This is a genomic window from Tessaracoccus caeni, assembly GCF_029211185.1.
Lineage (GTDB): Bacteria > Actinomycetota > Actinomycetes > Propionibacteriales > Propionibacteriaceae > Arachnia > Arachnia caeni.
In genome coordinates this window covers 435,137-482,732 of record NZ_JARGDO010000001.1, presented here as the reverse complement: position 1 = coordinate 482,732, position 47,596 = coordinate 435,137, and the positions used below count along the sequence as shown (strand labels likewise).

At 66.2% G+C, this 47,596-nt stretch carries 40 protein-coding genes and 1 pseudogene (1 of these 41 only partly in view); 25 read left to right on the top strand and 16 right to left on the bottom strand.

What is annotated here, in order from left to right; translation table 11 throughout:
• Positions 1–177 precede the first annotated feature (177 nt).
• The 8 genes from P0D62_RS02235 (at position 178) to P0D62_RS02200 (ending at position 10,495) form a co-directional block, all read left to right on the top strand.
• On the top strand, positions 178–315 hold the full coding sequence (locus tag P0D62_RS02235; protein ID WP_275700974.1) for a hypothetical protein: 138 nt from the start codon (positions 178–180) through the stop codon (positions 313–315).
• Entirely contained in the window at positions 312–3,407 is a 3,096-nt protein-coding gene (locus tag P0D62_RS02230) for a type I restriction endonuclease subunit R (RefSeq protein WP_275700973.1), read from the top strand. The genes P0D62_RS02235 and P0D62_RS02230 overlap by 4 nt, the downstream gene beginning before the upstream one ends.
• A complete protein-coding gene (locus P0D62_RS02225; protein WP_275700972.1) occupies positions 3,394–4,122 on the top strand; it encodes a M48 family metallopeptidase in 729 nt (242 codons plus the stop codon). The genes P0D62_RS02230 and P0D62_RS02225 overlap by 14 nt, the downstream gene beginning before the upstream one ends.
• Positions 4,122–6,488 carry an AAA family ATPase gene (locus P0D62_RS02220; protein WP_275700971.1) on the top strand — a complete coding sequence of 789 codons (2,367 nt, stop codon included), beginning with the start codon at positions 4,122–4,124 and terminating at the stop codon, positions 6,486–6,488. The genes P0D62_RS02225 and P0D62_RS02220 overlap by 1 nt, the downstream gene beginning before the upstream one ends.
• Before the next feature lie 17 nt (positions 6,489–6,505).
• Positions 6,506–7,471 carry a CBASS cGAMP-activated phospholipase gene (locus P0D62_RS02215; RefSeq protein ID WP_275700970.1) on the top strand — a complete coding sequence of 322 codons (966 nt, stop codon included), beginning with the start codon at positions 6,506–6,508 and terminating at the stop codon, positions 7,469–7,471.
• Positions 7,468–8,814 (top strand): SMODS domain-containing nucleotidyltransferase, encoded by a 1,347-nt coding sequence (locus P0D62_RS02210; RefSeq protein WP_275700969.1) that lies wholly within the window; start codon positions 7,468–7,470, stop codon positions 8,812–8,814. Before P0D62_RS02215 ends, P0D62_RS02210 begins: the two co-directional genes overlap by 4 nt.
• 131 nt (positions 8,815–8,945) lie before the next feature.
• Positions 8,946–9,536, top strand: a complete 591-nt coding sequence (locus P0D62_RS02205) for a type IV toxin-antitoxin system AbiEi family antitoxin domain-containing protein (RefSeq protein ID WP_275700968.1) — start codon at positions 8,946–8,948, stop codon at positions 9,534–9,536.
• Between the two features lie 95 nt (positions 9,537–9,631).
• Positions 9,632–10,495, top strand: coding sequence for a nucleotidyl transferase AbiEii/AbiGii toxin family protein (locus P0D62_RS02200; protein ID WP_275700967.1), 864 nt, complete (start codon positions 9,632–9,634; stop codon positions 10,493–10,495).
• Positions 10,496–10,795: 300 nt separating this feature from the next.
• On the opposite strand, the gene typA is transcribed toward P0D62_RS02200, so the two are convergent.
• Positions 10,796–12,658 carry a translational GTPase TypA gene (gene typA / locus P0D62_RS02195; RefSeq protein ID WP_275700966.1) on the bottom strand — a complete coding sequence of 621 codons (1,863 nt, stop codon included), beginning with the start codon at positions 12,656–12,658 and terminating at the stop codon, positions 10,796–10,798.
• A 473-nt stretch (positions 12,659–13,131) separates the two neighbouring features.
• On the opposite strand from typA, the gene P0D62_RS02190 reads away from it, so the two are divergent.
• Both P0D62_RS02190 and P0D62_RS02185 read left to right on the top strand, forming a co-directional pair.
• On the top strand, positions 13,132–13,584 hold the full coding sequence (locus P0D62_RS02190) for a hypothetical protein (RefSeq protein WP_275700965.1): 453 nt from the start codon (positions 13,132–13,134) through the stop codon (positions 13,582–13,584).
• A gap of 281 nt (positions 13,585–13,865) precedes the next feature.
• Positions 13,866–14,522, top strand: a complete 657-nt coding sequence (locus P0D62_RS02185; RefSeq protein WP_275700964.1) for a hypothetical protein — start codon at positions 13,866–13,868, stop codon at positions 14,520–14,522.
• Between the two features lie 163 nt (positions 14,523–14,685).
• Here P0D62_RS02185 and P0D62_RS02180 read toward each other — a convergent pair whose 3' ends face one another.
• From P0D62_RS02180 to dhaK, 5 genes are all read right to left on the bottom strand, one after another.
• Positions 14,686–16,017 carry an endonuclease/exonuclease/phosphatase family protein gene (locus tag P0D62_RS02180; protein ID WP_275700963.1) on the bottom strand — a complete coding sequence of 444 codons (1,332 nt, stop codon included), beginning with the start codon at positions 16,015–16,017 and terminating at the stop codon, positions 14,686–14,688.
• A gap of 88 nt (positions 16,018–16,105) precedes the next feature.
• Positions 16,106–16,549: a DUF3151 domain-containing protein gene (locus tag P0D62_RS02175; RefSeq protein WP_275700962.1), complete on the bottom strand. Its 444-nt coding sequence runs from the start codon at positions 16,547–16,549 to the stop codon at positions 16,106–16,108.
• 37 nt (positions 16,550–16,586) lie between these two features.
• Entirely contained in the window at positions 16,587–16,997 is a 411-nt protein-coding gene (gene dhaM / locus P0D62_RS02170; protein ID WP_275700961.1) for a dihydroxyacetone kinase phosphoryl donor subunit DhaM, read from the bottom strand.
• A gap of 4 nt (positions 16,998–17,001) precedes the next feature.
• Positions 17,002–17,640 carry a dihydroxyacetone kinase subunit DhaL gene (gene dhaL / locus P0D62_RS02165; RefSeq protein WP_275700960.1) on the bottom strand — a complete coding sequence of 213 codons (639 nt, stop codon included), beginning with the start codon at positions 17,638–17,640 and terminating at the stop codon, positions 17,002–17,004.
• Entirely contained in the window at positions 17,637–18,632 is a 996-nt protein-coding gene (gene dhaK, locus P0D62_RS02160) for a dihydroxyacetone kinase subunit DhaK (protein WP_275700959.1), read from the bottom strand. Before dhaK ends, dhaL begins: the two co-directional genes overlap by 4 nt.
• Positions 18,633–18,871: 239 nt before the next feature.
• On the opposite strand from dhaK, the gene P0D62_RS02155 reads away from it, so the two are divergent.
• The 4 genes from P0D62_RS02155 (at position 18,872) to P0D62_RS02140 (ending at position 22,847) form a co-directional block, all read left to right on the top strand.
• Positions 18,872–20,155, top strand: coding sequence for an adenylosuccinate synthase (locus tag P0D62_RS02155; RefSeq protein ID WP_275700958.1), 1,284 nt, complete (start codon positions 18,872–18,874; stop codon positions 20,153–20,155).
• Positions 20,156–20,168: 13 nt separating this feature from the next.
• Positions 20,169–20,372 (top strand): hypothetical protein, encoded by a 204-nt coding sequence (locus P0D62_RS02150; protein WP_275700957.1) that lies wholly within the window; start codon positions 20,169–20,171, stop codon positions 20,370–20,372.
• Between the two features lie 103 nt (positions 20,373–20,475).
• A complete protein-coding gene (gene purD / locus P0D62_RS02145; protein WP_275700956.1) occupies positions 20,476–21,702 on the top strand; it encodes a phosphoribosylamine--glycine ligase in 1,227 nt (408 codons plus the stop codon).
• A gap of 41 nt (positions 21,703–21,743) precedes the next feature.
• Positions 21,744–22,847 carry a DUF3048 domain-containing protein gene (locus tag P0D62_RS02140; protein ID WP_275700955.1) on the top strand — a complete coding sequence of 368 codons (1,104 nt, stop codon included), beginning with the start codon at positions 21,744–21,746 and terminating at the stop codon, positions 22,845–22,847.
• Here the strand turns inward: P0D62_RS02140 and P0D62_RS02135 are convergent.
• Together P0D62_RS02135 and P0D62_RS02130 are read right to left on the bottom strand one after the other, a co-directional pair.
• Positions 22,844–24,787 carry an acyl-CoA dehydrogenase family protein gene (locus P0D62_RS02135; RefSeq protein WP_275700954.1) on the bottom strand — a complete coding sequence of 648 codons (1,944 nt, stop codon included), beginning with the start codon at positions 24,785–24,787 and terminating at the stop codon, positions 22,844–22,846. The genes P0D62_RS02140 and P0D62_RS02135 overlap by 4 nt on opposite strands.
• Positions 24,787–25,431, bottom strand: a complete 645-nt coding sequence (locus P0D62_RS02130; protein ID WP_275700953.1) for a TetR/AcrR family transcriptional regulator — start codon at positions 25,429–25,431, stop codon at positions 24,787–24,789. The genes P0D62_RS02135 and P0D62_RS02130 overlap by 1 nt, the downstream gene beginning before the upstream one ends.
• Before the next feature lie 74 nt (positions 25,432–25,505).
• Here P0D62_RS02130 and P0D62_RS02125 point away from each other — a divergent pair, with 74 nt between their 5' ends.
• The 3 genes from P0D62_RS02125 (at position 25,506) to P0D62_RS02115 (ending at position 29,182) form a co-directional block, all read left to right on the top strand.
• On the top strand, positions 25,506–26,753 hold the full coding sequence (locus tag P0D62_RS02125) for an acetyl-CoA C-acetyltransferase (protein ID WP_275700952.1): 1,248 nt from the start codon (positions 25,506–25,508) through the stop codon (positions 26,751–26,753).
• Between the two features lie 5 nt (positions 26,754–26,758).
• Positions 26,759–28,150: a 3-oxoacyl-ACP reductase gene (locus P0D62_RS02120; RefSeq protein WP_275700951.1), complete on the top strand. Its 1,392-nt coding sequence runs from the start codon at positions 26,759–26,761 to the stop codon at positions 28,148–28,150.
• Positions 28,151–28,327: 177 nt separating this feature from the next.
• Positions 28,328–29,182 (top strand): MaoC family dehydratase, encoded by an 855-nt coding sequence (locus tag P0D62_RS02115; protein WP_275700950.1) that lies wholly within the window; start codon positions 28,328–28,330, stop codon positions 29,180–29,182.
• 99 nt (positions 29,183–29,281) lie between these two features.
• On the opposite strand, the gene P0D62_RS02110 is transcribed toward P0D62_RS02115, so the two are convergent.
• Positions 29,282–30,766 carry a PQQ-binding-like beta-propeller repeat protein gene (locus P0D62_RS02110; protein WP_275700949.1) on the bottom strand — a complete coding sequence of 495 codons (1,485 nt, stop codon included), beginning with the start codon at positions 30,764–30,766 and terminating at the stop codon, positions 29,282–29,284.
• Positions 30,767–30,849: 83 nt separating this feature from the next.
• On the opposite strand from P0D62_RS02110, the gene purB reads away from it, so the two are divergent.
• Positions 30,850–32,280, top strand: coding sequence for an adenylosuccinate lyase (purB, locus tag P0D62_RS02105; protein WP_275700948.1), 1,431 nt, complete (start codon positions 30,850–30,852; stop codon positions 32,278–32,280).
• A gap of 253 nt (positions 32,281–32,533) precedes the next feature.
• Here purB and P0D62_RS02100 read toward each other — a convergent pair whose 3' ends face one another.
• Positions 32,534–33,793: a DUF4921 family protein gene (locus P0D62_RS02100; protein WP_275700947.1), complete on the bottom strand. Its 1,260-nt coding sequence runs from the start codon at positions 33,791–33,793 to the stop codon at positions 32,534–32,536.
• A gap of 49 nt (positions 33,794–33,842) precedes the next feature.
• On the opposite strand from P0D62_RS02100, the gene P0D62_RS02095 reads away from it, so the two are divergent.
• On the top strand, positions 33,843–35,045 hold the full coding sequence (locus tag P0D62_RS02095) for an MFS transporter (RefSeq protein WP_275700946.1): 1,203 nt from the start codon (positions 33,843–33,845) through the stop codon (positions 35,043–35,045).
• A gap of 9 nt (positions 35,046–35,054) precedes the next feature.
• Positions 35,055–35,918 (top strand): annotated as a pseudogene (locus P0D62_RS02090) (phosphoribosylaminoimidazolesuccinocarboxamide synthase); the annotation flags it as partial.
• Positions 35,919–36,026: 108 nt separating this feature from the next.
• Here P0D62_RS02090 and P0D62_RS02085 read toward each other — a convergent pair.
• The 5 genes from P0D62_RS02085 to P0D62_RS02065 form a co-directional block, all read right to left on the bottom strand.
• The gene (locus P0D62_RS02085; protein WP_275700945.1) at positions 36,027–37,061 is read right to left on the bottom strand and encodes a DUF4349 domain-containing protein; all 1,035 of its coding nucleotides are present in this window, start codon (positions 37,059–37,061) and stop codon (positions 36,027–36,029) included.
• An 83-nt stretch (positions 37,062–37,144) separates the two neighbouring features.
• Positions 37,145–38,287 carry a carbohydrate kinase family protein gene (locus P0D62_RS02080; RefSeq protein WP_275700944.1) on the bottom strand — a complete coding sequence of 381 codons (1,143 nt, stop codon included), beginning with the start codon at positions 38,285–38,287 and terminating at the stop codon, positions 37,145–37,147.
• On the bottom strand, positions 38,284–39,093 hold the full coding sequence (locus P0D62_RS02075; protein ID WP_275700943.1) for a carbohydrate ABC transporter permease: 810 nt from the start codon (positions 39,091–39,093) through the stop codon (positions 38,284–38,286). Before P0D62_RS02075 ends, P0D62_RS02080 begins: the two co-directional genes overlap by 4 nt.
• On the bottom strand, positions 39,090–40,007 hold the full coding sequence (locus P0D62_RS02070) for a carbohydrate ABC transporter permease (RefSeq protein WP_275700942.1): 918 nt from the start codon (positions 40,005–40,007) through the stop codon (positions 39,090–39,092). Before P0D62_RS02070 ends, P0D62_RS02075 begins: the two co-directional genes overlap by 4 nt.
• A complete protein-coding gene (locus tag P0D62_RS02065; RefSeq protein ID WP_275700941.1) occupies positions 40,000–41,385 on the bottom strand; it encodes an ABC transporter substrate-binding protein in 1,386 nt (461 codons plus the stop codon). The genes P0D62_RS02070 and P0D62_RS02065 overlap by 8 nt, the downstream gene beginning before the upstream one ends.
• Before the next feature lie 120 nt (positions 41,386–41,505).
• Here P0D62_RS02065 and P0D62_RS02060 point away from each other — a divergent pair, with 120 nt between their 5' ends.
• The 4 genes from P0D62_RS02060 to purQ all read left to right on the top strand — a co-directional run bounded on the left by P0D62_RS02060 (position 41,506) and on the right by purQ (position 44,724).
• Entirely contained in the window at positions 41,506–42,276 is a 771-nt protein-coding gene (locus tag P0D62_RS02060; RefSeq protein WP_275700940.1) for a DeoR/GlpR family DNA-binding transcription regulator, read from the top strand.
• Positions 42,273–43,652: a family 4 glycosyl hydrolase gene (locus P0D62_RS02055; RefSeq protein ID WP_275700939.1), complete on the top strand. Its 1,380-nt coding sequence runs from the start codon at positions 42,273–42,275 to the stop codon at positions 43,650–43,652. The genes P0D62_RS02060 and P0D62_RS02055 overlap by 4 nt, the downstream gene beginning before the upstream one ends.
• A gap of 161 nt (positions 43,653–43,813) precedes the next feature.
• Positions 43,814–44,053, top strand: coding sequence for a phosphoribosylformylglycinamidine synthase subunit PurS (gene purS, locus P0D62_RS02050; protein WP_275700938.1), 240 nt, complete (start codon positions 43,814–43,816; stop codon positions 44,051–44,053).
• Positions 44,053–44,724, top strand: a complete 672-nt coding sequence (gene purQ / locus P0D62_RS02045; protein ID WP_275700937.1) for a phosphoribosylformylglycinamidine synthase subunit PurQ — start codon at positions 44,053–44,055, stop codon at positions 44,722–44,724. Before purS ends, purQ begins: the two co-directional genes overlap by 1 nt.
• A 397-nt stretch (positions 44,725–45,121) precedes the next feature.
• On the opposite strand, the gene purL is transcribed toward purQ, so the two are convergent.
• Entirely contained in the window at positions 45,122–47,413 is a 2,292-nt protein-coding gene (gene purL / locus P0D62_RS02040) for a phosphoribosylformylglycinamidine synthase subunit PurL (protein WP_275700936.1), read from the bottom strand.
• On the opposite strand from purL, the gene P0D62_RS02035 reads away from it, so the two are divergent.
• Positions 47,412–47,596, top strand: partial view of a dipeptidase gene (locus P0D62_RS02035; RefSeq protein ID WP_275700935.1) — the 5' end (the start) only. It continues 1,147 nt past the right edge of the window; 185 of the gene's 1,332 nt are visible here — the first part of the coding sequence; the start codon lies at positions 47,412–47,414; its stop codon lies beyond the right edge, outside the window. The genes purL and P0D62_RS02035 overlap by 2 nt on opposite strands.

Genomic DNA, 47,596 nt, shown 5'->3' with positions numbered 1-47,596 from the left:
TGATCAGCCTCCACCGACTCACTGGCGCCACCAACATCGCCAAAGCCCTCAGATACACCGCCAGAGATCCCGACCGGGCCCTCAAACTACTCCTGACAACCTAAAACACGACTTTGACGGCACCCTGGTTCGATCCCGCTCAGCATTCCTAGAGAACATGCCGAGCAGCGAGCAATCGTGGGCGTTCTATCGGACGCCGACGACGAGATCGCCGCGCTGGAGCGTCGCCTCGAATCTGCTCGGGCTATCAAGCAGGGCATGATGCAGGAGCTGTTGACCGGCCGGACTCGCCTCACTGAGGAGGTCGCAGCATGAGCACAGTAGGTCAGATCGAACGCAAGACGCAGAACCGTGTCATGGCTCTCTTCCGGGATCGGCTCGGCTACCAGTACGGCGGTAACCGTGAGGATCTCGACAACCGCAACATCGACGAGGCTCTGCTGGTCCAGAACCTGAAGGCTCGCGGCTACGACGACGAGCTGATTCGTCGCGCGGTTTCGCAGCTCCTGACCGCCGCCTCTCTGGCGGATGGCCAGAAACTCTACGACTCGAACCGCAAGTTCTACGAGCTGCTGCGTTACGGCGTCAAGGTGAAGCGCGATGTCGGCGAGACCACCGAGACGGTATGGCCGATCAACTGGGAGAGTCCGCAGGCCAATCACTTCGTGGTGGCCGAGGAAGTCACCATCAAGGGCGAGCACACCAAGCGCCCCGACATCGTGCTTTACGTCAACGGCATCGCACTGGGCGTGATCGAGCTGAAGCGCTCGTGGGTCAGTGTCAGCGAGGGCATCCGCCAGAACATCGGCAACCAGAAGCAGCACTTCGTCCGGCCGTTCTTCACGACCGTCCAGCTGTTGTTCGCGGGCAATGATGTCGAGGGCTTGCGCTACGGCGTGATCGATACGCCCGAGAAGTACTGGCTCGACTGGAAGGAGTCCGGTGAGGAGCCGAATCCCCTCGACCGTTCCCTGCTCCAGATGTGCTCCAAGGATCGGTTCCTGGAGATCATCCGTGACTTCATCGTGTTCGACTCGGGGGTCAAAAAGACCGCCCGACATAACCAGTTCTTCGGCGTCAAGGCGGCCCAGGAGCGAGTCCGCAGCCGCGAGGGTGGCATCATTTGGCACACGCAGGGCTCGGGCAAGAGCCTGACGATGGTCTGGCTGGCGAAGTGGATTCGTGAGCATCAGACGGACGCTCGCGTGCTGATCATCACCGACCGCACCGAACTCGATGAGCAGATCGAGAAGGTGTTCGGCGGCGTCAACGAGTCGATCTATCGCTCGTCTTCGGGCGCCGACCTCATCGGCAAGCTCAACCAGAGCCAGCCTTGGCTGCTCTGCTCGCTCGTCCACAAGTTCCGCTCCGGCGACCAGGCTGACGGCGCAGACGAAACCGGCAGCGATGAGTTCATCAAGGAGCTGGGCTCCCGTATCCCGGCCGACTTCAAGGCCAAGGGCAACCTGTTTGTCTTCGTCGACGAGGCGCACCGTACTCAGAGCGGCAAGCTGCACAAGGCGATGACCGCCCTGCTACCGGAAGCGATGTTCATCGGCTTCACCGGCACGCCGCTGCTCAAGGCCGACAAGATGACGAGCATCGAGACCTTCGGTTCGTTCATCCACACTTACAAGTTTGATGAGGCTGTCCGCGACGGCGTGGTGCTCGACCTGCGCTACACGGCTCGAAACATCGACCAGGAGCTCGTCGGCTCAGGGAAGGTTGACGACTGGTTTGACATCAAGACCAAGGGACTGACCGACCTCAGCAAGGCGCGCCTCAAGAAGAAGTGGGGCACTATGCAGAAGGTCGTGTCGGCTCGTTCGCGTGCCGGGATGATCGTGCAAGACGTCCTGATGGACTTTGAGCGCGAGCCGCGCCTGCTGTCCGGTCGAGGCAACGCGATGCTGGTGAGCGAGAGCGTCTACCAGGCCTGCAAGTTCTACGAGATGTTCGTCCAGGCAGGCTTCAAGGACAAGGTCGCCATCGTGTCGAGCTATGTTCCGGCTGCTACCTTGATCTCGAAAGAAGACGCTGGTGCGGGCGACAACGAAGAGTTGATCAAGTACGACATCTACCGCCAGATGCTGGCGGATTACTTCCGCGAGTCGGCAGACCAGGCAGTGCTGCGAATCGGGGAGTTCGAGAAGGACGTCAAGCGTCGCTTCATCGAAGAGCCCGGCCAGATGCGGCTGCTGATCGTGGTCGACAAGCTCCTGACCGGCTTCGATGCCCCGAGTGCCACCTATCTCTACATCGACAAGAAGATGCGGGACCACGGCCTGTTCCAGGCCATCTGCCGCGTCAACCGCCTCGACGGCGACGACAAAACCTACGGCTACGTCATCGACTACCGAGACCTGTTCAAGTCGCTGGACCAGGCCATCTCGGACTACACCTCCGGTGCTCTCGACGGCTACGCCAAGGAAGACATCGAGGGACTGCTCAAGGACCGCACGGAGCAGGACCGGCAGGATCTGGACGAGGCCCTAGAAAGAGTTCGCGCCCTCTGCGAACCCGTGGCTCCGCCGAAGGGAACGCTAGAGTACCAGCACTACTGCGTCTCGTTCGAGCCGGGCGACGCAGCGCAGATCAAGCTCAACGAGCCGAAGCGCGTCGAGCTGTACAAGTCGGTCGCATCGCTAGTTCGTGCCTACGGCACCCTGGCAAACGACATCGAGTTGGCCGGTTATACGGCTGCAGAAGCGGCCTCGATCAAGACTGAGGTCGCCCACTACGTTGCCGTCCGTAACGAGGTCGAGTGTGGCGCCGGCGAGAACATCGACATGAAGCAGTTCGAAGCAGGCATGCGTTCGCTGCTCGATACCTACATCCTCGCCAAGCCGTCCGAGACGGTGGCGACGTTGGACCAAGGCTTGGTCCAGCTGATCGTCAAACGTGGCGCCGGTGCCATCGACACGTTGCCGGAAGGCATTCGCAAGAACCCCGAGGCGGTAGCCGAGACCATCATCAACAACGTCCGCAAGACCATCGTCGATGAACGGGCGCTGAACCCGAAGTACTACGACCGGATGTCTTCGCTGCTCGACGCGATCATCAAGCGTCGTCGTGAGGAAGCCGAGGCTTACGCCGACTTCCTCAGCGACCTCCTCTCCCTGACAGCTCAGGTCGGTAAAAAGGAGTCGGACGCAGCCTACCCTGCTTGGGCATCAACTCCGGCTCGTCGGGCGCTGTGCGACTTCACCTGGCCAAGCGGAGTCTTCATCGAGATCGAGTACCTGAGCGACGTCATTCAGAACAACAAGGAGCACGGCTGGGCGGGCAATCCCATCAAGGAGCGTGCCCTGGCTCGTGCGCTTCGCCGCGAGCTGCCTGACGGCTTCGAGGTAGAACGTCTGGAGGCACTCGTGACGCTTCTCAAGGAGCACGATGAGTACCGCTAGCGCCTACCTCACTGTCGCAGGCCTCGGGATTGATGTTGTCTACAAGGACATCAAGAACCTGCACATCTCGGTCTACCCGCCGGTCGGGCGAGTTCGTGTTGCGGCCCCGGCGACTACCGACGAGGAGACCATCCGCCTAGCGATCGTCCAACGTCTGCCGTGGATCAAGCGTCAACGCGAGCAGTTGCAGCAGGCAGATCGCCAGACCAAGCGGGAGATGCAGTCTGGTGAGACTCACTACGTCTGGGGCCAGCGATACCGGCTCGATGTTTCGCGCACTTCGGGCAGTTTCCATGTCGAGACCAAGGGGCAGACGCTCTGGGTGGTTACGCCTGCTGACGCCGACAGCGAGTCCAAGCTCGCTGCCCTGGAGCGATGGTACCGCCGCGAAATCAAGGCTGCCGTGCCCGCTCTGCTTGCCAAGTGGCAACCGATCGTGGGAGTCGAAGCCGACAAGATCGTCGTGCGACGGATGAAGACCAAGTGGGGCACCTGCATGGCGCATTCCCGCGCGATCTGGATCAATCCCGAACTGGCCAAGAAGAACCCACGGTGCCTCGAGTACATCGTTGTTCACGAGCTGACGCACCTCCACGAGCGCAGCCACAACCAACGGTTCACCGACTTGATGGATCAGTTCTTGCCGGACTGGCGTGCACGCCGCGACGAGCTGAACGCCGCTCCGCTGGCTGACGAGGATTGGGAGATGGACTGATGCTGAAGCGATTCGACTGGATCAAGGGCTGCGGGTTCTTCGAGAACTACCGCTGGGATACGACGCTGCCCGACCTTGCCCGCATCAACGTGATCTACGGGCCAAACGGCACAGGTAAGACCTCCCTGGCGGGAGCCTTCGACGGCATCCGCAATCCACCGGACGCCGAGGGCTATCAGCATCTGTCGGTTTCAATAGATGACGGGACGGCTCGAACGACCAACGGCAACGACGACGCCTTCTTCGACCGTATTCATGTTTTTAGCGCGCACTACGTTGGTCGTAGCCACAACTTCGCCGCTGGAAACGCTGATATGCCTGCCGTGCTGACCCTCGGTGAGAAGCCTGTCGACGCAGAGCAGAAACTGGAGCGGCTCCGCGGTGAACTTGTGACCAAGCTGAAGGAACGCGAAGAGCAGACGAAGCTCGAAAGCGACGCCGAGCATGCCGCCAATGTTGCTTACGGTAAGGTCTCACAGCAGGTCGTTGATGCTGCTAGTCGTGCTGGAGGCCGGTGGAAGTCGCGGGGCAACTTCAGCGCAGGCGTTGTACGTAACGCTTTCGGAAAATCTCACGCCAGCTGGAAATTGCTCACGGAGCAGGAGTTGCGGAGAAGCCTTGGGATTGTGAACTCTGACAAGGCCGATGCGATACCCGAGGAGCAACTTGCGATCGTCGCCCCGGATGGGCTGTGCGAACGTCTGGCCGCGACCCTTTCGACAACCCCGACGACCATCATCCTCGACACGCTCAAAGCCCACCCAGACGCCACGAGCTGGGTCGATGAAGGACGGCATCTCCACGATGGTGTCGAAACCTGCATCTTCTGTGGCTCCCCGTTTTCTGACGAGCGACGCACTCTCATTGACCAGCACTTCTCCGATGCTGTTCAGCGTTTGCAGTCCGACCTTCGCTCTGTGGCCACTGACCTTCGCGCATTGATGATGTCGGTAGACGCTGAGATCGCAGGTCTGCCGAGCAAGGGTCTCTTCTTCGAGGATCTCCGGCCACGGTACGACGAGGCGAACAATGAGGTTCGAGCGGAGCTGACGGCTCTGAAGTCCTGGGTGACTGAAGTGCTGGCACGAGCCGAGACCAAGCTGAGCAACGTCTTGAGCCCAGTTGATGCGGTCGTATCGGAGCCGCCAACGGTTTCGGCGACGGCCATGCTCGGACTCAGAACCGAGCACAATAGCCGCGTCAGTAGGCACGACCAACTGATCCAGACGGCAGCAGAGGCAATCGAGCTGCACTACCTGAAGGCGTCGGAGGCCAGCGTCTCCGAAAGCGTCGCCAAGGCCTCCGCAGCCAAGGCAGCGGGTGAGGCTCTTGACGAGACGATTGCTGGAATCCGCGCCGATATCACCTCGCTCGAAACCGTCGATGGCGACCCGATGCCGAGCGCGAAGGTTCTTACGGATGAGGTGACCCGACTACTGGGCCGCAACGAGCTCAAGTTCGAGTTGGTGAACGGACGCTACCAAGTCACTCGTGACGGGCAGCCTGCTCAAGGATTGAGCCTCGGTGAACGAACTGCCATCACGATGATTCACTTCCTCGAGCAAGTGGCCAAGTTTGACTCGTCCAGAGGCAAGCCAATCGTCATCATCGACGATCCCGTCTCCAGCCTCGATAGCGACATCTTCATGGGTGTCTCCACCCACATCTGGACCGAGGCGATCGTTAAGGACCACATTGAGCAGCTCTTCCTGCTCTCCCACAACTTTGAGCTGTTCCGCCAGTGGGACATCCAGATTGAAGCTCTACACAAAAGCGGAAAGATGGAAGACGGACGCAGGTTCAGGGACGTCTACCCGGCCGAGTTCTACGAGATCCGCTCCCAGCATGTCACTCAAGCTGGTTCAACGAAGCGGCGTCCAGTGCTTGCAAAGTGGCCGCCGTCAGAGCGAGCACGCAAGATGATCCGCTCGACCTATCACCATGCGTTCATGGCCCTGGCCGATGCGCGGCTTCAGCTTACCGCTGACGACTCCGTAGAGAACCGACTCAACGCACAACTACTCTTCCCGAACGTCATACGTCGAGCGCTCGAGACGTTCCTCGCGTTCAAACACCCGGAGTGGGTCGGGAACCTGAACAGTGCGATGCGGAAGTCTGCTGAGCTGCTGCGAACAGCTGGTTTTCAGGGTGACGCCGATGCTCTGCGACTTCGACTCACGAGGTATGCCCATGCATACTCGCACAGCGAGTCGCCAGCGACCGATATCACCGTCAGCCCCGACGAAGTCGCCTCAGCGATCGCTTCGGTATTCGAGTTCATGCACTGCCTGGACGAAGCTCACTTCGACGGACTGTGTGAGGTAGTCAACATCGAGCCAGCAGACTTGCTGCCTCCTTTGCTGTAGGCGATGGAGGAAGCTCTGTGACCCAAACCGACTCGTCCTTCCCTGCTTACCGCATCCTGACCATTGACGGCGGAGGCATCAAGGGCGTCTTTGCGGCGTCGCTGCTTGCTGAGTTCGAGACGAGCCTCGGTAGCCCGCTCGTTGAGTGCTTCGACCTGATCGCGGGTACCTCGACCGGTGGCATCATCGCTATCGGCCTGGGGCTGGGACTTTCAGCTCAGGAGATTCTCAACTTCTACGAGAAGAACGGTCCGGCAATCTTCGCCGGGCGTCGTGGCCGCTCATTGCGGCCGCTGTTCGCCGCCAAGTACAACTCCAAGCCCCTGCATGATGCTCTGATGGAGGCGTTCAGCGACAAGCTTCTCGGCGAGAGCACAACCCGGCTGCTGATCCCGTCATTGAACCTCGATACCGGCGAGGTCCACGTCTTCAAGACTGCTCACCACACCTGCTTCGTGCGGGACTACAAGGAGAAGGCGGTCGACGTCGCACTCGCCACAGCAGCGGCTCCAACCTATTTCCCTACCCACCATCTGGGGACCGGCGAGCCACTCGTGGATGGCGGGATGTGGGCGAACAACCCGATGGGGGCCGCAGCGGTTGAGGCCATCGGTGTGCTTGGGTGGCCCCGCGGCGACGTCAAGCTCTTGGGAGACGGGTGCACGGAGTCTCCGCCGGATACCGCAAATCGGCGATCTCGCGGCCTCCTCAACTACTGGGCCAAGCGACTGGTGAGCATCTTTATGGCCGGCCAGTCTTCATCCTCCTTGGGGACAGCCCAGCTGCTACTCGGTCACGACAACGTGCATCGTATCTCTCTCAACGTCAGTGGTGGACGGTACAAGTTGGATGGAGCCAACGCGATCAGTTCACTCAAAGGACTTGGGGCATCGGAGGCTCGGAAGGAGTATCCGAAAGTGCACTCGACGTTCTTCGCTGAACAGCGCCAGCCCTTCGTGCCGATGAAGGAGGTCGAACGATGAAGCTGATCAAGCACTTCGACGCCTTCCTCAAGAACAAGGTCAACTTGAGTGACGGGCGCATCGCAACGCTCGACAAGCGGGTCGACGCGGTGAATAGCTTCTTGTCTAGGGGGGACGATGTCATCTCGAGCAACTTCATCGACCTGATTCCGCAGGGTTCTTACGCGCACCGCACGATCATCAATCCAGTCGACACGAACGACGAGTTCGATGCAGATGTGCTGCTGGATCTGAAAGAGGTCGATGGCTGGGAGGCGGAGGACTACGTAGAGCAGCTTTATCAGGTCTTCCGCTCGAGCAGCACCTACAAGGACATGGTCCGCCGCCGGAGCCGGTGCGTCACCGTGAACTATGCGGACGAGTTCCATATGGACGTGGTGCCGTTCTTGACTCGGCACGGCGAGCGGTTCATCACGAACCGCAGCACCAACCAGTTCGAGCGCACGAACCCCGAGGGGTTCAATGAGTGGCTCGATGGCCAGAACCGCATCACGAGTGGCCGCTTGGTTAAGGTCATCCGCCTGCTCAAGTACATCAGGGACTTCAAGAACAACTTCTCGGTGAAGTCCGTGATCTTGACGATCCTGGTCGGCGAGCAGGTAAACGACGCGGCTCTCTGGGCAGACCCAGACCACTACAAGGACGTGCCCACGGCGCTCGTCAACCTCTTGACGGATCTCAACGTGTACCTGCAGGAGAATCCGTCGATGCCGAGCATCGACGACCCGAGCTGTCCTACCGAGAACTTCAACCACCGCTGGAACCAGGAGCAGTACGCCAATTTCCGTAAGTGGATTGCGACGTACACCAGCTGGGCGAAGGATGCCTACGATGAGTCAGACCCTGACGAGAGCTACACGAAGTGGCGAAAGCTCTTTGGTGACAAGTTCGGCACCTACGACACAAGCCGCTCCAAGGCCTCGGAAGCCCACCGCTCGGTTGCGGGCATCCGCGACACGGAAGAGTTCATTGACAGCAAGTTCGCGGCAGTTGCCATCAATCCTGCGTACTCCATCAAGTTGCAGGCCAAGACGGTGAGCCGGAACGGATGGCGGAACTTTGTGCTCGCGACCCGCGGCAACAAGGTCAGCCCCGGGCGGAACATCACCTTCAGTATCAAGTCGTCGAACATTCCCGGTTCCTACGAGCTGTGGTGGAAGGTCCGCAATGTGGGACCAGAGGCGATAGCCAAGAACATGATCCGAGGGCAGATTGAGCGAGACCGCGGAAGCCGCTCCCGAACCGAGCCCGCTAGCTTCCGAGGTAGCCACTATGTCGAGATCTACGCGGTGCAGAACGGTGTTGTGGTCGCCAAGGATCACCACCCGGTGATCATCCAGTAGTGATCATGGATGCTGGCAACTCGAACGAGGTCGATATGCGAAGGGGCTTCCCGTCGGAAGCGGTAGGTACGAGTGAGTAGGGATGGATAAAAAACACACATGATCGCGTGACCTGTGTAAGGATTATATCCATGAAGGAGTTGGCTGAGTCGCTCCCGTCGACGTTCACGACGGGGACTTCGCGGGCGCACGGCGTGCACCCGCGAGATCTGTATGCCTGGCGAGACGAAGGGCGGATCGTTGAGCTCTCGCGGGGCGTCTTCCGGCGAGCGGACGCGCCCCCGGCGTCGTACCCCGACCTGATCGCGGTGGCGCACCGGGTGCCTCGAGCCATCGTGTGCTGCGTGTCAGCTGCCGCGATTCACGATCTGACGGACGAGATGCCGGCATCTGTGCAGATCGCCGTGCCCAAACGATCGCATACGCCGGCGATCACGTACCCGCCAGTGACAGTGCTCCGGTTCGATGAGGCCACGTTTGAACTCGGGCTGACCTCGTTCGAGGCCGGTCCGGGAGAACCGGTGCGTATCTACGACGCGGCAAGGACGGTGGTGGATCTCATGAGATTTCGGAAACGCCTTGGGGAGCCGATCGCGCACGCCGCATTGCACCGTTACCTGACTACACCAGGCGCTCGACCCGCAGTACTACTGGACTACGCGGAGGCGCTGGGGACGTTCGGCCCCGTGCGCGCTGCCCTTGACGTTGCAAGTGCCCGATGAGCCGGCCAACACGAGATAGCGCCGCAGGGCGCGCGTACCTCGACCTGCAGAACCAGGCCCGCCGTCAGAAGCGGGGGACGCAAGAACTCCTCACGATGTACGTTGTTGAGCGGTGGCTGTCGCGTATGTCGCGCTCCGCGTACGCCGATGATTTCATCTTGAAGGGCGGGATGCTGCTGGCCTCATTCGGCACCCGCCGTCCGACCGTCGATGCCGACGCACTCGCCCGCAACATGGCATCCGACGATGAGACAGTCGCTCACCGCGTCGCTGAGATCGCCGCGATTGCGGATCCGGGCGACGGGGTGGAGTTCCTGCCCGAGACCATCACGACCGCCGTTATCCGTGACGATGCCCTGTACTCGGGTGTGCGAGTGACGATGACCGCGCAGCTCGCTACCGCGCAGGTCAAGCTGCGCTTGGACATCAACTTCGGTGACCCTGTCACTCCGGCTCCGCGTACAGTCGAGTTGCCGGCATTGCGACCAGATTCGCCGCCGATCCGTATCCTGGGGTACCCGATCGAGACCGTGCTTGCGGAGAAGCTCGTCACTGCGATCGAGCTGGGAAGAGCGAACACCCGCGTGCGTGATTTCGCTGACATCCACCTCCTGACCGGCACTCAGGTAGTGCAGTGCGGCTCCCTACGCGACGCACTCACGGCAACCGCCGAGTTTCGAGGCACTGCATTGGTTCCCCTGGCGCGCGCTGCTGACGGGCTCGGGGAGCTACGCGACTCGACCTATGTCGCTTACCGGAAAGGCCTAGGCGAGGTGGGTGCAAGTCTCCCGCCGCGGTTCTCCGACGTGGTGGCTGCCGTCGCGGCATTCGTCGATCCGGTGTTCAGTGGGTTGGCGGTTAAGGCTGTGTGGAAGCCAGCGGAACGCGGATGGAGTCTCGAAGGGTCCGGGATTGCTTCGGGATCGACGGAATCCGGTACAGATGGACCGCACCTGTGATGGTTTCTGACGGCCAACTCAAGAAGCCCGAGATGGACAACGCAATGACCAGCGAACTTGGCTGTCAGTGCCGAGTCGAGGGCTGCCGTTGTGACGGCATCGCCGATCTTGCCGAGCACGGTTTCGAACGATGCGCGTGCTGCCTTGCCGACTGCCCTGACGTTCACGATGAGCCCTCCGTTGGGGCCCTAAAACCCTCAGCGGGAGACGAGTGAGGTCGTATCAACCCGCGACAACAGCAAACCTGCTCGAACCGCGTCTTCACGCGATTCGAGCAGGTTTACGCGGAGGCAGAGTGCCTCAGTTGTTCTTTGCTCGGCTGCGTTCCTTGGCGCGCTCGTGGCCGACCAGGGTGGTCTTACGGATGCGGACCACCGCAGGCGTGACTTCGAGGCACTCGTCGGGACCGCAGAACTCCAGCTGCTGCTCCATCGACATCTTCCGGGCCGGAATGAGGCGCTCCAGTTCCTCACCGGTGGAGGAGCGCACGTTGGTGAGCTTCTTCTCCTTGGTGGGGTTGACGTCCATGTCCTCGGCGCGGGGGTTCTCGCCGACGACCATGCCCTCGTACACCTCGTCGCCGGGGGAGACGAACAGCACGCCGCGCTCCTGCAGGTTGAACAGCGCGTAGCCGGTGACGACGCCGGTTCGGTCGGCGACCAGGGAGCCCGTCGCGCGGGTGCGGAAGGCGCCGGCCCAGGGCTCGTAGCCTTCGGCGACGTGGTGCATGATGCCGGTGCCGCGGGTCTCCGTCAGGAATTCCGTGCGGAAGCCGATCAGGCCGCGCGCCGGCACCAGGAACTCCAGGCGAACCCAGCCGGTGCCGTGATTGACCATGGTCTCCATCCGGCCGCGGCGCGTGCCCAGCAGCTGGGTGACCGTGCCGACGTGCTCCTCGGGCACATCGATGGTGAGGCGCTCGACGGGCTCGTGCACCTTGCCGTCGATCACCTGCGTGACCACCTGCGGTTTGCCGACGGTGAGCTCGAAGCCCTCGCGTCGCATCATCTCCACCAGGATGGCCAGCTGCAGCTCGCCACGGCCCTGCACCTCCCAGGTATCGGGACGCTCGGTGGGCAGCACCTTGATCGACACGTTGCCGATCAGCTCCTGCTCAAGGCGGGCCTTCACCAGGCGGGCGGTCAGGTTCTTGCCCGACTTGCCGGCCAGCGGCGAGGTGTTGATGCCGATGGTCATCGAGATCGACGGCTGGTCGACCGTGATCAGCGGCAGCGGCTTGGGGTTCTCGGGATCGGAGAGGGTCTCGCCGATGGTGATCTCCGGGATGCCGGCGATCGCGACGATGTCGCCCGGCCCCGCGGACTCGGCGGGAACGCGCTCCAGCGCCTCGGTCATCAGCAGTTCGGTGAGCTTCACGTTCTTGACGGTGCCGTCGGCCCGGCACCAGGCCACCACCTGGCCGCGCTTCAGCTCGCCCTCGATGATCCGGCACAGCGCCAGACGGCCGAGGTACGGCGAGGCGTCGAGGTTGGTGACGTGAGCCTGCAGCACCGCGCCTTCCTCATAGGTGGGAGCGGGGATGTGCTCGAACAGGGTGTCGAACAGCGGCTCGAGGTTGGAGGAGTCGGGCATCTCGCCGTCGGCGGGCTGGGTGAGCGACGCCCGGCCGGCCTTGGCCGAGGCGAAGACGATCGGGAAGTCGAGCGCGTCGCCGGCGTCGTCGTCGAGGAGATCCATGAACAGGTCGTAGGTCTCGTCGACCACCGCGGAGATGCGGGCGTCGGAGCGGTCCACCTTGTTCACCACCACGATGATGGGCAGCTTCTTGGCCAACGCCTTGCGCAGCACGAAGCGGGTCTGGGGGAGTGGGCCCTCCGAGGAATCGACCAGCAGGATCACGCCGTCGACCATCTCCAGCCCGCGCTCCACCTCGCCACCGAAGTCGGCGTGGCCGGGGGTGTCGATGATGTTGATGATCATGTCGGTGCCGTCGGGGCGACGATGCTTGACCGCAGTGTTCTTGGCGAGAATGGTGATGCCCTTCTCGCGCTCGAGGTCCATCGAATCCATGACCCGCTTGTTGACGTCGGAGCCTTCCCGGAATGCGCCGGACTGCCACAGCATGGCGTCGACGAGGGTGGTCTTTCCGTGGTCGACGTGCGCGACGATCGCGACGTTTCGCAGGTCATGACGAATGGGCATGCGCATCTCTCCAAGGGATTGCTGGGGTGTTCCGGGCTCTGAGGGTGCCGGTGACATCACCTCGGGAAACGCCGGACGACGGAAGTCCGAGGCCCAAGTGTACGGGTGTGACCGTGCCGTGCCCTAATGCTGATCCCGACGGGGGAGTTCTCCACAGCCTTGTCGCAAACCCTCCGCGTGCATGGCCGGCCCTGGTTGAATGGGCGGACGAGTTCACCGGTGGGGAGGGGAACGCTGCTGATTCGTGGTGTGAACCACGTGATCTCGACGGTGCCGATGGAGTTGATGAGATGCGAAAGTCTGTTCGCGTTGCTGTTGTGGTTCTCGCGACCGTGCTCGTTGGTGCTTGCACGCCCTCCGAGCCGGACCCAACGACGTCACCGTCGCCCACGGCCAGCACCTCGACCAAACCCAGCCCCACACCGTTGGAGTCCCCGAGTCCTTCGGTGTCTTCGAGTCCTAGCCCCACTGCCTTGGAGTCGTTCCCTGACGACACGTCGGGAGATACCCCTGAACAGGCGGAGATCCGCGCTGGTTGGCAGGCGTATCACCAGACGCTGGACAAGTTCGCTAAGGATCCCACGCTGATGGACCTGAGCGAGATCCAGTTGGTTACCGTGGGCCAAGAAGCCGTTGAGATCGTTCGCTCCATACAGTTCTTTAGGGATGAGGGCTTGAAGCAGGTTGGCGATGCGGTGTTCCGAGACGTTGAGATCGGCGAGCCCAGCACGAATGGCGATGGCGTGAGGACCGCCCATGTCACATACTGCCTCGACCGCACCCAGATCAAGGCGGTCCATGTCGATACCAATGAGGAAGCTGAGGGTCTGGTTGCCCAGAATACGAGATTTGACCTTCTCATGGAGCAGGGCGCTGACGATATCTGGAGGGCGGCCCTTCTAAAGACGATTGACCTCAAGTGCTGATGCGGGTACGTGTCGTTGGGCCGCTCCTTGGCATCATCGCTGCACTTGCGAGCCAGGTCGCCTATGCCGACTTGCCGCCCGGAGTGTCTACGGACGGCCTCGGATACATCCGGAATGACGAATCCGGAACGGTGGGGGACTCCGGTGACGGTGACGCGCGGCCCACCAATGGCAAACGTTCGAAGGGTGGCACGACGACCTGTTCTTACCAAGGGCGCGAGGTTTCATGTTCGACCGACGCGGGCATCTGGAGCCCGACGGTGAGCGGGTGGTGCAGGGCTATGGATCCCCCACCTCCGAAGACCGATTTTGCGTGGAACGGCAACACAGATGGCGCGGTCTATCTCTGCAGCCCTCCGCTGTTCAACAGCGCTGATCCTGACTACGGGTTGACATTCACGCGGTGGCTGCCTGGCGCGCCTGCACTTCCGCCGCCCGATCCGGAAGAACTCGCGTGGCGTGCCGTCGCGGAGCTTCAGCTTTCCAAGGTGACGATCGCGACCTTCCCGCAGGCGACGTCGAAGAACTCGGACTCGATGGGCATCGTCGGCTTCCCCGTACCGGTGTGGGCGGATACCTCCCAAACGGATCTCGGGTCGCGGACCGCGAGCGCATCGGAGCGAGGCTTCACCGTCTCGCTGACCGCGACGCTGGACAAGGTCGTCTGGGACTTCGGTGATGGGAGCCAAGCGGTGACCTGTTCCGGACCAGGCGCGCCGTACACGAAGTCCACTCTCTCGCCGGAGCACAAGGTGGTCTGCGGCTATCAAAGCGGCTACCGGAAGCAGGGCGATTACACCATCACCGCCACTGCGCATTGGGACGTGGCCTGGACGGGTATCGGTCAGTCCGGGACGATCGAGCAGGAGCTGGTCTCGGAGGAGCAGCTCAGGGTCGGTGAGTATCAGGTGGTCAACGTGATGCCGAAGTCACCGTGAACTGATCGAGGCGGATTTCGTTCAGTCGCCCACCGATCCGGCGTCAGCGGGGTTCTGAACGTCAGCATGCTGACATCCATAGCCTGGCTGAGGCCTGGAGCGCCTCAAACCTGACGGACTCAACCTGGATAGCCAGCCGGCCCGACGCATTCGACGTCTCGGATCAGGCGCCGGTCTTCGGCAGGCCGGGCTTCACCGGGGGCGTTGCGGTCGGCTTGGCGGAGGGAGACGGTGTGGGCGACGGAGACTCCGACGGCGTCGGAGTCGGCGACGGGGTGGGCTTCTCTCCGGCGATCGTTGCGGTGACCCACACCAAGCGGTGGTCCGACGTCGGGAAGGGGTAGGTGCCCGTGAGGCGTGACAGCGGATCGGAACTGACCGGCCACCAGACCCCGGCGTCCTTGACCGTCATCGTCGCCGAACTCAACAAGACGTAGTCCACGCGCAGGTTGCCCGGAGCGGGGTCGTCGCCGAAGTCGGCGGTGTCGAAGCGCGCCTCGCTGAGGTGGCTGTCGTTGGCGCCGCCCTGCTCAGCCGCCTCGACGGCGCCCTCGGAGGTGGGCTTGGGATCCAGCACCGCCGGTGCGTCGAGCAGTTGCTGGATGGCTCCGGGCTCTGAGTCGCCGTCGTTGGGATCGGAGTTGTAGTCGCCCAGCACCACGAAGCTGCTGCCAGCCGGCAGCCCTCCGGTGGCGCCGTCGTCGTCATAGAGATAGTCGGCGTCATCGGAGACGTAGTCGGCCCACAGCCGGATCTCGTCGTGGTTGCGCAGCTTGTTGCGTCGCTCCGGTCCGTCGAACGACGGCGGGGTGGGGTGCGCCACCAGGACGTGCACGATGGTTCCGTCGACGTTCACCGGCACATCCGCGTGGGTCTTGGATGACAACCGCACGGCCTTGAGTTCCTCCGCTGAGAACCAGTCGGCGGGCTCAGCCGTGTCCGGGTTGTCCGGCAGCAGCGCCCCCGGCATGTCGCCCCACAGGAAGTTCTGGAAGGTGCGCACGTCATCGGCCAGGATCGGGTACTTCGAGTAGACCACCAAGCCGTATTGACCGGGGAAGGTGCCGAAGCCGAAGGCATCGTCCGGCCCGCCGACGGTGCCGTCATTGTTCAAGTCGTGGCCGCTCGGCACGCCCGTGTTGACCGGACCGGTCCAGGAGTACGGAAACTCGATGGGATCCGCGCCGTTCTGTCCCACCGCGAGATAGTTCTCCGCGAACAGGCGCACGGCCTCGCCGTCGGCGTCATAGTCGAACTCGTTGACCAGCACGATGTCCGGGTTCGCCCGCTGGATGGTCTCTGCGGCGTTGCGGGCCTGCTCGTTGTCGCCGGTGGACAGATCGGCCAGCAGCTGGCCCTCGGCGTTCCGGTTGAGGCTGGCATTGAAGGTGGCGAAGGTCACCTCGGGCTCATCGGCCCGGGCCAGAGCCGGTGCGGCGAGCGTGCTGGTGGCGCACAGTGCGACGGTCAGCAGGATGGACCTCGTTCGGGACATGATGGCTCCTCACAGTCGACGGCGACGTGTCACCAACCTTAGAGGTTCCGACGGGATGAACTCCCGATGAATGGTGGCGGAGGGGCCGCTACGAGACCGCCCCGTCGGCCAGCACTTGGTAGGCGGTCTCCGAGGAGTCGCGGAGGAACTGGGCGCAACGCTCCTGCTCCTCGGTCTCGCCGATCCGGCCGGCGGCGACGCTCAGCGCCCAGAGCGCTCGCAGGAAGCCGCGGTTGGGCTCATGCTCCCAAGGAACGTGGCCCGAACCCTTCCAACCGTTGCGACGCAGCGTGTCCAACCCGCGGTGATACCCGGTGCGCGCGTACGCGTAGGCCGCCAGCGAGTTGCCCAGGTCGTCGTCTCGGAGACAGGTTTCCGCGAGCAGCGCCCAGCACAGCGACGACGACGGGTGCCGGCTCACGACCTCGAGGAACCCCTCCTTGCCGTGCTCTGCGATGTCAGCCAGCGCGGGATCCTCGGGCAGTTCGACAACGACCGAATTCGCCAGCAGATTGGGGTGCGTCTCGCTCATGTCTCCACCCTAACGGACTCGTTGTGAGGCGCCGGAATCACCGCGCGCCGATGTGCTTCACCTTGGACGCCAAAGCCCCTTCGGCGTCCTTGGCCACGGCCTCAAGCGAGCCGCCCATGGAGGCGCGCACGATCCCGGCGACGAGCCCCTCGACGAAGGGGGCCGCGACGATCCGATAGGTCGCCGGATCGCCGTCGAGGAACTCGATGGCCATCTCCGCGCTCATGATCGCCGAGCCCAGATCGGTGAAGATCGCCACCCCGTCACCCTGATCGACCGTGCCGATGGCCGTCATCACCTCCGCGGCGTCGGTGCCGAACCCGCCGTCGGGAGTGCCGGCGGCGATCTCCAACGGCGGCGGATCCTTGTGCACCATCTCGGAGGCCAAAGCGACGGCGGCCTCTGCCAGCGCGCGGCTATGCGAGACCACCACGATGCCTACGGTCACCGGCTCAGCCCTCCAGCGCTTCGGCGAGCGACGCGAACAAGAGCGCGGTCGACGTCGCACCCGGATCCGTATGGCCGGCGGACCGTTCGCCCAGGTAGCTCGCCCGGCCCTTGCGGGCCACCAGCGCAGTGGTGGCATCGCGCCCCGCGGCGGCCGCGTCGCGAGCGGCCTTCGCGGCGTCGGCAGGCGTCGCGCCGGAACCCGCGGCGGCCGCGAAAGCCTCCGTCGCCGGCGTCATCGCGTCGACCATGGTCTTGTCGCCCAACTCGGCCCGGCCCCGCGCCTTGACCCCATCGAGTCCGGCCAGCAGCGCCTTGGCGAGAGCTCTGGCGTCGAGCTCGGCGTCGCCGAGGGGCGCGGCCGCCTTCATGAGGAAGGTTCCGTACAGCGGCCCGCTAGCGCCACCGACGTTGCTCACCAGGGCCATTCCGGCCTGGCGCAGCAGGTCGGTGGCGCTGGCGAACTCCTTCTGATCGAGCAACGCGACAATCGCACCCATACCGCGATGCATGTTGGCCCCGTGATCGGCATCCCCGATCGCGGAATCCAGGTCGGTCAGGAGATCCTTGTTCTCGGCGATATGAGCGGCGAAACGCCTCAGCCAGTCGGCGACGACGGCGGTCGTGGAAGTGGTGTCAGTCACACTCCCCACCTTAGGCCCGACGTGTTCACCGGGGCATCCCACAAGCGCAGCAGTTCGTCGTCGGCCTTGGTGAGGCTGAGCGAGCAGCCGGCCATGTCCAGGCTGGTGACGTAGTTGCCGACGAGGACGCGTGCCACGGTGACGCCCGCCGCGTCCAGCAGCGCCTTGACCTCGCCGTAGGCGACGTAGAGCTCGATCAGCGGCGTGCCGCCCAGGCCGTTCATGAGGACGATCACCGGGGCGCCGGTGAAGTCGTAGTCGGCGAGGATCGGATCGACCAGCTGCCTTGCGATCTCCTTGGCCGTGCCCAGCGGACGACGCTCGCGGCCGGGCTCGCCGTGGATCCCGATGCCGATCTCCATCTGGTCTTCGGGAAGATCGAACGTCGGATGCCCGGCGGCCGGAACGGTGCACGAGGTCAGGGCCACGCCCATCGAGCGACTGCTGTCGGCCACGCGGCGCGCGATCTCGGCCACCTCGGCCAGCGACTTGCCTTCTTCGGCAGCGGCACCGGCGATCTTCTCGACGGCCAGCGTGCCGCCCACACCGCGTCGACCGGCGGTCCACGTCGAGTCCTCGACGGCCACGTCGTCGGCCACCAGCACCGATTCGACGGCGATATCCAGGTCGGCGGCCATCTCCGCGGCCATCTCGAAGTTCATCACGTCGCCGGTGTAGTTCTTGACGATGTGCACGACGCCGGCGCCCGTGTCGGCGCGCTGCGTCGCGGCCAGCACCTTGTCGGGAGTGGGTGAGGTGAACACGGCACCGGCGCACGCGGCGTCCAGCATGCCGGTGCCGACGAAGCCGCCGTGCAGCGGCTCGTGGCCCGAACCGCCGCCGGAGATGAGCGCGACCTTGCCCGCGGGCTTGGGCTCGGCGCGGTAGATGACCTGGGTGTCGTGGTCGACGCTCAGCTCGGGATGAGCAGCCTCGATGCCGATGAGGGCGTCGGTCACCACGTCGTCGGGGGAGTTGATCAGTTTCTTCATCCGGAGCTCCTAAAGCCGAATCGGACAGCGCCTGCACTGGCGCCACCGCACCTCGATGGTTACTCATAGCTTGCCTCAATTGGGCGTGCGACAACAGGGGTGAGACAAGGCCAAACAGTCCGATTGAACGTCCGCGCAGCGACGCTGTGTAGGAGATGCACGAACTCTCACGTAGAATGCGGTTGCAATGCCCCGGTGCGATGCGCGGGGCTTCGTCCATGTGTGGAGGTAATTGACCCATGCCAAGCGTGATTGTCGTCGGTTCTCAGTGGGGAGACGAAGGCAAAGGTAAGGCGACCGATCAGCTGGGGGACAGGGTCGACCTGTGCGTCCGCTACTCCGGCGGCAACAACGCCGGGCACACCCTGGTGGTGAACGGCGACAAGTTCGTGCTCCACCTGCTGCCCTCCGGCATCCTCAACCCCGACACGGTGACGGTGATCGGCAACGGCGTGGTCGTCGACCTCGACGTGCTCGCCCAGGAACTCGAGGAGCTCACCTCCCGCGGCGTGGACGTGCCTCATCCGCTGATCTCCGCCAATGCGCACATCATCACCGAGTACCACAAGGTGATCGACAAGGTCACCGAGCGCTTCCTCGGCAAGCGTCGCATCGGCACAACCGGCCGCGGCGTCGGCCCCTGCTACTCCGACAAGGTCAACCGGCTGGGCCTGCGTATCCAGGACATCTTGGACGAGTCGATCCTGCGCCAGAAGGTGGAGGCCTCGCTGGAGCAGAAGAACCAGCTGCTGGTGAAGGTCTACAACCGCCGCCCGATCGAGGCCGAGGAGATCGTGCAGGGCCTGCTCAAGCACGCCGACGTGATCCGGCCGCACATCGTAGACTCCGGTCGCTACATCAACGACGCGCTCGACGAGGGCAAGGTGGTGCTGTTCGAGGGCGCCCAGGCGCATCACCTCGACGTCGACCAGGGCACCTACCCCTACGTCACCTCCTCAAACCCGACGGCGGCAGGCGCCACCACGGGCGGCGGCGTCGGTCCCACCCGGATCGACCGCGTGATCGGTATCGCGAAGGCCTACACCACCCGCGTGGGTGAGGGCCCGTTCCCGACGGAGCTGTTCGACGAGCACGGCGAGCGACTGCGCCGCGAGGGCGCCGAGTTCGGCGCCACCACCGGACGTCCCCGCCGCTGCGGCTGGTTCGACGCGCTGATCGTCGAGCAGGCCTCGAAGATCAACGGCTTCACCGACATCTTCCTCACCAAGCTCGACATCCTCTCCGGCTGGGACAAGATCCCGGTCTGCGTGGCCTACGAGGTCGACGGCGTGCGCCACGATGTGATGCCGATGACGCAGTCCGACTTCCACCACTCCAAGCCCGTCTACGAGTACCTGGACGGCTGGGCCGAGGACATCTCCGACGCGCGCACCTTCGACGATCTGCCGGCCAACTGCCAGGCCTACGTCAAGCGCCTGGAGGAGCTGATCGGCTGCCGGATCAGCGGCATCGGCGTGGGTCCGGGCCGCGAGCAGTCGGTGGCCATCCACGACCTGATCTGATCGGAGCAGGGCCGTGTCCCGACGGCTGGTTTGGAGCCTGACCGCGCTGATCGTCGTGTTCATGATCGGCACGCTCGTCGTCGCGATCTGGCAGGAAGACCTCGGCTGGGGCTGGTGGTGGGCCGTGCCCGTGGGCGGCGGCTTCGTTTTGGCCATCCTCGGCTTCCGCGTGTTAGTACAGCGCGCCCAGGAGGCTGAGCGTCGCGAGGACGAATGATGAGAAACGCACACTCGACGCCCTGACAGGGACGAATTTCGCGGAATCGCGATCGAGGGTGCGTTTCTCATGGTCGGCGGCGGAGGGCACTAGGCTGAGGCGCGTGAAGATCCTTCTGCTTGGTTCCGGCGGGCGCGAGCACGCGCTGGCCCGGTCACTCGTCGCCGATCCGTCCGTCACCGCGCTTCATGCTGCTCCGGGCAACCCCGGCATCGGTGCGCTGGCCGAGTTGCATGCCATCGACGCGAACGATCCCGCCGCCGTCGTGGCGCTGGCGCGCGAACTCGGCATCGACCTGGTCGTGATCGGCCCCGAGGCCCCGCTGGTGGCGGGCGTCGCCGACGCTCTGCGCGAGGCCGGCTTCGATGTGTTCGGACCGAGTCAAGAGGCAGCCGTGCTGGAAGGATCGAAGGCCTTCGCCAAAGAGGTGATGCGCGCCGCGGGCGTGCCCACGGCCGACTCCCGCGTGTGTGAGACGCCGGAACAGGCCGCCGCTGCGCTCGACGAGTTCGGTGCGCCGCATGTCGTCAAGGACGACGGGCTGGCCGCGGGCAAGGGCGTCGTGGTTACGGACGATCGCGACGCAGCCCTGGCGCACGCAGCCTCCTGCGGGCGCGTCGTGATCGAGGACTTCCTTGACGGACCCGAGGTGTCGCTGTTCGCCGTCTGCGACGGTGAACGCGCCGTGCCGCTGATGCCGGCGCAGGACTTCAAGCGCGTCGGCGACGGCGACGCCGGCCCCAACACCGGCGGCATGGGCGCCTACGCCCCGCTGCCGTGGGCGCCCGAGGATCTGGTGGACGAGATCATGCGCGACGTGGTGAACCCCACCGTCGCCGAGATGGCGCGCCGCGGAACGCCCTTCGTCGGCCTGCTCTACGCCGGACTCGCGCTCACCTCGCGCGGGCTGCGTGTCGTCGAGTTCAATGTGCGCTTCGGCGACCCGGAGACCCAAGCGGTGCTGGCCCTGCTCAAGACGCCGCTGGCCACCGTGCTGCGCGCGGCCGCCCGAGGAGAACTGAGCACGCTGCCGCCGCTGGAGTGGCATGACGGAGCTGCCGTCGTGGTGGTGTCGGCGGCCGCCGGCTACCCGGGAACCCCGACCACAGGGGGCGCGATCGTGCTGCCCGACGACGAAGACGACGCCTACGTCCTGCACGCGGGAACCCGCATCGTCGACGATCAGCTGGTCGCCTCCGGGGGGCGGGTGCTCGGCACGATCGCCCGCGGAGTCGACCTCGATCAGGCCAGGGAACGCGCGTACGCCCATCTGGCTCGCATCGATTTCGCCGATGGGTTCCACCGCGGCGACATCGGGGTGCCCCACTGACTCGCTAGGCTGATTCACGGCCGAGCAACGAGGGAGCTGCTGTGGAGACATCAAGGCGAGCGGTCCTGATCGCGGGAGCGGGTGCGATGGGTGCCGCCGCGGCTGCCTGTGCACCCAAACCGGATCCGGTGACGCCCACTCCCACCCCCTCGCCGACGCCCGTCGCCAGCCCGTCTCCGTCCCTTTCGGTCGCGCCGGTTCCGGTGGCGCCGCTGACGGGGCTGCCGCTCGTCGACGAGGCCATCATGAGTCGGCCGGCGGTGGCGTTGAAAGTGCCGAACCTTCAATCCGAGCAACCGCAACGGGGGCTGCTCGAGGCCGACATCGTGTTCTGCCAACCCAACGACTACGGCGCGACCCGCCTGGCGCCGGTGTTCCACAGCCGATACGCCGACGCTGTGGGCCCCATTCGCTCGATCCGGCCGGCCGACGTGCCGCTGCTCTCGCCCCTGCGTCCCGTCTTCGGAAACACCGGCGCCGCTGACTGGGTGCTGGCCTATACCGACGAGCATGCCGAGTATCTGGAGCGGATGACCTACCTCGACTGGCGAGGCACCGGCGCGTACAGCGTCGACCAGGACCGGTTGTACACGGTCAGGGGAAAGACGCAATACGATCGCGCGATCCAGGCGCATCCCGCGAGGATGGCCGAGTTGGCGGAGCGCAACACCGAGGCGCCCGAGCCGTATTTCTCGTTCGCGCCAACCGCGGAGGCCGCGTCGACGGCCACGGGTAGCGCGGCCACCAGCCTCGTCATTCCCTATGGGTCGGGGCACGAATACGACATGACCTACGAGTACGACGCCGCGAGCAACTCCTACCTGCGCAGCCAACCCTGGGGCGAGCACATCCTGGCCGATGGCGAACGCGTGACCGCTGATGCCGTGCTCATCATCGTCGCGCCGTGGGAGATGGGGCGCATCGGCAACGGCACGCACGCGGATGATCCGATCCTGGAGATCATCGACGCCGCCGGGGACTTCCACTATGCGCATGGCGGCAAAGTGGTCACGGGACGCTGGGGCAAGGGCACCGTCGGGGAGCCCTTCAACTTGAGGCTGACCGACGGCTCGTCGCTGCTGATGGCTCCGGGTCGGACCTGGGTCGAGTTGCCCTCGCCCCAGGCCGACCTGCAGTTTTCCTAGGCCTCGATCAGCGGCGGGACGGCGTCGGTGGAGAGCCAGTGCCGCGGCATTCCGAGGCCCTCGGCCAACGGGCCGGCCTTGGTTCGCAGCTCCCCGCACAGCGCGTCGACGGCGCGCGTGATCAGCTTGGAGCGCTTGGGGTCGAAGGCCTCATGCTCCATGTACCAGGCGCGGTTGGCCTCGATGGTGGACAGCGCGTAGAGATCGCACACCTTGACGAGCAGCGAGGTGACGTAGTCGTCCGTGCAGTCGTCGATGCCTTGGATGAAGGCCTCCAGCACGACGCGGTCGATGTGGGCGCGGGCGGCCTCGAGCATGTGGGTCTGGCAGGCGTTGATGGCCTGCCATTGGGCCTCGCCCTTGAGCTTGCCGGCAGCGCGCATCCGCTGCGCCAGGCCCTCGGTGATGTGGCGCTCGCGGAACTCGAACATCTGGACGTGCCATCCGCGCGCGAGCAGCTGACGGTCCTCCGGGGTGCGCTTGGCGGTGGCCACCAGGCGGTCGATGAGGGAGCGCGCCGTGGTGCGTTCCATGACGGCGCCGCCGATCAGCTTGGCGGTGGCCTGGGCGGCGCCGCGCAGATCCATGTCGCCCCAGGTCGACTTATAGTCGAGCAGCAGGGCCTTGGCGACAAGCTGCAGCAGCACGGTGTTGTCGCCCTCGAAGGTCGCGAAGATGTCGACGTCCTGGCGTGGCAGGGTGATGCCGTTGCCGCTCATGTAGCCGGCACCGCCGCACGCCTCGCGGCAGGCCTGGATGGTGTCGGTGGCGAAGCGGGTGAGCGCCGCCTTGATGCCGGCCGCGCGGGTCTCCAGCTCCCTGGCCGCCCTGGGATCGGCGCCCTCGGCGTCCTGGACGCGCTGCAGCTGCATCGCCAGCTCGTTGACCGCGAAGCCGTACGCGTAGGCGGTGGCGACGGCAGGCAGCAGGCGACGCTGGTGCGTCAGGTAGTCCAACAGCGGGATCTCGTCGCCCAGACCCGGTGCGCGGAACTGGCGGCGACGCGTCCCGTAGTCCACGGCGATCGTCAGCGCCTTGCGTGCGGCGGCGGCCGCCCCGGCTCCGACGCAGATCCGGCCGCGCACCAAGGTGCCGAGCATCGTGAAGAAGCGGGCGTTCTTCGATGCGATGGGCGAGTGGTAGGTGCCCTCGTCGTCGACGCCGCCGTAGCGGTCGAGCAGCATCTGACGGGGCACCCGGACGTGGTCGAAGCGGATGGTGCCGTTGTCGATGCCGAGCAGGCCACCCTTGTGGCCGTGGTCGCCGCAGGTGACGCCGTCGAGCGGGCTGCCGTCGTGCGACCGAATCGGGACGAGGATCGCGTGCACGCCGTGGTGCTCCCCGTCGACGAAGAGCTGCCCGAACACCACGGCCATCCGGCCGTCGCGAGCCGCGTTGCCGATGTAGGCCTTGGTGGCCTGCGGGGTGGGGGAGTCCACCTCGAACTCGTCGCTGTCGGGGAGGTAGGTGATGGTGGTCTCCACCGACTGCACGTCCGAGCCATGACCCAGTTCGGTCATCGCGAAGCAACCAGGCAGCGAGACGTCGATGGCGCCGGGGAGGAAGGTCTCGTGGTGCCACTGCGTGCCCAGGTTGGTGATGGCGCCGCCGAACAGCCCGTGCTGGACGCCCGACTTGATGGTCAGTGACAAGTCGCCCATGGCGAGCATCTCGAAGTTGGCGACCGACTCGGCGACGCTGCCCCTGCCGCCCTGCGCGGCGGGGAAGCCCGCGGTGACGAACTGGCGGCGAGCGACGCGGATCACCCGGTCCAGCGTCCAGTCGCGGGCCTCCTCCAGGCTAAGCGTGGGATCGCGGACGACGTCGTCCGCGGTGATCTCATCGCGCCACCTTTGCTTGATCTCATGGAACGGTCCGTCGAGGGCCGTGCGGAGGGCGTCTCCGGTGGGAGTGATGGTCATCTTCTGCTCCTTGAACATCAATTGCTCCTTGCATCACTGCTGGCGGGTGAGGGGGTGAAGGTGGCGGCAAACATCTGGTCGATGAAACCCACGACGTCTTCTCGTGGTCTGGTGTGCTGGGTCAGGATCCAGCGGTCGGCGACGGCGTAGACGAAGCCGACGACGCCGTGGCCCCAGGTGTTGGCGGCCTGCTCGTCGAGGTTGTTGCGACGCAGCCAGCTCGCCATGGCGCGCGAGATCTCGTTGCCGATCCGGGCGGTGATGCCCAGTACGGGGTGCTCGTCGCCGGCGTCGGCGCTGGGACGGGTGATCACGAAGGCGTAGATGTGCGGGTCGCGCTCCACGAGCGAGAGGTAGGCGTCGGCGAGTTCGTGGATGAGCTCACGGGGCTCGAGCGACTCCACATCGCCGAGCGGGAGGCTCTGGAAGATGAACGCGTGGGTGGCTTCGACGATCGCCTGATGCAGTCCGAACTTGGTGCCGAAGTGGCGGTAGAGCACGGGCTTGGAGGTCTTGGCCTGGGCCGCGATCTCGTCCATGCCGACGCCCGGGCCGTGCAGGCGGATCGCGCGCAGCGCCTCATTGATCAGTTCGCGGCGGCGCTCTTCATTGTGCTGCTCCCAGCGCGCGGCGCGCCCGTCGACCTCTTTGACAGTATTCACGAAACTCACAGTATCCGATACGTCAAGTATCTGGTACGTTGAATTTCGGACGACCCGATCGAGAGGATCAGACGATGACGCTAGGCGCCGCAGTGGTGGTGGGGGGAAACCGGACCCCCTTCGTCAAGGCCGGGGGCAAGTACGCTTCCGCGTCCGCGCAAGACCTGTTCACCGCGGCCCTGGACGGGCTGGTCGCGAGATTCGGGCTGTCCGGCGCGGCGCTCGGCGAGGTGGCGGGAGGAGCGGTGCTCAAGCACACCCGAGACTTCAACCTCACCCGTGAGGCGGTGCTCGGCTCGGCGCTGTCGCCGCTCACCCCCGCCGTCGATATCGCGCAGGCCTGCTGCACCAGCCTCGAGGCTGCGGTCTACATCTCCAACAAGATCCGGCTGGGCCAGATCGATACCGGGATCGCGGGCGGCGCAGACTCGGCCTCCGACGCCCCTATCGTCGTCACCGAAGGACTCCGCCGCGCCATCCTGGCGGCAAACCGTGCGCGGTCGCTGGGGGAGCGGTTGAGGGCTCTGTCCACCATCCGGCCGGGGAATCTGGTGCCGGTTCCGCCGGGCGTCGTGGAGGCTCGCACAGGGCTGAGCATGGGGGAGTCGCAGGCGCTGACCGCCGCACGGTGGGAACTCACCCGCGAGGAGCAGGATGAGCTGGCGCTGGCGTCGCATCGCAATCTGGCGCGCGCCTGGGATGAGGGCTTCTTCGACGACCTCGTCTCGCCCTATCTGGGGGTGACCAAGGACGGCGTGCTGCGGCCCGAGACGTCGATGGAGGCGCTCGCCAAGCTGCGCACTGTGTTCGGCGACAAGGACTCCGCGACGATGACCGCCGGCAACTCGACGGCCCTCACCGACGGTGCCGCCGCCGTGCTGTTGGCGGAAGAGTCGGTGGCCAGGGAGAAGGGCTGGCCCGTTCTGGCCCAGTTCGTGGACGCCCAGGTGGCGGCTGCCGACTACGTCTCCGGCGCCGACGACCTGCTGCTCGCACCCACCCGGGCGTTGCCCGTCCTGCTCGAACGCAACGGCCTGACGCTGAACGACTTCGACTACTACGAGTTCCACGAGGCCTTCGCCGGCACCGTCTGCGCGACGTTGAAGGCCCTGGAGAAGGCCGGCCTCGGCACAATCGACCGCGACCGGGTCAACGTCAACGGATCGTCGCTGGCGGCCGGGCATCCCTTCGCCGCCACGGGCGCCCGGATCGTCGCCACGCTGGCCAAGATGCTGCATCTGAAGGGGGCGGGCTCGCGCGGCCTGATCTCCATCTGCGCTGCCGGCGGCCAAGGGGTCGTCGCGATTCTGGAAGGGAAGTGACGCGCGTGTCCAGCCTGCTCGAAAGCCTGTACACCTCGCCCGTCGGCAAGTTCGTCGCGGGCAAGGCGGGGTTGAGCGATCCGCCACTGCTGCGTCGCGGGCGACGGATGCCCGCGGGGCCGGTGGTGCTCGGCGAACTGGAAGGCGGTGGGATTGCCGCCGAGGTGCTGGGTCTCTTGAATGTGCCCTTCGAGGAGGCGCTGCGCGACGTGCCTGAGGCTCGCACCCTCGACGACAAGGGACGAGAGCGCGCGCCGCGCTACCCCGTGCGTCCCGGCGCGCTGATCGTTGACGCCACGGGCGTGCGCACGATCGACCAACTCGAAGGGCTGCGCCAGCTGCTTCGGCCCGTCATGCGAGGGCTCGAGCGTTCGGGCCGGATCATCATCCTGGCCACCGACGCGTCTGCGGTGGACGGACTCGAAGCGAAGGCCGTGGCTCAAGGCATCGACGGCATCAACCGCACCGTCGGCAAGGAACTGCGCGACGGTGCCACCACGAACCTCGTCTTCCTGCTCAAGGACACGCCGGCCGAGGATCTCGCCTCCACGGTGTGGTTCCTGCTGCACGGCCGCTCGGCCTTCGTCGACGGCCAGACCTGGCGCGTGGGGCCGTCGAAGGATCCGCATCCCAGCGTCGACGTGCCGTTCACGGGGCGGATCGTGGTGGTCACGGGCGCAGCCCGCGGCATCGGGGCGGCCATCGCGCGGATCTTCGCGCGCGACGGGGCCACCGTCGTCGCCGTGGACATCCCGGCGGCGGGGGAGTCGCTGGCGGCTGTGGCCAATGAGGTGGGCGGCTCGGCGCTGCAGCTCGACATCACCAGCCCCGACGCCGGCCGGCGGATCACGGAGCACATCGCGCAGGTGCACGGGAAGGACGCTCGGCTGTGGGCGATCGTGCACAACGCCGGCATCACCCGCGACAAGCTGCTCGCCAACCTCGACGAGAAGCGCTGGGCCAGCGTGCTCGACGTGAACCTCCGCGCGGAGATGACCATCAACGAGTATCTGCTGAACAACGACGTCCCCGGATCCTTCGGTGAGAACGGGCGGATCGTCGGCATCGCGTCCACCTCGGGTGTCGCCGGCAACCGGGGCCAGACCAACTACGCCGCCTCCAAGGCCGGGGTGATGGGTTTGGTGTGGGCGATGAAGGAGGAGTTGGCGGGGCGCGCCATCACCGTCAATGCGGTGGCGCCAGGGTTCATCGAGACCGAGATGACCGGGGCCATCCCCTTCGTCCAGCGCGAGATCTTCCGTCGCACCAACTCGCTGAGCCAGGGCGGCAAGCCCGACGACGTCGCCGAGACCATCGCCTACCTCTGCGGCCCTTGCTCCGGCGGGGTCGACGGCCAGGTTATCCGCGTCTGTGGCCAGAACCTGATCGGGGCCTGACATGCGTCCGATCAACCTCCCCCGTATCCAGGAAAATCGGCCAATGGCCCATTTTCCGGTGTCTGATGCCGAAAATCGGCCAGTAGCCGATTTTCCTGAATTGCTGCGGACGGTGGGTGTGACGGTCGCTGAGGTGCGAGGAACGAGCCTCGAAGCGACGGACAGGGGGAGGTCGTGATGACTGACGTTCGCACCTACGCGGAGGCGCCCAGCGTCAACAAGCTGTTCGTGAAGGCGACGCTGGGCGGCAAGGGGTCGGCGCGCCCGGGCGACTTCCCGGATCGCGCCGCGTTGATCGACGATCATCGCCTCGACGTGGAGCCCTACGTTCGCTACGCCCGGGTCACCGGCTTCGCCGTGCGCGACGTCGTGCCGCCCACCTGGCTGCACGTGCTGACCTTCCCGCTCCAGATGGCGCTTATGGCCGAGGCCGACTTCCCCTTCGGGCTGGCCGGCCTGGTGCACGTGCGCAACGACATGGAACTGTTGCGGCCGGCTCGGATCGGCCAGAAGGTGCGTCTGATGGCGCGCGCGGAGAATCCTCAGCCGCACGCCAAGGGCGTCATCTTCGACATGGTCGGCACGGTGCACATCGACGATCACCTGGCCTGGCGCGGCGTCAGCCAGTATCTGGCCCGAGGTGCGAAGCTGCCGGGCGAGCCTCCGACGGCGGTGCGTGAGACCGCCCCGGAGGCGCCCGACGCGCAGCAGTGGCGACTGCCCCCAGACCTCGGCCGGCAGTACGCGGCGGTCAGCGGCGACGCCAACCCGATCCACCTCAGCCCCGTCACCGCGCGACTCTTCGGCTTCCCGCGTCCGATCATCCACGGCATGTGGACCCATGCCCGGGCACTGGCCGCCTTCGACGGACACCTCCCCGAGGCCTACCGAGTAGGAGTGCAGTTCACCAAACCGATCTTCCTGCCGGGCAAAGTGCGCTTCGCCCAAGCGCGGGAGGACGGTATCACTCGCTTCGTGGTGCGCGGCAAGGAGAACAAGCCGCACCTGATCGGTCGCATTTCGGCGTTGTGAACCGGGATGGAGAATCTCCGGCTACGGATATGGTGCGATCTGTGAAATAGGTACAGATCGCGCCATATCCGTAGCCGAAGGTTCGGCACCCGGCGCTTTTCATGCCACGCGTACCCCGATCAACCGATCCGGCATCGAGATCACATGCACCTCCCCGGCGAGCCTACCGGCCTGCTCCACCTGAGAAGCGGTCCAATCCGGTAGCTCCGCTCCCGACTGGTCGCAGGGGTACCGGCCCTTGCCCGCGCCGTATGAGCCGGGCTCATCCCCCCAGGTGGGAAGGAAGCGCTCCCTGTCGCGTTCGCACACGAAGAGGTCTTGCGGCTCGGCTGGTCTCGCTGCACCCGTTCTCGGATCGACGAGCGTCACGGATGTTCCTGTTGATGGGATGATGATCTCCTCCTCTTGCGAGACGAAGCTCCAGCCCTTGTCGGGGGCATGCAGGAGGTCAGCGCTGAGTCGGTGCTCCCAGACGGTGGTGCCTTCGTGTAGGTCGAGTCCCACGAGTGACATGGCAACGTCCTTGTAGTCCTCTGACAAGGAGCCATCCTCCTCCCAGGTCATACGCGCTTCGCCGGAGGCATAGCGGCAGCCGATGATCCGGTTCGCCTCATCGAGATAGTTATCTACTGCGAACGGGCAGAGATCAGTTGCTGGAGAGCGCCAGAGGATCTCCCCTTCCTCCTTGGAGATAGCCACCAGCGAGGAGTCGCTCAACGGGAACGTAAAACTCTGCTCAACGAACTGGTCGCGCCATATGTGTCCGAGACCGACAACGGGATCGTGGTCGTCATCTGAGTACCATGCCCAGCCGGCGTCAGACGAGGTGTCGGGGCCAAAGAGATCGTGGTAGTCGTACTCCCACAGCACCTTGCCGTCCGCGATGTACCCCAGCCCTTCCGTTTCCTCGGGCGAGCGTTCGTTGGTTGAGTAAACCCGGTCCCCGACCATCCTCGAATTCGTGGGTTGGGGGTAGTCACCGACGGGATCGATAGTGCTCGCGTTGACATCCACCCGGACCTGGCCGTACGCGCCGCTTTCGTTGAACATCCCCTGGATGCAGAACGTCGGCTCCGGGTCGTCGAGGCATTCGGAGGGAAGCGAAATGGCCCAGACGCGGTGCTCCCGGAGACCCCGGATCCCGCCGGTGACTGCGTCAGCGAGCACTACCCCGGTCCATCCGCCGTCGGCTTCGCTGAGGAAAGCGGTCCAGCTCTGTCCCTCGTATTCACGCACTGCGGCATTGATCGACATGCCGAAGGGAATCCCTCCCAACGATGCAGGGTGCGACCAGATCTTGGTGCCCGTGGCGGGGTCGAAACCGGCGAGGGCGATGCCTCTGTTGGTGCGGATATAGCTGACCACCACGTCGTCGCTGACCCACGGCTTACCGATGGGGGACTCCTCGGTCTCCCACGCCACGGTGACTGTGGGCTCCGGGCTTTCGGTCGGCGTCGGTTCGGGGGACGGGGTTTGTGACGCGTCCGGTACGCAGGCTGTCAGGACAAGGAGGAACGCGAGGGCTGCGGAAAGGGACGGGCGGCTCATGGATGCTCCTCTGGAATCGGCCGAGCTGTGCGCCAAAATCTAGCCGCGGACTCAGAGCATTTGTAGGTGCCCTTCGTGCGTTGTGGATAACCCGCCGTGCGCCACTAGACTCGGCGCCCATGAGCGTTCCCAACGTGCTGGCCAACCGTTATGCCTCCCCCCAGATGCGCGAGATCTGGGCTCCCGAGGCGAAGATCGTCGCCGAGCGCCGGCTGTGGCTGGCAGTGCTGCGCGCCCAGCGCGACCTGGGCGTCGACTTCGGCGGCGCGAACCCCGACGAGGTGATCGCCGCCTACGAGGCCGTGATCGACGACGTGAACCTGGCCTCCATCGACGCCCGCGAGCGCATCACCCGGCACGACGTGAAGGCCCGCATCGAGGAGTTCAACGACCTCGCTGGCCACGAGCACGTGCACAAGGGCATGACCTCGCGCGACCTCACCGAGAACATCGAGCAGCTCCAGGTGCTGCGTTCCCTCGACGTGATCCGCACCCGGGTTATCGCGGCTCTGGCCCAGCTGGCCCGCCTGGCCACCCAGTACTCCGAGCAGCCGCTGACCGGCCGCTCGCACAACGTCGCCGCTCAGATCACCACGCTCGGCAAGCGCTTTGCGACCGTCGCCGACGAGCTGCTGGTGGGCCTGGACCGCCTCGACGACCTGATCGGCCGCTACCCGGCGCGCGGCATCAAGGGCCCCGTCGGCACGGCCCAGGACATGCTCGATCTCCTGGACGGCGACGCCGCCAAGCTCGCCGAGCTCGAGCGCCGCGTCACTGAGGAGCTCGGCTTCCGCGCGGTGTTCACCTCCACCGGCCAGGTCTACCCGCGCTCCCTCGACTACGACGCGCTCACCGCCCTCGCGCAGGTGGCGGCGGCCCCGTCGAACCTGGCCACCACCATCCGGCTGATGGCCGGCATCGAGCTGGTGACCGAGGGCTTCAAGGAGGGCCAGGTGGGCTCGTCGGCGATGCCGCACAAGATGAACACCCGCTCCTGCGAGCGCGTCAACGGGATGGCCGTGATCGTGCGCGGCTACGTCTCGATGATCGGCGAGCTGGCCGGCGACCAGTGGAACGAGGGTGACGTGTCCTGCTCCGTGGTGCGCCGCGTCGCGCTGCCTGATGCGTTCTACGCCCTCGACGGCCTGTTCGAGACCTTCCTCACGGTGCTCGCCGACTTCGGCGCCTTCCCCGCCGTGATCGAGGCCGAGCTGGAGCGCTACCTGCCGTTCCTCACCACCACCAAGGTGCTGATGGCGGCGGTGCGCAAGGGCGTCGGCCGTGAGGTGGCGCACGAGGCCATCAAGGAGCACGCGGTGGCTGTCGCGCTGGATCTACGCAAGGGAGCCAAGGACAACGACCTGCTCGACCGGCTGGCCGCCGACGAGCGCATCGGGCTGACTCGCGACGAACTCGGTTCGCTGGTCACCAGCCCCATGGAGCTGGCCGGCACCGCCACCGACCAGGTCGCGCGCCTGGCCGCCCGGATCGCCGAGCTGGTCGACGCCAACCCGGAGGCTGCCGCCTACCGCCCGGGTAGCGTCCTGTAGTTCTCGGGGCGCGCATCATTCCGGACGTTGAGTTGCGACGAAGCGACCCGGCTGGTGGTCTAACGACGGTCTCTGCTCAGGGGCACGCTCCTTTCGAGGCTCGTTCCTCGCACGATCCAAGGAGCGTGGGGTGATCACGGTCGTTGAGGTGCGAGCGCAAGCGAGCCTCGAAGCGACCCAACGCGCAGCCGAAGGACGGTCTCCGCCCAAGGTCGCGCTCCTTTCGAGGCTCGGCCGCGGGCGGCCTCGCGCCTCAACGAGCGCGGTGTGGGTCGCGTCCCAAGGCGCTGAGGCGGCTGAGGGCGCGGTCGCGGACGTCGTACGGGGACAGCGTGTTGATGTTGATCTTCGTACCGCCCTCGAAACCTGCGAGCGTGGAGATGCGCCACTTCAGGTTGATCCGCCAGGGCATCTCCTGGGCGAAGCCGCGCGGGCGGTAATGCCACTCCTCGTTGCTGGGCACCTCGTCGCCCGTCGCGACGTGGCAGGCGCGCAGCAGCGCCGCCATCCCGGCCACCTGCTCAGGCGAGTGCTCCCACGGGCGGAGGTGGCCGTCGGCCTTGGAGTGGATCTCGAGCGTGGGGAAGCGGTGACCGTAGCCGGCGAAGGCGACGGCGTGGTCGTTCTCGGCCACCACCAGGCCCTCGGATCGGGCGTACTCCACCGCCTCGCGGTAGGCGTCAGGCCTTGCGGCGATGATCAACCGCTCGCGCCGGGCGGCCTCGCCGGGTTCGTCGATCGCCACCACCTGCTTGTGCAGATGATCGAAGCTCGCCCCGGCCGGACGCAGCCAGTTCTGGAAGGTAGCGACGTAGCGCACGGCGTCGTTGAGTTGCCAGAGGTCGGCCATCGCGTCGATGGTCAGCGCCAGGTAGGCCAGGTGCTCGTCAGGCGCCAGCGACGCCACGCCGGCGAGCTGGTCGGTGGTGGTGGCGCCGTCGACGAAGTGGCGCGGGCCGATGATCACGTCGTGGCCGCCGGCGAAGAAGTTCTCCACCAGATCCAGCCGGGCCGCCTTGTCCGCCTGCTCCCACGACTCGACGGTGCCCCCGCCGGCCAGCCATCTCGACTTGGCCATCCCCATCGCATGAGCGCGGCCGACGGGGTCGCTCAGATAGGACTGCATCCGTGCCCGAGCCTCGTCGGGGATCTTGTAGCCGTGGTTGGCCTGCCAGTAGTCGAGCGAGAGGATCTCGAACAGGTTGGGAACCCGGCGCACATGGGCGACGCTGCGGTCGAGCTCGATGGCGGACAGCGCGTCGAGCCTCCGGTAGCCCTGAGCGGTGCGCACCAGCCGCGACTTCTCCGGCGGGGTGTCCAGGTAACGACGGTGGCAGAAGGCGCAGTGCCGACCGTGCTGGCTGTGATCGATCGGTTCGCCCGCGCCGGCGGGGGCGCCCAAGGGGCGGTGGCCGCGCCCGGGCACCGTCCAGACCTGCGTGCCCGACAACGGGTTGGTCTGCTTGATCGTGCCGTCGGCGAGCCGTCGGATGGGGGGCGGATCGTTCTTCATCCCTCACACTTTAGGCATCGTTGAGCACTCGGGGGCAGAATGGGCGGCGATGCCTGCCAACGCCACTTCAGAGAAGATCCCCACCCAGATCTGGGTGCTCGTGGGAGCGGCCTTCGCGGTCGCCGTGGGCTACGGCCTGATCGCGCCGATCCTTCCCCTTTTCGCACAGCAGATGTCGGCTTCGGTGACCGCGACGACGATCGTGGTCAGCGCCTTCGCCGCCTTCCGACTGCTGTGGGCGACGCCCGCCGGTTCGCTGGTGCAGCGCTTCGGCGAGCAGCGCACCTACATGGCGGGCGTGCTGATCGTCGCTGCTTCGTCGGCGGCCACGGCGTTCGCCGCCAACTACTGGCAACTGCTGATCTTCCGCTCGCTGGGCGGCATCGGTTCGGTGATGTTCACCGTCGCGGCCGTCGGCATGCTGGTGAAGCTCGCCCCGCCGACGATGAGAGGCCGAGTCTCCGCGCTGTACGGAGCCACCTTTTTGGTGGGCAACATCACCGGGCCGCTGATCGGCGGCCTGCTGGGTGGCTTCGGGGTGCAGGTGCCGTTCCTGGTCTATGCGGGCTTCCTTGTGGTTGCGGCGGCGTTGGTGGGCTGGCTGCTGCCGCGCGAACGCCTGCTCGGGGCCTCCGGACAGGGTGCGCAGCCGCCGATGACCCTGGCCGAGGCGTTCCGCGACAACGCCTATCGCGCGGCGCTCGCGACCATGTTCGCCAACGGATGGGCCAACTTCGGCGTGCGGGTCTCGCTGATTCCGCTGTTCGTCGCCTTCGCGGTCAGCGATGAGCCGTGGGTCTCCGGCGCCGTGCTCGCGGCCTTCGCGGTGGGCAACGCCGCGACGCTGCCCTTCTCGTCCCGCTATGCCGACCGACGAGGTCGTAAGCCGCTGATCCTGGTCGGATCTCTGATCGCGGGAGGCTTCACCGCCATCCTCGGCTTCGGCGGGCAGTTCTGGTGGATCCTGCTGCTGTGCCTGGCGGCGGGCGTCGGCGTCGGCATGCTGAATCCGTCGACGCAGGCCGCACTGGCCGACATCATCGGCTCCGAGCGCTCCGCCGGCCAGGTGATCGCGGTGTCTCAGATGGTCGCAGACGTCGGCGCCATCATCGGTCCGGTCGTCGCCGGGCTGATCGTCGACACCTGGGGCTACGACTGGGCCTTCCTCTTGACGGGAGCCATCCTGTTGGTCTCGATGCTGCCGTGGCTGACCACCCCGGACACGCTGAAGCGGGTCTCTAAAGCCGCGTAAACTGCGGCCGTGAGCCAGTATGCGAGCCAGCTGAACCTGCCCCTTCGTTACGCCGGAAAGGTGCGCGAACTATTCGACGTCACCCACGACGGCGCACCCGCCATCCTGATGGTGGCCACCGATAACATCTCGGCCTACGACCATGTGCTCTCCACCCCGATCCCCGGCAAGGGAGCGATCCTCACCCAGCTGTCGCTGTGGTGGTTCGAGCAGCTGGCCGATCTGATCGACAACCACGTGCTGTCCACCGACGTGCCTGAGCCGGTGCGCGGCCGCGCCACCATCGTCGAGGCGCTCGACATGGTGGAGGTTGAGTGCGTCGCCCGCGGTTACTTGACTGGTTCGGGATGGGCCGAATACCAAGAGTCTCAGTCGGTATGTGGCGTACCGCTTCCCGCAGGCCTGCGCGATGGCGACAAGCTGCCCGAGCCCATCTTCACGCCCGCCATCAAGGCACCCCTGGGGGAGCACGACCCGAACGTCGACTTCGCCACCATCGCCAACCTGCACGGCGCCGACCTGGCCGAACAACTGCGCGACCTGACGCTCAGCGTCTATTCCCGGGCCGAGGCGCTGGCCGCCGAGCGAGGCGTGATCCTCGCCGATACCAAGTTCGAGTTCGGCCGGCGCGCCGACGGCACCCTGGTGCTGGCCGATGAGGTGCTCACCCCCGACTCCTCCCGCTTCTGGGACGCCGCCGCCTGGGTGCCGGGGGAGGCGCTGCCCAGCTTCGACAAACAGCATGTGCGCGACTGGCTGGCCAAGGAATCCGGCTGGGACAAGGCCTCCGACACCCCGCCCCCTGCTCTGCCCGACGACGTGGTGCGCGCCACCCAGGACCGCTACCAGGAGGCCTTCCGTCTCCTCACTGGCACCCCCTGGAGTGCCGCCTAGCCGCGTAACCTGCGCATGCCAAAAATAAAAGTGGCTGAGCGGGGGGTATCTGTGCAATACGTACAGATACCCCCCGCTCAGCCACTTTTATTCGGGAGAGTGGTTGCTAGTCGGCGGTCTCACCTCTGCTGCAGGCGCTGCCGGGATCGTTGTGGCCGGCACGAGCGGAGCCTTCTCGCTCTTCCGGCGACGCAGCCAACGGCGGATCGGGAAGAACAGCACCGCGCCGATGATCCACAGCGGCGACGTGGCGATCAGGAAGCTCAGGGCCCCGGCGATGACGCTGGCCGCTCCGCGGATGCCGTCGGTGATCGCCTGGGAGAAGCCCCACGACTCGCCCTCGGGACGAACGACGGCTCGTGGCTCGACCAACTCGACGGTCACCGTCGCCATCGCAGCCTGCCGTTCCAGATAGGTCACCTGTGCGTCGAGTGACTCGATATCGCCCCGCACCCGGCCCAGCTCCTCCTCGATCGACAGCATCTCCTTGACGTTCTTCGCGGCGTCGAAGAAGTCCCGCAGCCGGGCCTCCTGGGCCTGGAGGTTCTTCAAACGCGCGGACAGGTCGACGTGCTCCTGCGTGACGTCGTTGGTGGACTCCGACTGGTACTTGATCGTGCCCAGCTTGGAGACGTCCGCGATGAAGTCCTCGTACGAATCGCTCGGCACCCGGACGGTCACCCAGCCGCGCAGCGCCGTGCCGTCGCCGACGGGGTTGCCGTACTCGTCGTAGTGGTAGACCCAGTCCTCGCTGTCGGTGGCGACCTGCATGTCGGAGACGCTGCCCTTGTGGGAGCGGGTCAGGTCTCGGATCTTGGTGACGGTCTCGGCGGTGCTGGGCACCTCGACCCGCAGTACCTTGTTGCGGATGATCATCCGCCCAGCCTCGTCGCCGTAGACGTCCTCCGTCCCGTCGGCGGGGTACATCATGTCTGCGGCTGCCGGCATGTCTGCGCCTTTTTCGAACCCCGCGGTGGCTTGGTCGTATTGCCCAGCGTCCCTGCCGGCCTGCGGAGCGATCTCGCTATCCGTCGCAGCACCCGCTGCGCACCCCGCCAAGCTCAGCGCCAGGAACATGGTGGCGACACCCATCGCTATGCGACGGAACCGGTTGCGCTTCATCGTGGACTCCTCTTCTCGCGCCTTCGCTCCCTACGACGCGACGAGGTTCCAAAAAGGTTGGCCGGGAACGCTCACGGAGTCTCTCAGTAGTGGTGTTCCGCGTCGGAGGCCATGGCGAAGGTGCCCATCGCCCGGCGCACGCCTTGCACCCGGTGCTTGGGCACCAGGTCGTCCATGAAGCCGTACTGTTCCACCCGGAGCTGTGCCTTGGGGTCGTTGTCGGCCGCGCGGCGTTTGGTGTCGCGCCACCAGTCGGACAGGTCGCCCCAACCCGGGGCCGCCAGCGAGCCGCCGAAGCCCAGCACCGCCAGCGCGGAGCTGAGCGACGCGAAGCGCAGGCGCTGCTTCAGTGGCCAGCCGGCCAGCGTGCCGAGCACGCACGAGGCCGCGAACACGTCGCCGGCGCCCGTGGGGTCGATCGCCTCGACGCTCAGTGCGGGACAGTAGGCCTGCTCGCCGGTGGTCTGGTCGAGGGCGTAGCTGCCGCGCACCCCGTCGGTGACCACCGCGAGCGGCACCAGGTCGGCCAGCTTGTGCAGCGCCTCCGCGGGTGTGTCGGTGCGGGTGTAGCTCATCGCCTCGACCGAGTTGGGGGTGAAGGCATGGCATTGGGCCAGCGGCTCCAGGTCGGCGGGATCCCAGCGCCCGGTCTCGTCGAAGCCGACGTCCGCGAACACCAGGGTGCCGCGGCGCTTCAGTTCGTCCAGCCACGACACGTCGCCGTTGAGGTCGATGACGGCCGCCTTCGACGACGGCAGGCGGGTGAGGTCGCTGAGCACGGGTTCGGGCAGGGGATGGCCGTGGGTGACCATGCCGCGGTCGCCGCGGAACGCCATCGACACGGTGATCGCGGAATGGAAGTTGGGGAATTGGCGCGAGGCGCTGAGGTCGATGCGCTCCTGCTCGGACAGCGTCTCCCACATCCAGTCGCCGTAGGTGTCGTCGCCGAAACCCGCGACGAGACCGGTGCGCAGGCCCAGTCGCGCCGACGCGGTGGCAAGGTTGGCGATGCCGCCGGGGCACGAGCCCATGCCGGTGCTCCACAACTCCTCGCCCGGCTCGGGCAGCCGGGGGAGGCCGGTGAAGATGAGGTCGAAGAAGACGGTGCCAGTGGTGATCACGTCGAGCGGCGGATCCTCGGGCTTGCGGACCCGGGCCATCGGATCCCAGGCCCAGCAGTCCGGGCAGAAGACCTCGTCGTGATCGCGGTGCAGTTCGATGGTCATTCCTTAGCCGCTCCTTCCAGCATTCCGTTGATGAAGTAGCGCTGCAGGGCTATGAACATCACGACGATCGGTGTCGCGATGATCACGCCCGCGGACGCGATGAGCGCCGTGTCCGCGGTGTATTGCCCCTTGAAGATGGCCAGTCCGAGCGGCGCGGTGCGCCAGGCTCCCGTCGGGGACATGATCAGCGGGATCAGGAATTCGTTCCAGGTCCACATGAACATCAGCACCGCGACCGTCGCGATCGACGGCGCGGACGGCGGCACGACGACGCGCCATAGCGTCGAGAAGGCGCCCGAGCCGTCGATGGCGGCCGCCTCCACCAGGTTGGACGGGAGCGCACGGAACTGGGCGCGCATCCAGAAGGTGCCGAAGGCGACCGACTGGGCGATCTGGGGGAGCGCCACCGCCCAGATGGTGTCGGTCATGCCGAGCATGCGCAGGTCGAAGAACAGCGGGATGACGATGGCCTCGGCCGGGATCATCAGGCCCAGCAGGAAGAGGTAGAACAGCGCCGTCGCGCCGCGGAAGCGCATGGTTCCGAAGGCGTATCCGGCCAGGATCGAGAGCGCGAGGGCCGACGTGACGACCAGCGCCGCCACCGCCACCGAGCGCATCATGGCCGGGCCGAACTGCCCGATGTTCCACGCGTCGATCAGGTTGCCGAAGTGCAGGCCCGACGTCTGGTCGCGCACCTGCGGACCCAGCGCGGTGGCGACGATGGTGAGGATGGGGCTGATCGCGAAGATCGCGAAGACGGTCAGGACGACGTAGTTGAGCGTGCGTTCGGCGCGTGAGGTCTTCATCGTCGCACCGCCGGTTCCTCGCCGATCCGGGAGACGACGACGTTGATCAGGAAGACGATGATCGTGAGCACCACCGCCACTGCGGACGCAGAGCCCACTTCCTTGAGGGTGAAGGCGCGGTTGTAGACCTCGTAGCTGGGCACCGTCGTGCGGGTGCCCGGGCCGCCGCCGGTGGTGAGGTAGACCAGGTCGAAGGTCTTGAGTGCGGCGATGATGGTCAGCACCAGCGCCGTCGTGATCTCGCCGCGGACGCTGGGCAGCGTGATCGCGAAGAACTCCGAGACGGGGCCCGCGCCGTCGAGACGGGCGGCCTCGTAGAGATCGTTGGGGATGCGCCCCATGCCGGCCAGCAGGAGCAGCATCACCAGGCCGGTTGAGAGCCAGAAGCCGATCAGCCCGACGGCGGGCAGCGCCCAAGTGGGGTCGCCCAGCCAGCCGCGGGCGATGTGCCCCAACCCGATCGACTCCAGGAAGCGGTTGAGAGGGCCGTACGGGGAGTAGATCTGATGCCACGCGACGGCCACCACGACGAGCGCGATCACTTGGGGCAGAAAGATGATCGCCCGGTAGATACCGAGGCCCCGCACCTGGCCGCGACGCAGCACCGCAGCCAGGATGAGTCCTACGATCAGCGGCAGGATCGAGTAGTAGACGATCAGCTGGAGAGCGTGGCCGATGGAGGCCAGGAAGCGACGGTCGGTGAGCAGGTCGGCGTAGTTGTCCAGGCCGACGAAGGTGGACGGGCCGAATCCCGGCCAGTCGAACAGCGAGAACTGCGCCGACCGCACGAGCGGATAGAGCATGAACGCGCCGTAGACCAGCAGGGCCGGGAGCAGGTAGAGATACGGTGTGGCGCGCGAGCGCACCACCGCCGAGGGCCGCTCCCGGCCTCGCCGTCGGGTCGTGTCAGCCACCGATGAACGCCTGGTAGTCGTCCTCGAAGGCCTGCAGCACTTCCTCCGGCGTGCGCTGCGCGCCCAAGGCCTCCTGCAGACCCTGGCCGGCGGTGGCCGCGAAGGACGGGGTCGCGTAGTCGAGGTAGGGCAGCAGGGTTCCGTTGTTCGAGACCAGGTCGAAGGCCGTGTAGATCTCGTTCTGCACGCCGCTCTCGGGTGCCAGTTCGGCGGTGCGCAGCACCGGCATGCCGCCGTTGTCCGCGATCACCTGCATGGCGTCGTCGTTGGTGATGAAGTCGATGTACGCGGCGGCTGCGTCCTTGTTCTTGGCCTTGGCCGGGATGGAGAACGGGATGCCCGTGCCGCCGGTGGTGGCGGGGGTGCCGTCGATTCCGGGCGGCGGTGCCATGAAGTGCAGATCGTCGCCCATCGCGGCCTCCAGGTCCGCGCCCAGCCAGGAGCCGCCCGGCAGGAACACGCCGGTGCCCTTCGTGAACTCGGACCAGGCCAGGTCGTAGTCGAGGCCGTTCGGCGACGAGCCAAAGTAGCCCTCCGCGCCCCACTTGGCGAACTGCGTCATGGCCGCGACGTTGCCGTCGCTCAGCCAGCTGGCGCCGGCGTTGCCCATGCCGAGATTGACGATGTCCTGGGCAGCCACGAAGTGGCCCTGCAGCGGACCGAAGACGTGCAGCGCGGGCCAGCTCTCGACATTGCCGAGGATCATCGGCTGCTCGCCGGCCGCCTTGGCGGTGTCGAGCAGGGCGAGGTACTCCTCCCAGCTGTCGGGTGCCTTGCCGCCGATCTTGTCCAGCTTGCTGGCCGAGTAGAAGATGCCGACGATCTCGCCGGTCTGCGGCAGGCCGTACAGGTTGCCGTCGCCGAAGGTCGCGGCGTCGGCCGAGTAGCGCACCTTGCTCAACACGGAGGCCGGGAAGCGGTCCGCCCAGCCGTAGGCCTCGGCATAGGGGGTGAGGTCGGTGAGCTGGCCGGCCTTCACGTACTGGCCCATGTCGCCGCGCGCGTTGTTGACCTGGACGACGTCGGGGACATCCTCGCCGGACAGGGCCAGCGACACCTGAGCCTTGAGGTCGTCGAAGGACTGGCTGGTGCGCTTGATGGTGATGTTCGGGTACTTGTCTTGGAACGCCTGGTTGAGCGCCTCCAGAGCGTCGTTCTGCGAGCCGCGCGTCTCCTGGTCCCAGAGCACCAGCTCGACGTCGCCCATCGTCGCGGGGTCGGTGTTGAGGGCAGGAGCGGTGGCGGAAGTGCCCGGGTCGGCGGGGGTGGTCGTCGGGGCGGCGGGCTCACCGGGCGCGCAGCCGGCGGCCAGCCCGACGGTCGCGACACCGGCGATCGAGGCGAGCACGATCCGGCGGCGGAAACGGGGTTTGGTCATTGGTCCTCCTCATTGAACACGTGCTTCTAGTCTGCCAAAGCCTGCGATGAATTGATAGAAGATGTAGTGATTTGTTACAAACTGTTCAGTCTTGGTGACGGGGTGGGTTACGCTGAGCGCATGCTCACCGAGGTCCGCCAACGCCGTTGCCTGGAGCTGCTCCATGCTTCCGGCTCGGTGCGGATCCCTGCCGTGGCTCAGGCGCTGGGGGTTTCCGAGGCAACCGTGCGCCGCGATCTCGATGCGCTGGCCGAGCGCGGACTCGTCGAACGGGTCCGTGGCGGTGCGACGCTGCCCCGCGTCGGCATCCGTCCGGAGGCGGACGCACGGGCCTTTTCCGTGGTGGCGAAGAACCAGTCGCGGGAGAAGACAGAGATCGCACGGCTCGCCGCCGAGCAGGTTCGCGACGGAGACGTCGTCGCCCTCGACATCGGCACCACGGTCTTCGCGATGTGCGAGTATCTCGCGCATCGTCGTCTGACGGTGGTCACGGCGTCACTGGCGGTGGTGCGGGAACTCGCGGACGCGCCCGACATCGACCTCGTCATCATGGGGGGCGTGCTCAGGCCCAACTACGAATCGATGGTGGGCGCGCTCACCGAGATGTGCCTGCGGCAGGTGCGGGTGGACGCGGCGTTCCTTGGGGCGGCCGGGGTGCGACCGGACGGCGCCGTGCTGGACTCCACCCCCTCCGAGGTGCCCAACAAACGCGCCATGATCGACATCGCCACCCGCAGCTATCTGCTCGCCGACCACACGAAGTTCCCCGGCTCCGGCTTCCTCGAGGTGGCGCCCGTCACGGCATTCCACACCGTGATCACGGATCAGCCGCTCACCCCCGAGGCGCTCTTCCTGCCCCCCGAATCCACCCTGGAGGTGCTCACACCATGAAGCTCGCGATTCTCGGCGGTGGCGGGTTCCGCGTGCCGCTGGTCTACGACGCGGTGGTCACCAACGCGCTGGCCGCCGCGGGACGCCCTGCGATCGCCATCGACGAGGTGGCCCTGCACGACTCGTCACCCGAACGGCTGGCCGGGGTTTCTAAGATCCTCGACGAGCGCGCCGCCCAGCTGCCCGACCCGGCCTCCGCGCCGAGGGTGCTCGCCACCACCGATCTGCGCGAGGCCCTGCGCGGTGCCGATTTCGTCTTCTCCGCCATCCGCGTCGGCGGCGCCGAAGGGCGGATCGTCGACGAACGAGTGGCCTTGAACCTCGGCCTGCTCGGCCAAGAGACCATCGGTCCGGGTGGGCTCGCCTACGCGCTGCGCACGATTCCCGTGATGCACGAGGTGGCCACCACCATCGCGGAGGTGGCCCCGAACGCCTGGACCATCAACTTCACCAACCCCGCGGGCATCGTCACCCAAGCCATGCGCGGAGTGCTCGGCGACCGCGTCGTCGGCATCTGCGACACCCCGATCGGCCTGGTCCGCCGGGTCTCGCGCCTGCTGGGCGTCTCGCTGGAACACGATCAAGACCGAGTGGCCTACGACTACATCGGCCTCAACCACATGGGCTGGCTGCGCTCGGTGGCCATCGACGGCGTGGACCGGCTGCCGGAACTGCTGGCCGACGACGCTGCGCTTGAGCACATTGAGGAGGCCCGGCTCATCGGCAAGGAGTGGGTGCGTGCCACCGGCTGCCTGCCCAACGAATACCTCTATTACTACTGGCACACCGACCAGGCGGTCGCCCACATCCGGGAGGCGGACCATACGCGTGGCGAGTTCCTGGCCGAGCAGCAGCGCCGCTTCGACGCCGAGCTGGCGGCATCGTCGTCGCCGCTGAAGACGTGGCAGGAGGCGCTGCACGTGCGCGAGTCGACGTACATGGCCGAGGCCCGCGACGAGGAGCGCCGCGAGGAGGACATCGCCGGCGGTGGCTACCAGGAGGTGGCGCTGCGCCTGATGACCGCGCTGGCCACGGGCGCGCCCGAGCGGATGATCCTGGACGTCGGCAACGGCGCGGGCGGGTCGCGGATCGTGCCGGAGCTGGGCGACGACGTGGTGGTCGAGGCCGGCTGCGTCGTCGACGGCGACGGGGTGCACCCGCTGCCGGTCGCCCCCTTGACGCTGGCCCAGCTCGGCATGATGGCCCGGTTGCGCGCCTCGGAGCAGGCGATCGCCGAAGCGGCGCTGAGCCGATCACTAGAGAAGGCGTGGGAGGGTTTCGCGATCCACCCTCTGGTCGACTCACCGCGCCTCGGCCGCGAACTGCTCGACGGCTACCGCGCCGCCCACCCGGAGATCCGGACGCTGTTCGGGTAGTCAGCGCCGGGTGGTTTTCCTCCAGCTATGTATATGGCGCGATCTGCGCAGGAGGTACAGGTCGCGCCATATACGTAGCCGAAGCGCAGGCATGTCGTGTGCGGGTCCGCCTGGGAGCATCGGGTGGGCGGGATTGCGGGGTTTGAGGCTAAGCTGCTGCCATGCCACGCGTCGTCGTTAACGTCATGCCCAAGCCGGAGATCCTCGACCCTCAGGGCAAGGCCGTCACCGGAGCGCTCAAGCGTCTGGGATTCGAGGGCCTGACCGTGCGTCAGGGCAAGCGCTTCGAGATCGAGGTCGACGGGGAGGTCACGCCCGAGGTACTGGCCCAGATCGAGCAGGCCGCCGACAAGCTGCTGGCCAACACCGTCATCGAGTCCTTCGACGTGGTGGCCGACTGATGCGTCGGATCGGCGTCGTCACCTTCCCCGGTTCGCTCGACGATCAGGACGCGCTGCGCGCGGTGAAGATCTCGGGCGCCGAGGCCGTGCCGTTGTGGCACGGCTCCGACTCCATCGAGGGCGTGGACGCGATCGTGCTGCCCGGCGGGTTCTCCTACGGCGATTATCTGCGCTGCGGCGCCATCGCCCGGTTCAGCCCCATCATGGACACCATCATCGACGCAGCCGGCAAGGGGATGCCCATCCTCGGCATCTGCAACGGCTTCCAGCTGCTCTGCGAGGCGCACTTGCTCGACGGCGCCATGATCCGCAATGTGAACCAGCACTTCATCTGCCGCGACGAGAGGCTGCGCGTCGAGACCATCGACACCACCTGGAGCTGCGCCTTCACCAAAGGCCAGGAGATCGTCATCGCGCTGAAGAACGGCGAGGGCAACTACCAGGCCTCGCCCGAGACGTTGAAGCGCCTGGAGGACAACGACCAGGTGGTCTTCCGTTACCTGGACAACCCCAATGGCTCCGCCAATGACATCGCCGGCATCACCAACGCCAAGGGCAACGTCGTCGGCCTGATGCCGCACCCCGAGCACAACGTCGAAGAGCTGACGGGCTCGTCACTCGACGGCTTGGGCTTCTTCCAGTCGGTCCTGGCCTTCCTCCAGCGTAAGTAGATCCCCGATGCTCTCCTCGAAGAGCGTCACCATCACGGTCTTTGAGGTGTGAGGCCGTTCGCGGCCGAGCCTCGAAAAGACCAAGCGTGAGAGTTCGCAGGAACTAGTCCCGTGGTCCAGTCCGTCGTGTTACGGATGGGGTCGCGGTTGCTGAGGTGCGAGCGAAGCGAGCCTCGAAGTGCCCGCCGCCGGCCGTGTTCCGGCGCTTCGCGCGGGCCCACGGCTATTACGCCCACCACACCCACTCGCGAACCCCATCCTCCACACGACTAGGTTCTTCGGCTGCCGGTGGCTCTCCTCGAGGCTCGGCCGCGAGCGGCCTCGCACCTCGAAGAGCGTAAGTGGCGTGCACCTCGAAGAGCGTAAGTGGGGTGCACCTCGAAGAGCGCGGGTGGGGCTACCCCATCGCGGCGGGAATGGTGTCCGTCCACGCCTGGCGGGCGTCGTCGATGGAGACGGTGACGTCGCCGAACACCAACTCCGGGGCCTCGGTGACCTCGCCCAGCAGGGCGACCGGCACGCCGTAACGGCCAGCCAGCTCCTCCAACTCGCCCAAACGATCGGCTGGCAGGGACACGACCGCCCGCGCCGGGGACTCGCTGAACAGGGCGACGGTGGCGTCCTCGACGGGCAGCTCGACGGCGACCCCGAGCCCGCTGCGGAAGGCCGACTCCGCCAGGGCGATGGCCAGGCCGCCGTCGCTCAGGTCGTGGGCCGAGCTCAACAGTCCGTTCGCCGCAGCCTCGCCGAACAGCGCGCACAGCGCCTTCTCAGCGGCCAGGTTGGGCGCCGGCGGCTGACCGCCCAGGTGGGAGTGCGCGACGGCGGCCCAGATGGACCCGGACAGCTCTTCCTTGGTCTCGCCCAGCAGCACCACCGTGTCGCCGGCGGCCACGAAGCTGTTGCGGATGCGGGTGCGCACGTCGTCGATCACGCCGAGCACGCCGATGGTGGGCGTGGGCAGAATCGGGGTGGAGGCCGTCTGGTTGTACAGCGAGACGTTGCCCCCGGTCACCGGCAGACCCAGCTCCGCGCAGGCGTCGACCAGGCCCTTGATCGCCTCGACGAAGGTGTACATCACCTCGGGATCCTCGGGGGAGCCGAAGTTCAGGCAGTCGGTGATGGCCACTGGCTGAGCGCCGGCGACGGCGACGTTGCGGTAGGCCTCGGCCAGCGACTGCTGGGCGCCCCAGTACGGGTTGAGGTAGGTGAAGCGGGAGTTGGCGTCCAGCGCCAGCGCGATGCCGAGGTTGGTGTCCTCGTCGATGCGCAGCATGCCGGAGTCGTCGGGCTGCGCAAGCACGGTGTTGCCGCGCACGTAGCGGTCGTACTGATCCGTCACCCACGACTTGTCCGCGACGTTGCCGTGAGCCAGCACGCCGAGCAGCGTCTCGCGCAGGGCCTCAGCCGAGTTGTCGCGGGGGAGCGCCTCGGCCGCGTCGGCCTGGATGTCGTCCAGGTTCGCGGGACGGGCGAAGGGACGCTCGTACACGGGGCCCTCGTGCGCGACGGTCTTGGGATCGACGTCGACGATCACCTGGCCCTTCGACTCGATGATCAGCCGGTCGCCTTCGATCACCTCGCCGACGACGGTGGCCAGCACGTCCCACTTGGCGCAGATCTCCATGAAGCGATCCACGTTGGCAGGCTCGACCACCGCCATCATCCGCTCCTGCGACTCGCTCATCAGGATCTCCTCCGGCAGCAGGGAGGGATCGCGCAGCGGCACCAGGTCGAGGTCGACCCACATGCCGCCGTCGCCCGCTGAGGCAAGCTCGGAGGTGGCGCAGGAGATGCCGGCGGCGCCGAAGTCCTGGATGCCGTTGATGATGCCCGCCTGGAACAGCTCCAGGGTGCACTCGATCAGCAGCTTCTCCATGAAGGGGTCGCCCACCTGCACCGACGGGCGCTTGGCCGGGCCGGTCTTGTCGAAGGTCTCCGACGCCAGAATCGAGGCGCCGCCGATGCCGTCGCCGCCCGTCGCTGCGCCGAACAGGATCACCTTGTTGCCGACGCCGGAGGCGTGGGCAAGGTGCAGATCCTCATGGCGCAGCACGCCGACGCACAGCGCGTTGACCAGTGGGTTGCCAAGGTAGGACTTGTCGAACTGTACCTCGCCGCCGATGTTGGGCAGGCCCAGGCAGTTGCCGTAGCCGCCGACGCCGGCCACCACGCCGGGCAGCACCCGATGCGTGTCGGGCTCGTCGAGCGGGCCGAAGCGCAGCGAGTCCATCACGCCGATGGGGCGAGCACCCATGGCCAGGATGTCGCGCACGATGCCGCCGACGCCCGTGGCCGCGCCCTGGTAGGGCTCCACGTAGGACGGGTGGTTGTGCGACTCGGCCTTGAAGGTGACCGCGTAGCCCTGGCCGATGTCGACCACGCCGGCGTTCTCGCCGATGCCGGCCAGCAGCGGCCCGCGCGGGGTCTCCTGGGGCAGCACGCCGAAGCGCTTCAGGTGCACCTTGGAGGACTTGTAGGAGCAGTGCTCCGACCACATCACCGAGTACATCGCCAGTTCGGCGGCGGTGGGGCGCCGGCCGAGGATCTCGCGGATCCGCTGGTACTCGTCGTCCTTCACCCCCAGGGCGCCATAGGGCTGCTCCAGCTCAGGGGTGTTTCGCGCATGCTCGACCGTGTCTACCACGCGCCATAATCTATCGGACGATCGGCGTAGGCTGAGCCTCATGAGTGATGTGCGTGGTGCAGTCGATGCCGTCATGCCCGGGGTCGTCGTCGATCTGGAGCAGTTGGTGGCCATTCCTTCGGTTTCTTCTCTTCCTGAACACGACGGCGACGTGGCCCGTTGTGCGGCGGAGGTGCAGCGATTGCTGGAGGAGCTCGGCTGCCCGAGCGTGAGGCTGCTGGAGGC

What these genes read in the sequence shown, in the direction of transcription:
- P0D62_RS02230 (WP_275700973.1), top strand. Translation starts at nt 312, where the DNA reads ATGAGCACAGTAGGTCAGATCGAACGCAAGACGCAGAACCGTGTCATG.
- P0D62_RS02225 (WP_275700972.1), top strand. Translation starts at nt 3,394, where the DNA reads ATGAGTACCGCTAGCGCCTACCTCACTGTCGCAGGCCTCGGGATTGAT.
- P0D62_RS02220 (WP_275700971.1), top strand. Translation starts at nt 4,122, where the DNA reads ATGCTGAAGCGATTCGACTGGATCAAGGGCTGCGGGTTCTTCGAGAAC.
- P0D62_RS02210 (WP_275700969.1), top strand. Translation starts at nt 7,468, where the DNA reads ATGAAGCTGATCAAGCACTTCGACGCCTTCCTCAAGAACAAGGTCAAC.
- P0D62_RS02205 (WP_275700968.1), top strand. Translation starts at nt 8,946, where the DNA reads ATGAAGGAGTTGGCTGAGTCGCTCCCGTCGACGTTCACGACGGGGACT.
- P0D62_RS02200 (WP_275700967.1), top strand. Translation starts at nt 9,632, where the DNA reads ATGTACGTTGTTGAGCGGTGGCTGTCGCGTATGTCGCGCTCCGCGTAC.
- typA (WP_275700966.1), bottom strand. Translation starts at nt 12,658, where the DNA reads ATGCCCATTCGTCATGACCTGCGAAACGTCGCGATCGTCGCGCACGTC.
- P0D62_RS02185 (WP_275700964.1), top strand. Translation starts at nt 13,866, where the DNA reads ATGGATCCCCCACCTCCGAAGACCGATTTTGCGTGGAACGGCAACACA.
- P0D62_RS02180 (WP_275700963.1), bottom strand. Translation starts at nt 16,017, where the DNA reads ATGTCCCGAACGAGGTCCATCCTGCTGACCGTCGCACTGTGCGCCACC.
- P0D62_RS02175 (WP_275700962.1), bottom strand. Translation starts at nt 16,549, where the DNA reads ATGAGCGAGACGCACCCCAATCTGCTGGCGAATTCGGTCGTTGTCGAA.
- dhaK (WP_275700959.1), bottom strand. Translation starts at nt 18,632, where the DNA reads ATGAAGAAACTGATCAACTCCCCCGACGACGTGGTGACCGACGCCCTC.
- P0D62_RS02155 (WP_275700958.1), top strand. Translation starts at nt 18,872, where the DNA reads ATGCCAAGCGTGATTGTCGTCGGTTCTCAGTGGGGAGACGAAGGCAAA.
- P0D62_RS02135 (WP_275700954.1), bottom strand. Translation starts at nt 24,787, where the DNA reads ATGTTCAAGGAGCAGAAGATGACCATCACTCCCACCGGAGACGCCCTC.
- P0D62_RS02125 (WP_275700952.1), top strand. Translation starts at nt 25,506, where the DNA reads ATGACGCTAGGCGCCGCAGTGGTGGTGGGGGGAAACCGGACCCCCTTC.
- P0D62_RS02115 (WP_275700950.1), top strand. Translation starts at nt 28,328, where the DNA reads ATGACTGACGTTCGCACCTACGCGGAGGCGCCCAGCGTCAACAAGCTG.
- purB (WP_275700948.1), top strand. Translation starts at nt 30,850, where the DNA reads ATGAGCGTTCCCAACGTGCTGGCCAACCGTTATGCCTCCCCCCAGATG.
- P0D62_RS02100 (WP_275700947.1), bottom strand. Translation starts at nt 33,793, where the DNA reads ATGAAGAACGATCCGCCCCCCATCCGACGGCTCGCCGACGGCACGATC.
- P0D62_RS02095 (WP_275700946.1), top strand. Translation starts at nt 33,843, where the DNA reads ATGCCTGCCAACGCCACTTCAGAGAAGATCCCCACCCAGATCTGGGTG.
- P0D62_RS02085 (WP_275700945.1), bottom strand. Translation starts at nt 37,061, where the DNA reads ATGAAGCGCAACCGGTTCCGTCGCATAGCGATGGGTGTCGCCACCATG.
- P0D62_RS02080 (WP_275700944.1), bottom strand. Translation starts at nt 38,287, where the DNA reads ATGACCATCGAACTGCACCGCGATCACGACGAGGTCTTCTGCCCGGAC.
- P0D62_RS02075 (WP_275700943.1), bottom strand. Translation starts at nt 39,093, where the DNA reads ATGAAGACCTCACGCGCCGAACGCACGCTCAACTACGTCGTCCTGACC.
- P0D62_RS02065 (WP_275700941.1), bottom strand. Translation starts at nt 41,385, where the DNA reads ATGACCAAACCCCGTTTCCGCCGCCGGATCGTGCTCGCCTCGATCGCC.
- P0D62_RS02060 (WP_275700940.1), top strand. Translation starts at nt 41,506, where the DNA reads ATGCTCACCGAGGTCCGCCAACGCCGTTGCCTGGAGCTGCTCCATGCT.
- P0D62_RS02055 (WP_275700939.1), top strand. Translation starts at nt 42,273, where the DNA reads ATGAAGCTCGCGATTCTCGGCGGTGGCGGGTTCCGCGTGCCGCTGGTC.
- purS (WP_275700938.1), top strand. Translation starts at nt 43,814, where the DNA reads ATGCCACGCGTCGTCGTTAACGTCATGCCCAAGCCGGAGATCCTCGAC.
- purQ (WP_275700937.1), top strand. Translation starts at nt 44,053, where the DNA reads ATGCGTCGGATCGGCGTCGTCACCTTCCCCGGTTCGCTCGACGATCAG.
- purL (WP_275700936.1), bottom strand. Translation starts at nt 47,413, where the DNA reads ATGAGGCTCAGCCTACGCCGATCGTCCGATAGATTATGGCGCGTGGTA.